50 protein-coding genes and 1 pseudogene (1 of these 51 running past the window's edge) are annotated in these 57,671 nt (G+C 45.8%); 11 read left to right on the forward strand and 40 right to left on the reverse strand.

Features of this window, described 5'->3' with window-relative positions; all coding sequences use genetic code 11:
• The 5 genes and pseudogenes from ATB78_RS23955 to ATB78_RS23975 all read left to right on the forward strand — a co-directional run.
• Positions 1–242: pseudogene (locus tag ATB78_RS23955) on the forward strand (IS5/IS1182 family transposase); the annotation flags it as partial.
• Between the two features lie 738 nt (positions 243–980).
• Positions 981–1,877: a LysR family transcriptional regulator gene (locus ATB78_RS23960; RefSeq protein WP_061010825.1), complete on the forward strand. Its 897-nt coding sequence runs from the start codon at positions 981–983 to the stop codon at positions 1,875–1,877.
• Between the two features lie 95 nt (positions 1,878–1,972).
• Positions 1,973–4,015, forward strand: coding sequence for an FUSC family protein (locus ATB78_RS23965; protein ID WP_061010826.1), 2,043 nt, complete (start codon positions 1,973–1,975; stop codon positions 4,013–4,015).
• Positions 4,016–4,160: 145 nt separating this feature from the next.
• Positions 4,161–4,736: a DedA family protein gene (locus tag ATB78_RS23970; protein ID WP_005440257.1), complete on the forward strand. Its 576-nt coding sequence runs from the start codon at positions 4,161–4,163 to the stop codon at positions 4,734–4,736.
• Positions 4,737–4,915: 179 nt separating this feature from the next.
• A complete protein-coding gene (locus ATB78_RS23975; protein WP_061010827.1) occupies positions 4,916–6,283 on the forward strand; it encodes a Na+/H+ antiporter NhaC family protein in 1,368 nt (455 codons plus the stop codon).
• Positions 6,284–6,331: 48 nt separating this feature from the next.
• Here the strand turns inward: ATB78_RS23975 and ATB78_RS23980 are convergent, their stop codons facing one another.
• The 6 genes from ATB78_RS23980 to ATB78_RS24005 all read right to left on the reverse strand — a co-directional run bounded on the left by ATB78_RS23980 (position 6,332) and on the right by ATB78_RS24005 (position 12,915).
• Positions 6,332–7,168, reverse strand: a complete 837-nt coding sequence (locus ATB78_RS23980; RefSeq protein ID WP_061010828.1) for a 3-keto-5-aminohexanoate cleavage protein — start codon at positions 7,166–7,168, stop codon at positions 6,332–6,334.
• On the reverse strand, positions 7,159–8,490 hold the full coding sequence (locus ATB78_RS23985; RefSeq protein WP_061010829.1) for an aspartate aminotransferase family protein: 1,332 nt from the start codon (positions 8,488–8,490) through the stop codon (positions 7,159–7,161). Before ATB78_RS23985 ends, ATB78_RS23980 begins: the two co-directional genes overlap by 10 nt.
• A 207-nt stretch (positions 8,491–8,697) precedes the next feature.
• Positions 8,698–9,966: an O-acetylhomoserine aminocarboxypropyltransferase/cysteine synthase gene (locus tag ATB78_RS23990; protein ID WP_005440265.1), complete on the reverse strand. Its 1,269-nt coding sequence runs from the start codon at positions 9,964–9,966 to the stop codon at positions 8,698–8,700.
• Between the two features lie 178 nt (positions 9,967–10,144).
• The gene (locus ATB78_RS23995; RefSeq protein WP_061010830.1) at positions 10,145–11,281 is read right to left on the reverse strand and encodes a lipase family protein; all 1,137 of its coding nucleotides are present in this window, start codon (positions 11,279–11,281) and stop codon (positions 10,145–10,147) included.
• 2 nt (positions 11,282–11,283) lie between these two features.
• Positions 11,284–11,850 (reverse strand): DUF6795 domain-containing protein, encoded by a 567-nt coding sequence (locus ATB78_RS24000; protein ID WP_061010831.1) that lies wholly within the window; start codon positions 11,848–11,850, stop codon positions 11,284–11,286.
• 162 nt (positions 11,851–12,012) lie between these two features.
• Entirely contained in the window at positions 12,013–12,915 is a 903-nt protein-coding gene (locus tag ATB78_RS24005; RefSeq protein ID WP_061010832.1) for a LysR substrate-binding domain-containing protein, read from the reverse strand.
• Between the two features lie 106 nt (positions 12,916–13,021).
• On the opposite strand from ATB78_RS24005, the gene ATB78_RS24010 reads away from it, so the two are divergent.
• Both ATB78_RS24010 and ATB78_RS24015 read left to right on the forward strand, forming a co-directional pair.
• Complete coding sequence (locus ATB78_RS24010; protein WP_061010833.1) at positions 13,022–14,278, forward strand: D-amino acid dehydrogenase; 1,257 nt, start codon at positions 13,022–13,024, stop codon at positions 14,276–14,278.
• A gap of 307 nt (positions 14,279–14,585) precedes the next feature.
• Positions 14,586–16,133 (forward strand): alanine/glycine:cation symporter family protein, encoded by a 1,548-nt coding sequence (locus ATB78_RS24015; RefSeq protein ID WP_005440270.1) that lies wholly within the window; start codon positions 14,586–14,588, stop codon positions 16,131–16,133.
• A gap of 128 nt (positions 16,134–16,261) precedes the next feature.
• Here the strand turns inward: ATB78_RS24015 and ATB78_RS24020 are convergent, their stop codons facing one another.
• The 5 genes from ATB78_RS24020 to guaB all read right to left on the reverse strand — a co-directional run bounded on the left by ATB78_RS24020 (position 16,262) and on the right by guaB (position 23,731).
• Positions 16,262–16,855 carry a GPR1/FUN34/YaaH family transporter gene (locus tag ATB78_RS24020; protein ID WP_009705589.1) on the reverse strand — a complete coding sequence of 198 codons (594 nt, stop codon included), beginning with the start codon at positions 16,853–16,855 and terminating at the stop codon, positions 16,262–16,264.
• Positions 16,856–17,034: 179 nt separating this feature from the next.
• Positions 17,035–18,699 carry a glycoside hydrolase family 19 protein gene (locus tag ATB78_RS24025; RefSeq protein ID WP_061010834.1) on the reverse strand — a complete coding sequence of 555 codons (1,665 nt, stop codon included), beginning with the start codon at positions 18,697–18,699 and terminating at the stop codon, positions 17,035–17,037.
• A gap of 200 nt (positions 18,700–18,899) precedes the next feature.
• The gene (locus ATB78_RS24030; protein ID WP_061010835.1) at positions 18,900–20,423 is read right to left on the reverse strand and encodes a Na+/H+ antiporter NhaC family protein; all 1,524 of its coding nucleotides are present in this window, start codon (positions 20,421–20,423) and stop codon (positions 18,900–18,902) included.
• A gap of 164 nt (positions 20,424–20,587) precedes the next feature.
• Positions 20,588–22,141 carry a glutamine-hydrolyzing GMP synthase gene (gene guaA, locus ATB78_RS24035; protein ID WP_005424749.1) on the reverse strand — a complete coding sequence of 518 codons (1,554 nt, stop codon included), beginning with the start codon at positions 22,139–22,141 and terminating at the stop codon, positions 20,588–20,590.
• Positions 22,142–22,267: 126 nt separating this feature from the next.
• Positions 22,268–23,731, reverse strand: a complete 1,464-nt coding sequence (gene guaB, locus ATB78_RS24040) for an IMP dehydrogenase (RefSeq protein ID WP_061010836.1) — start codon at positions 23,729–23,731, stop codon at positions 22,268–22,270.
• A 231-nt stretch (positions 23,732–23,962) separates the two neighbouring features.
• Here guaB and xseA point away from each other — a divergent pair, with 231 nt between their 5' ends.
• Positions 23,963–25,294: an exodeoxyribonuclease VII large subunit gene (gene xseA / locus ATB78_RS24045; RefSeq protein WP_061010837.1), complete on the forward strand. Its 1,332-nt coding sequence runs from the start codon at positions 23,963–23,965 to the stop codon at positions 25,292–25,294.
• Here xseA and ATB78_RS28690 read toward each other — a convergent pair.
• From ATB78_RS28690 to trmJ, 21 genes are all read right to left on the reverse strand, one after another.
• On the reverse strand, positions 25,291–25,515 hold the full coding sequence (locus tag ATB78_RS28690) for a zinc ribbon domain-containing protein (protein ID WP_033006191.1): 225 nt from the start codon (positions 25,513–25,515) through the stop codon (positions 25,291–25,293). The genes xseA and ATB78_RS28690 overlap by 4 nt on opposite strands.
• Positions 25,516–25,586: 71 nt before the next feature.
• Entirely contained in the window at positions 25,587–26,591 is a 1,005-nt protein-coding gene (locus ATB78_RS24050) for a sensor domain-containing diguanylate cyclase (RefSeq protein WP_061010838.1), read from the reverse strand.
• A gap of 294 nt (positions 26,592–26,885) precedes the next feature.
• Positions 26,886–27,755, reverse strand: coding sequence for a hypothetical protein (locus ATB78_RS24055; protein ID WP_061010839.1), 870 nt, complete (start codon positions 27,753–27,755; stop codon positions 26,886–26,888).
• 79 nt (positions 27,756–27,834) lie between these two features.
• Complete coding sequence (gene der, locus ATB78_RS24060) at positions 27,835–29,331, reverse strand: ribosome biogenesis GTPase Der (protein ID WP_005440296.1); 1,497 nt, start codon at positions 29,329–29,331, stop codon at positions 27,835–27,837.
• Between the two features lie 181 nt (positions 29,332–29,512).
• Positions 29,513–30,673 carry an outer membrane protein assembly factor BamB gene (gene bamB / locus ATB78_RS24065; RefSeq protein WP_009705582.1) on the reverse strand — a complete coding sequence of 387 codons (1,161 nt, stop codon included), beginning with the start codon at positions 30,671–30,673 and terminating at the stop codon, positions 29,513–29,515.
• Between the two features lie 12 nt (positions 30,674–30,685).
• A complete protein-coding gene (locus ATB78_RS24070) occupies positions 30,686–31,300 on the reverse strand; it encodes a YfgM family protein (RefSeq protein WP_005440307.1) in 615 nt (204 codons plus the stop codon).
• 125 nt (positions 31,301–31,425) lie between these two features.
• On the reverse strand, positions 31,426–32,694 hold the full coding sequence (gene hisS, locus ATB78_RS24075; protein WP_005424690.1) for a histidine--tRNA ligase: 1,269 nt from the start codon (positions 32,692–32,694) through the stop codon (positions 31,426–31,428).
• A gap of 55 nt (positions 32,695–32,749) precedes the next feature.
• Complete coding sequence (gene ispG, locus ATB78_RS24080) at positions 32,750–33,868, reverse strand: flavodoxin-dependent (E)-4-hydroxy-3-methylbut-2-enyl-diphosphate synthase (protein ID WP_005424674.1); 1,119 nt, start codon at positions 33,866–33,868, stop codon at positions 32,750–32,752.
• A 5-nt stretch (positions 33,869–33,873) separates the two neighbouring features.
• Entirely contained in the window at positions 33,874–34,836 is a 963-nt protein-coding gene (gene rodZ / locus ATB78_RS24085; protein ID WP_061010840.1) for a cytoskeleton protein RodZ, read from the reverse strand.
• A gap of 419 nt (positions 34,837–35,255) precedes the next feature.
• Positions 35,256–36,383 carry a bifunctional tRNA (adenosine(37)-C2)-methyltransferase TrmG/ribosomal RNA large subunit methyltransferase RlmN gene (locus ATB78_RS24090; protein WP_009697672.1) on the reverse strand — a complete coding sequence of 376 codons (1,128 nt, stop codon included), beginning with the start codon at positions 36,381–36,383 and terminating at the stop codon, positions 35,256–35,258.
• A 211-nt stretch (positions 36,384–36,594) separates the two neighbouring features.
• On the reverse strand, positions 36,595–37,020 hold the full coding sequence (ndk, locus tag ATB78_RS24095) for a nucleoside-diphosphate kinase (protein WP_005532589.1): 426 nt from the start codon (positions 37,018–37,020) through the stop codon (positions 36,595–36,597).
• A 100-nt stretch (positions 37,021–37,120) separates the two neighbouring features.
• Positions 37,121–38,419 (reverse strand): aminopeptidase PepB, encoded by a 1,299-nt coding sequence (gene pepB, locus ATB78_RS24100; RefSeq protein ID WP_009705579.1) that lies wholly within the window; start codon positions 38,417–38,419, stop codon positions 37,121–37,123.
• A 172-nt stretch (positions 38,420–38,591) separates the two neighbouring features.
• Positions 38,592–38,786, reverse strand: a complete 195-nt coding sequence (gene iscX / locus ATB78_RS24105) for a Fe-S cluster assembly protein IscX (protein WP_009705578.1) — start codon at positions 38,784–38,786, stop codon at positions 38,592–38,594.
• A 44-nt stretch (positions 38,787–38,830) separates the two neighbouring features.
• Positions 38,831–39,169 (reverse strand): ISC system 2Fe-2S type ferredoxin, encoded by a 339-nt coding sequence (gene fdx / locus ATB78_RS24110; protein ID WP_005424889.1) that lies wholly within the window; start codon positions 39,167–39,169, stop codon positions 38,831–38,833.
• Positions 39,170–39,182: 13 nt separating this feature from the next.
• Positions 39,183–41,036, reverse strand: a complete 1,854-nt coding sequence (gene hscA, locus ATB78_RS24115; RefSeq protein ID WP_061010841.1) for a Fe-S protein assembly chaperone HscA — start codon at positions 41,034–41,036, stop codon at positions 39,183–39,185.
• 21 nt (positions 41,037–41,057) lie between these two features.
• Positions 41,058–41,573 (reverse strand): co-chaperone HscB, encoded by a 516-nt coding sequence (hscB, locus tag ATB78_RS24120; protein ID WP_061010842.1) that lies wholly within the window; start codon positions 41,571–41,573, stop codon positions 41,058–41,060.
• Between the two features lie 55 nt (positions 41,574–41,628).
• Entirely contained in the window at positions 41,629–41,952 is a 324-nt protein-coding gene (gene iscA, locus ATB78_RS24125; protein WP_005440317.1) for an iron-sulfur cluster assembly protein IscA, read from the reverse strand.
• Positions 41,953–42,024: 72 nt separating this feature from the next.
• A complete protein-coding gene (iscU, locus tag ATB78_RS24130; protein WP_005424883.1) occupies positions 42,025–42,408 on the reverse strand; it encodes a Fe-S cluster assembly scaffold IscU in 384 nt (127 codons plus the stop codon).
• 37 nt (positions 42,409–42,445) lie between these two features.
• Entirely contained in the window at positions 42,446–43,660 is a 1,215-nt protein-coding gene (locus tag ATB78_RS24135; protein WP_039984950.1) for an IscS subfamily cysteine desulfurase, read from the reverse strand.
• A 28-nt stretch (positions 43,661–43,688) separates the two neighbouring features.
• Complete coding sequence (gene iscR, locus ATB78_RS24140; protein WP_027726597.1) at positions 43,689–44,195, reverse strand: Fe-S cluster assembly transcriptional regulator IscR; 507 nt, start codon at positions 44,193–44,195, stop codon at positions 43,689–43,691.
• 125 nt (positions 44,196–44,320) lie between these two features.
• Positions 44,321–45,040, reverse strand: a complete 720-nt coding sequence (gene trmJ, locus ATB78_RS24145; protein ID WP_061010843.1) for a tRNA (cytosine(32)/uridine(32)-2'-O)-methyltransferase TrmJ — start codon at positions 45,038–45,040, stop codon at positions 44,321–44,323.
• Between the two features lie 231 nt (positions 45,041–45,271).
• Between trmJ and suhB the strand changes: the two genes are divergently transcribed.
• The gene (gene suhB, locus ATB78_RS24150) at positions 45,272–46,075 is read left to right on the forward strand and encodes an inositol-1-monophosphatase (RefSeq protein ID WP_005440321.1); all 804 of its coding nucleotides are present in this window, start codon (positions 45,272–45,274) and stop codon (positions 46,073–46,075) included.
• Between the two features lie 180 nt (positions 46,076–46,255).
• Here suhB and secF read toward each other — a convergent pair whose 3' ends face one another.
• From secF to queA, 5 genes are all read right to left on the reverse strand, one after another.
• A complete protein-coding gene (secF, locus tag ATB78_RS24155; protein WP_005440322.1) occupies positions 46,256–47,203 on the reverse strand; it encodes a protein translocase subunit SecF in 948 nt (315 codons plus the stop codon).
• Between the two features lie 14 nt (positions 47,204–47,217).
• Entirely contained in the window at positions 47,218–49,074 is a 1,857-nt protein-coding gene (gene secD, locus ATB78_RS24160; RefSeq protein WP_080637354.1) for a protein translocase subunit SecD, read from the reverse strand.
• 21 nt (positions 49,075–49,095) lie between these two features.
• Positions 49,096–49,425 (reverse strand): preprotein translocase subunit YajC, encoded by a 330-nt coding sequence (gene yajC / locus ATB78_RS24165; RefSeq protein ID WP_005424903.1) that lies wholly within the window; start codon positions 49,423–49,425, stop codon positions 49,096–49,098.
• A 177-nt stretch (positions 49,426–49,602) separates the two neighbouring features.
• Positions 49,603–50,739 carry a tRNA guanosine(34) transglycosylase Tgt gene (gene tgt / locus ATB78_RS24170; RefSeq protein WP_009697666.1) on the reverse strand — a complete coding sequence of 379 codons (1,137 nt, stop codon included), beginning with the start codon at positions 50,737–50,739 and terminating at the stop codon, positions 49,603–49,605.
• Positions 50,740–50,946: 207 nt separating this feature from the next.
• On the reverse strand, positions 50,947–51,999 hold the full coding sequence (queA, locus tag ATB78_RS24175; RefSeq protein ID WP_061010844.1) for a tRNA preQ1(34) S-adenosylmethionine ribosyltransferase-isomerase QueA: 1,053 nt from the start codon (positions 51,997–51,999) through the stop codon (positions 50,947–50,949).
• Between the two features lie 364 nt (positions 52,000–52,363).
• Between queA and ATB78_RS24180 the strand changes: the two genes are divergently transcribed.
• A complete protein-coding gene (locus ATB78_RS24180) occupies positions 52,364–52,585 on the forward strand; it encodes a hypothetical protein (RefSeq protein WP_032802582.1) in 222 nt (73 codons plus the stop codon).
• A gap of 234 nt (positions 52,586–52,819) precedes the next feature.
• The gene (locus ATB78_RS24185) at positions 52,820–53,266 is read left to right on the forward strand and encodes a CBS domain-containing protein (RefSeq protein ID WP_155647862.1); all 447 of its coding nucleotides are present in this window, start codon (positions 52,820–52,822) and stop codon (positions 53,264–53,266) included.
• A 106-nt stretch (positions 53,267–53,372) separates the two neighbouring features.
• Here ATB78_RS24185 and aceA read toward each other — a convergent pair whose 3' ends face one another.
• The 3 genes from aceA to ATB78_RS24200 form a co-directional block, all read right to left on the reverse strand.
• The gene (aceA, locus tag ATB78_RS24190) at positions 53,373–54,686 is read right to left on the reverse strand and encodes an isocitrate lyase (RefSeq protein ID WP_061010846.1); all 1,314 of its coding nucleotides are present in this window, start codon (positions 54,684–54,686) and stop codon (positions 53,373–53,375) included.
• 167 nt (positions 54,687–54,853) lie between these two features.
• Positions 54,854–56,464 carry a malate synthase A gene (gene aceB, locus ATB78_RS24195; RefSeq protein ID WP_061010847.1) on the reverse strand — a complete coding sequence of 537 codons (1,611 nt, stop codon included), beginning with the start codon at positions 56,462–56,464 and terminating at the stop codon, positions 54,854–54,856.
• A 606-nt stretch (positions 56,465–57,070) separates the two neighbouring features.
• Positions 57,071–57,671, reverse strand: the 3' portion of a protein-coding gene (locus tag ATB78_RS24200; RefSeq protein WP_005440336.1) for a hydrogen peroxide-inducible genes activator. It continues 305 nt past the right edge of the window; only the last 601 of its 906 coding nucleotides appear in the window; the start codon falls outside the window, past its right edge; it ends in the stop codon at positions 57,071–57,073.

Genomic DNA, 57,671 nt, shown 5'->3' on the forward strand with positions numbered 1-57,671 from the left:
ACCCTCGCAATTTAGCAGTAGGTTGTCAAAAGCTCTACGGCTCCAACAAGAAGTGGAAAAAGCGGTATGGCTATCACAAGCGCTCACTATCAGAGACAGCAATGTACCGAGTAAAACAGCTGCTAGGTGGGAAATTAAGCCTAAGAAATTACAATGCTCAGGTTGGCGAGACTTACGCAATGATCAAAGCGCTGAACAAGCTTACAGGACTTGGTATGCCTGAAACTCAGTATATTGCTTAAGAACTGAACAACTTTAGGCTGCCATGTCTTCCCACCGAATTAAGCAACAAAGCCGTAGATAATACGCATCAAAGAATCATAGGCAAGCAACGAATTAAGTCGTAAATGTCTAAATAATATGCAGAAATCAAGATTTCACTTCTTAACCCACTATTTCGATAGGGAAAAACACTCGTTAATCACTCGGCATAAATCTTCAAAAAACGAGAAGTAAGTCACACAAACCCAACAGATGAAAAATCATATAAATCAATGACTTATTACCACAATTCGTAAAAGGGTAAACAAATTTCTGTTTTGCTTTGTAGCGACTCGTTGAAAGGTTAAAGATTACATACGCATATTGCTGAGTTTATTTTCTAGTCTTCAGCCTGCCTAACCTGCAAGTGGGAGTTGAACTGGCATCCAATCTTCGAGGAATAGAATAGCGTTCAAACATATGGATGGTGGCGTCGGAAAAAATACTCAAGCGAGTGGTTTCGAGTTGTTGATTCTTTAAAATAGTGCTAAATTCACGTACTAAATTTGAAATTACCATTCAGATAAACCACTGATTTTTAAGCGATTGGTTCGACAAAGGCGTATCCCGCCAGCTCCACCAAACGTTTGGAAAGGGCCAACTCGAAAGGGTTGGCCCTTTTTGTATCTGCAATTTGTATCTCCCCTCAACTCATCGCTTTGATTCCTAGCCAAAATCTCTTAGTCTGTGGTTAAGCATTCATCAATGGACATGAGATCATGCTAAAAGGCAGTGAATACCCTTCTATTCGTGCACTTCGAACCTTTGTTGCGGTTGCTAACCATCTGAGTTTTTCTAAAGCGGCAGAGAGTTTGTGCGTAACTCAAGGTGCCGTGAGTAAACAGATTGCGACGCTAGAGCAACTGGTTGGGCTGCCTTTAATTCAGCGTGGTATCAATTGTATTGAGCTCACCGAAGAAGGAAAACGTTACTTACCCAAGGTAACCGAAGCGTTGGAGATCATCCAACATGCGACGGCAAGCTTGATTCAAACCGACACAGAGCAAGAGTTACTGGTAGTCGATGTAACGCCTTCTTTCGCCAGTTTGTGGTTGGTGCCAAACATTGATGCATTCCATCAAATCCATCCTGATATCCGCGTTAAAGTTCGCACCAGTGATGGTCCAGTAAATCAGTTGGATGTAGACAGCGACATCACCATCCGCTGCCTTCCTCTTTCTAGTCACTACGAACATGGTCGATTATTGCGTCAAGAAACACTACTGCTAACGGGCTCATCAAGTTCTTCAACGTGTAACGACAAACAGTCCATTACGGATTTCGCTTTTATTCCTCAAACGACACGCCCGCAGTTGTGGGAGCAGTTCAAACTAGAACAATCTCTGCAAAGCGCGATTCATTATCACCCCGTCGGTCATGAGCATTTCTATCTTTCTTATGAAGCGGTCAAGCTTGGCAAAGGGCTTGCTCTTCTGCCTGATTTTATGGTGCAACAGGCGATGTCGAGAGATGAGGTCTACCACATCCAACAACTGAGTATGCTTAGCCATTATGGCTATTACGTATTTGTGCCGAACTACCGTCTCGCAGCGCGAAAAGTATCGCTGTTCAATGATTGGCTATTTACTCAGCTTGGAGATGCGTCGATTAAGTAACGACTCCGCTTCAATTTTTCAATCTGTGGTTGAAGCCAGCACATCTAAAGATATTCGCGTTACACTGAAGGGGTTGCCAACTGTAATGAGGGTTTATGACGTTATCTCCTGCCTTTCTGCGTAAAATCTGGTACTCCCCTTCTGTCAACCTTGGTCTGCGTGCCACCAGCGCGATTGTTCTGTTCATGGGTTTGGGTGTGCTATTCAACCAAATCAATCTCGCTATGACGGCTTTAATGACCATGCCCGCAGCCTTGATCAGCGGTTTAGACACTGCCGGTCCTAGACGCTGGACACGCTTTGCGATTACCGCTTTTACGTGGAGCATTACGCTCGTCATCAGTTATACTCTGCTGAATATGGGCTTACCACTGTGGCTTACTTACGGCGCGATGGGAGCAGTATTGGCCAGTACAGCAGTGAATGGTCCGTTTTGGGGACGTCTTGGCATGTCGAGCTTACTGATCGCGGTCGTGAGCTTGTCGCTACATAATTCCAGCGCGGTACTTGGTCTCTATCCTATGTTGGTGTTGGGGCCACTCACTTTTGCGCTGTTCAGTTGGCTTTGGTTTGCCTTATGGAAGCATTACGCACTGCGCGTTTGTCTTTCTGCGACTTACGAGACACTAGCGGACTATATTCAATATCGCCAAGCTTTCTTGCTTGGAAGCGAAAACGATGCCCCGAAACGACGCATCAAATATCAGTTGATTGAACTATTCCAACAAGCGCTGCAATCGGAATCTTTTCGCTCGAAACATGAAGACGCCAACTCATTACGTCAGGCTTTGTTTTTGGCGCTCGATACGTTTGAAGTCATCTTGAGCAGCCATACCAGCAACCCTGATCTGCTCAAGCAATTTCAATCCAGTAAACCGAAACGAGATCTGCTCTTGGTTTGGAGCCAACACTGTCAGCAAAGATTAAGGCACAAAGCCAAGCAGCTTTTGCATAACACGCATGAAGAGATGGAACACTTGAGCTCATTAGAGCAGGAAGCCCATGATTTGATTGAGGCGGTGAAGCTAGAAGACCAACCTCGCTTTCGCTACTGGGCATACGCGGTCAAGCATATTTCTCGTCGTATTGAACTGAATGAACCCGCTTATGAACGCTCCTTTGAGGTGCAACCATTCGAACTGTCTTTTCGTTTACCGAGTCGAGGCAACCCGATTTGGCGCCACGTGACTCGCGTTGGTTTGATGTTTGCGCTTGGCGCTGGGATTGCCGAATACTTTGAATTGATTCGCCCGGATTGGGTGTTGATTTCCATGTTAATGGTGATCCAGCCAAGTTTCTTGGCAACCCGAAGTAAAACTTGGCAACGCTGTTTAGGTACAGCGCTTGGGGTATTGTTCGCCACCTCATTGATTCACCTTGGTGTTCCGACGACCATTCTGCTTGCATTGATCGCAGTTCTATTACCTGTCGCAATGCTCAATATTATGCGTCATTACTCGCTGGCGATTGGCTGTATTACCGCACTGTTAATTTTGGTTTATCAGACCATGGCACACCAAGGGCTCGACTTTGCCGCACCACGCCTGATCGACAATGTCGTCGGTGGCGCAATTGTCTTGCTCGGTTATGGCTTATTGTGGCCGCAGTGGCGAGGTAAGGAGATTCATACCCAAGCATTAAAAGCACTAGATAGTTCAAAAAGCTTATTTGTGTATTGCTATGAGCAGTTACAAGTCGACACAGAGCAACGTGATCATATGGCGCTCACTAAGCAACGTGCCGCTATGCTCACTGCTGAAAGCGACCTTGAACTGATTTACAACGAGATGCAGCAAGAGCCAAGGCACACTCGCGCCGATCCACATTATTACGAAGATATGTTGAGCCATTATCGCTTGTTGAGTCACTACCTCTGCTTGCTGATCCCTCTAGTGAGAGCGGGCACCCATTATCAAGGCTCACCGCAAGTCGAACGCCTGATTAATGATGCGATGGATGCGTTGATCAGTACGATTCGTGACAATCGTGTTCATGAACTGCCTGCACTGAGCAATAAAACCGATGCCGATCATCCCTCCTCACCGGCTGGTCAACGCTCTGTCGAAGAGATCATCTGGTTAGCATTGATGACCATTAAACAAATGCACGACTTAGTAAGGCGTAACCTAAAAGACTAAATACGCAGCACTATTATCAACGGCGTGTCAGATTTTACTGACTAAGAACAACGTCGATTGACCAAGCTAACTAACAGGAGTATCACTCCAGCTTCGTTCCACTTTTGTTAGAGGAAAGCGTTTGGAACACATAAATGAACTATTAATGGCGATGAAGCCGCTGCTTGAGCAATATGGCTATCTCGCCCTTATCGTCAGCATCTTTCTTGAAGGCATTGGTATTCCGATGCCGGGGCAATCGCTAATGATTGCGGCGTCTATCATTTCATCTGAGCATGTCATGAACCTTAGCCTAGTGATGATAGTCTCTTGGTTGAGTTGCTTTTTTGGCAACACGTGCGGCTACCTGATTGGCTATTACTTTGAAGGTTGGTTAGACAAGAAAGGCTATATTTCTGGTCCCAAAATGCAGAAGCTACAAAGTACAATTCAGAAGTATGGTCCTGCTTGCTTGGTTGTTAGTCGCTTCGTGGAAGGAATGAAGCAGTTTATGCCGCTTGCTTGCGGTATTGCTAAGATGCCGCGCAAAGAGTTCTTGTTAGGTAACGCGCTTGCAACCACCATTTGGGTTGCCGTGTTCAGTTTGCTCACCAACTTCGCGTTTGAGCATTTGAGCGTCCTTAGCCAGTTCTATACCGATCATCGCTACGTGGTTTGGTCTAGTGCAGCACTGCTGTTCTCACTGATGATCTTCGCGCTTCTCAAACGAAAAAAAGCGTAAATGCTCTAAACCAATATAATTCCACAAAGGCTCACGGTATCAATAAGATATGTTATGTGAGCCTTTTTTATTGGTCTTTTCGATTAAAAACAACCAGCCATTTAGACGTCTAGACGTTGACAAGTCTTTGGTGTCAGATTAGTCTGCTCGCCTTATTTATTGATTATGTTGTCGTTCACATGTCTGGTTCTAAAAATTCTAATAAAGCAATCGCACCATCAGCGGTCGCACTTTTACCTTTAGTGCTATTCCTTGCGCTGTTTATTGGCGTGGGCACTTACTTATCTTTGCAAGGCGTTGATTTCGCGTTCTACCAATTGCCAGCGCCTATCGCGGTATTGCCTGCGGTGATCCTTGCGCTCATCTTAAGCAAAGACAAACTCAATCGTTCTATCGAGCACTTTATGCGTGGTGTAGGTCATCAAGACATCATCGCAATGTGTATGATCTACCTGCTTGCTGGTGCCTTTGCTGCGGTAGCAAAAGCGTCTGGCGGCGTAGATGCGACTGTTAACCTTGGCCTTTCTGCGATTCCAACCAGCATGATCTTGCCAGGTATCTTCCTGATTTCTGCGTTTATCGCGACGGCAATGGGCACCTCAATGGGCACCATCGCAGCAGTTGCGCCTGTTGCTCTGGGCATTGCTCAATCAGCGGGTATGAGCCTTCCATTGACTGCTGGTGTAGTACTTAGCGGCGCAATGTTTGGTGATAACCTTTCGATCATCTCAGACACCACCATTGCTGCAACACGCTCTCAAGGCTGTGAGATGAAGGACAAATTCAAAGAGAACATCCGTATCGCACTGCCAGCAGCACTGGTGGCGCTTGTGATCTTCGCCTTCAACAGCACAGCGACTCAAGTACCAGAAACTGGTCCTATTGAATGGTTGAAAGTGCTGCCATATGTGACGATTCTTATCCTTGCTGTGTCAGGCATGAATGTGTTTGTCGTGCTTACTATTGGTATCGTTTTGGCGGGTGGCGTGAGCTTGTCTTCTATCGATGATTACGGTCTAACCAACTTCGCACAAGACATCTACTCAGGCTTTGGCAACATGCAAGAGATCTTCTTGCTGTCTATGCTGATTGGTGGCTTAAGTGAGCTTATGCGTCGCCAAGGCGGTCTCGCGTTTCTAACTAACCTAGTGAGCGGCATCATCCGTACGTTTGGTTCTAACCACTCGAAAGAAGCAAATGGCCGAGCAAGCGAACTAGGTATTGCAGGCCTGGTTTCGATGGTGAATACCTGTACCGCTAACAACACGGTTGCCATCATCGTATCAGGTAGCGTGGCTCGTCAGCTGGCAGAAGAGAACAACGTTTCACCACGTCGCTCTGCAAGTTTGTTGGATATCTTCTCGTGTGTTATCCAAGGTGTATTGCCATACGGTGCGCAGGTTCTACTATTGGGCTCGGTATTTAACCTTTCTCCAATAGAAGTTGTCGCGAACTCTTACTACTGTTTCGCACTTGCAATTGCAGCAATCGTGGCGGTGTTTATCAAGCATCCAGCACGTCAGCCTGTACCTCAGACTGAAAGCTAAAATTAAATTTGAAGAAGGCTCCGATTGGAGCCTTTTTTGTATCCGTGACTAAATGGACTCTCGAAAACTCTCCGCATCATACAGGGGCACATCGAGCAATTCACAAATCTCTTTTAATCGCCGAACTTGCTCTGCATTATTTTTCGCGAGTTGACCATCCGAACTCAAATGGTTGTTCTCAAAGCCTACCCGAGCATCCAATCCCAGTAACATTGCATGGGTTAAACAGTCTTGCTCTCTCGCGCCAAACGCACACACGGCGCACCTAACGTTCTCTTCGATAAAGCGCTCCAAATGCAGTGTCCGTAAATCCCATGACGAAGATTGTTGAGCCTCATGATAACGGCCAAGTACCACTAACGCGTGTTGGTTGTGCTTGGGTAAAACGCCTCGCTCTCGTAGGGAGAAATAGCGCTCGATGTCTGCTTGATCACACAAAATGATTTGACTGAGAATACCCAGTTCAGCGACCCAATCAAAAAAGACAAAACCTTGCTCTTCACTCTGCTCGTCAGGAATCAGTTCACGCAAAGCAAAGGAAGCGGCTTCTGGTTTTACCGCTTTGATCAGCGCTATTTGCTGTTGTGGTGAATACACACCAACAGCCTCAGTCGTGAGCTGAACAATCATCGAATCCCCAACCGCAGCTTTCACCGCGTGGTAGATTTCTAAGTTGTCATCAACCTCTAGAGAATGCCTACCTTGCGCATCTCTCGCGTGCAAATGGATCATAGTAGCCCCAGCCTTTTGACATGCTTTCGCTTCGGCAACCATTTCTTCAATAGTCATCGGCAATTGATCATGGTCTTGCTTAGTTTTTCTCGCCCCATTGGGCGCAACAATAATCGCGATTCGAGCTCTTTTAGTTTGGGAGTTCACTGCCATTTCTGCGACACCTCTCTAAGTGTACGAGTGAGCTTTTCCACCAGCTCGTCAATGTGGCTTCGTTCGATGATAAAAGGCGGTGCAAGAAGGATATGATGCCCATTTACACCATCAATCGTGCCGCCTATTGGGTAGCACATCAGTCCATTTTCCATCGCTTTTTGCTTGATCTTTTTGTCTGCCAAGGTTGAATTAGGCAGCGGTGTTTTACTTACTCTGCCTGCGACAAGCTCAATGCCAAGAAACAGCCCTTTACCACGAATATCCCCAACATACGGGAAGTCTGAAAGCGCCAACTCGAGTTCTCTTTTTAACATTGCTCCTTGTTGATTGACGGCTTGCAGGAGCTTTTGGTCACCGATGGTCTGAATGGTTGCAACGGCAGCCGCGCACGCAACAGGGTGCGCCATAAAGGTATGCCCGTGCTGAAAGAAGCCACTACCAGACGCGATTGCTTGATAAACTTTGTCATTAGCAACAACGGCACCGATAGGTTGATAACCCGCCCCTAACCCTTTCGCCATACAGACTAAATCTGGGACGGCTTGCTCTTGTTCAAAAGCAAAAAAACTACCGCTGCGTCCAACACCACACATCACCTCATCCATGATCAGCAACACATCATAGCGATCGCAAATCTCTCGTATTCGTTTGAAGTAACCTTGAGTGGCAGGTACTGCGCCCGCTGTTGCGCCAACTATCGGCTCTGCAACAAACGCCATGACGTTATCCGCGCCCAGTTCTAAAATCTTAGCTTCAAGCTCATTGGCGGCTCTCAGTGAATAATCGAGTTCTGACTCATCTTCTCTTTGATAACGATAGGCATAACACGGCGCAATATGATGGCTTGGGTGCAAGATGGGTTTGAAAGGTTCTCTCCGCCATTCATTACCACCAACAGCCAACGCACCAAGCGTATTACCGTGGTAGCTTTGTTGGCGGGCAATAAACTGCTTTTTCTCTGGCTTACTGCATTCCACAAAGTACTGCCTTGCCATCTTTAGTGCCGATTCAACCGCTTCAGAGCCTCCACAGACTAAGTAGACGTGATTGAATTGTGATGGCATTTGCTTGCAAATCAACTCAGCCAACTGCTCACTAGCTTCGCTAGTAAAAAAGCCCGTGTGAGCAAAAGGCACTTTTTCGATTTGGTCGAGCATGGCTTGTTTAACCGTTTGGTGGCTATGCCCAAGGTTTGAAACAGAAGCACCGCCGCAAGCATCGAGGTATTGGTTGCCTTGATTATCGAACAGGTAAACCCCTTCCCCTCTGGCGATAGTGGGCAATTTGGCGTGGCAATGACGGTGAAACACGTAAGACATGAGCGTCCCTTTCTAGTGACTATTTTCTAAGCATAGTCAGTAAGATGAGACTTATACGCAAGGTAAGAAAAGTACACCATCATGAGCATTTGGAATACCGTAACCCAAATACTCAAAAATCATTATAAATAAGTACCTTATAGAAATAAGGCCAGCTTTTGGTAAGGCTGGCCTATGGGTAACCAAAAGCTCTGTTGAAAAGTATAATTACGCGTTCAGAGCTTGTTCTAAATCAGCCAAAATATCATCGATATGTTCAATGCCGACAGACAAACGAATCATCTCTGGAGAGACGCCCGCTTGCTTTTGTTCCGCCTCACTCAACTGTCGGTGTGTAGTTGATGCAGGATGACAAGCAAGCGACTTCGCATCACCAATGTTCACCAATCGCTTGAAGATCTTAAGCGCATCGTAAAAACGTACACCTGCCTCGTAACCATCTTTTAAACCAAACGACAAAATCGCCGACGGCTTACCTTGCATGTACTTCTCTGCCAATGGATAGAACTCAGAATCTGGCAAACCTGCGTAACTTACCCAACTCACTTTATCGTGCTGGCTTAAGTATTCCGCAACTTTGAGTGCGTTTTCAGTGTGTCTCTCCATACGCAGCGACAGCGTTTCCAGCCCCTGCATCAACATAAACGCATTCATCGGTGACAAAGCAGAACCAGTATTACGCAAAGGAACGGTGCGAGCACGGCCAATAAACGCTGCCTCTCCAAATGCCTCGGTGTAAACCACACCGTGGTAAGAAGGTTCAGGCTGATTAAATACTGGGAAACGATCTTTGTGCTGTGCCCAAGGAAATTTACCCGAATCAATGATGATGCCACCCAATGTCGTACCGTGACCACCCACGTACTTAGTCAGTGAATGCACCACGATATCAGCACCAAATTCGATTGGTTTACATAGCACAGGAGTTGCGACTGTATTGTCGACAATCACAGGCACGCCCTGCGCATGAGCCAGCTCAGCAACACGTTCAAGATCGATGATATTGCCAGCCGGATTACCAATGCTTTCACAGTAAACCGCTTTGGTATTCTCATCGATAAGCTCCGCGAGACTTTCAGGTTTGTCATCCTTGGCAAAACGTACCTCAATACCTTGGTTCGGCAACATATGCGCAAATAAAGTGTAAGTGCCGCCGTATAGCTGAGGAGTAGAAACAATGTTATCGCCGGCTTGCGCGAGCGTGAGAATGGCATAGTTAATTGCCGCACTGCCTGCACTGACAACCAAACCAGCAATACCACCTTCTAGTGCTGCCATACGTTTTTCCAACACGTCATTGGTTGGGTTCATAATACGGGTGTAAATGTTACCTGGAACTTCAAGGTTAAAGAGATCAGCACCATGCTGAGCATTATCAAACTCATACGCGACCGTCTGGTAAATCGGTGTCGCAACTGATTTGGTTGTTGGGTCGGTTTCGTAGCCAAAATGGATCGAGAGTGTTTCGTCTTTCATGCATCTTCCCTGAACTATTGAGTGAATGGTTATTCTTTTATATTGCCGATTTTTTCAGCAAAGAAATGCTGCTCTAGTCACAGCGATGGGGTTAGGTTTCGGAAAGACGGTGTAGACGTATGTAAGGTATAACTAACGCAATAGAAAAGCCGCCTCATATAAGGCGGTTTCTAAAAAACTAAAAAGTACTCTTAAGAGCTGCATTCACCGCTTGATTCAACTTATTGATAACCAGCTTAAAAACCCAACGTATAAAAGAAAATGTAAATTTAATAGCTATGTTTGCTCCCTTACCGGCAAACATCAACATATGGCCGAGCAAACCTTTCACTCGCTCTGCATTCTCCTCTGTTAACTCTGAGATCTTTACCATTGAACGAGCAACTGCATCATAAACTGTGGAGATTGTTGCCCCCATACTTTGAAGCCCAAAGGTACCTAAAGCCATGGCGTTATCAGCCAACAAAGTTAATATTGCTGCAGATATTTTGTCAGCCCAATCTGAAGAGTTCGTTACTTGTATCCGGTTGCTGTAGTTCAAAACGACTCGTTTAAAAATCGTGTTTGCTTTTTGAAACCCGAGGCTGTTCCAATTTTTAGAGCGAGTCAAAAAAATATAATTGTCTATATCATGTGCACTCTTGCTTAGACCTTTCGCACGACTTAATAAATATTCTGATCCATCATAAGGAACGTGATAGAAAGGCCATACTGGAGCCTTAGGAACTGGGTCAGCACCATTTACACAACGAAAATGTTCTGTGATTCTCGGGGAGGCGTTGATTGAAAAAGACCTTAATCCAACTCTTGGAGAACCAAAAGTATACAGTTTTACTTTTCCTTTAAAAGAAGGATTTGCTGAGATCCAATTGGCTGTTAAAGTCGCTAAAGCACCACCTAAGCTATGCCCTACACAGTGTATAGTTCCATTTGCAGAAGTAGGGTTATCATGAAGAAACTTTGTGATCCCTTTTCTCATCGAGAAGAATGTAGATTGGAATCCCGCATGTACAACCTCACCAGTATCAGTTCCCTTTCCATGAGCAGTTATATCAGTAATCTTATCCGCTAAACCTGCAGTCCCTCGACAAGCAATAATGAGATCACCTTTATGGCGCTGCCCCTTTCCTTTTCCTAATAACGCGAAGCCTGTTTCAGAACGGAAGAAAAAGCCCCCACTTGTACCTTTAGCTACATCAGAAAAAGTAAAATCATTTTCAAGTTCAATAGGCATATCAAGGTACGAGTGGTTATATCTAATTTCATAAGCTAACGATGATAAAACACTAGCTTGGTTTGGTGTAATGGAAGCCATTATTAATCCTTTTCTTTAATATAATTATCCGTATTTTCGTCATACCTATAAGTAGATATATAATCCGCTTTCCAATCACAGATAGAGTGGACTGAAATAGGAGGCCCCTCTGGAGATAGATCAACCTGATGTATATATTGGACACTTGTTAGTTCACACTTCATATCATTGAGCATTAATAACAGCTTTTTATTACTCCTAGGGGGTACTGATGCTCCCCACAACTTATATTTATTGTTAATAAACTCAACAAAAATAAACTGCCTAACTTTTAAGTTTTGCCCAAAAATATCTTGAGGAGCACTAGACTTAACAAACCTAGAAGAAAAATAGAATTCACCAAACTGATTGGTTTGGACAACATCTTTAATAATTTTACCTTTTTTGTATCCTTCGTAAAAAACCTCCCGATGAACCGTTAACCCCGCCTGTGGCACGCCATCAAGCTTGATAACACCACGCACGTCCGGAGACATTTCCACATCGTATTTTTTGAACGGCCAAAACATTGCACTTGCTCCTACCGAAAATAGAGCTAGGGCCAACATAAGAGAGATTCTTTTAGCCATAGTCTTTCTCATCCATTGATTAATTTTTGGATGATATGGAAAAAGAAGACAGAGTGAGAGGAGTTAATAAACGGAAGGCAATTTGTGGGAAGCAATTCGAAGTATCATGTAATTAAGAAATTTATTTTTATTATTTCTTAAACACTTGTGCCAATTATCTCTCTACATTGATGATTGGACTTGCTGTAAAAGCCAACGTCTAAATCGTGCTGTAGGCTCACTTTTGGTATTAATAATCAGGTAGTATCCTGCGTTAGCATCCACAGGTTCAAATGGCGAGACTAAGCGACCGCTTTCAAGTTCATCTTCCACCAGCGCCATACGCGCCATTGCTATCCCCACCCCAGCTTCGGCAGCAGACATTGCCATATCCGTACGATTAAAGAAGTGCCCTACCTCTGTTTTGAAATCGAACCCCATGCTTGATGCCCAGTACAGCCATTCATAGTCACGCGGAGCCTTATCCCATGGCATAGCATCGTGCAGTAACGTCGCGTCTCGCCATTGTTCTGGTGACGCTTTAAGAGTTTTTAGCCACCTATGATCCTCAAGATATTTGGAGCTCATCACCGGTAGAAGTTGCTCATTGAGAATCCGCTCTGCGCTTTTATCTCGATAGGGATGAGAACCGTAGTCTATCGCGACGTCATAGTCCTTTAGCTCACTATTCACTAGTGCTCCCTCGGCAAAAATCTGCACTTGGAGATCGGGGTTTTCAAGATGAAAGCTTTCGAGGCGTGGAACTAACCATTTAAATGCAAAAGAAGGCGTCAGTTTGAGGCGAATTTCATTGTGGGGCTTTTCAATTTGCAGCTCTTTAATTGTCTTTCCTAGTTCGGAGAAGTGAAATTGTGAGGATTGAGATAACTGCAATCCTTTAGGCGTCAGTCGAATTCCACGCGAGTGGCGTTCAAACAAAGTAAAACCGAGCTGTTCTTCTAACTGAATAATTTGCTGGCTGATCGCCCCTGTCGTTAGGTGCAATGCCTTTGCAGCACTGGTAAAGCTGCTGTGTTCCGCCACTTGGCTGAATAACCACAATCCGCTAACGACACTACTTTTCATTCTTAAGCCTATAGTTTTTCTAAACGCTGAATGTAATTTATATCGATTGTTAACAAAAGGTAAAGAAGAGAAACTGCGCAACATCGAAAATGTGTGGAGCGCATCAATGGAAGTCATCGTAATAGGCAGTGGTGTTATCGGCTTAACCTCGGCTTGGTATTTATCTCAGGCTGGCTATCAGGTCACCGTGATCGATCGCCAACCAAGCAGTGCGATGGAAACCAGCTTCGCTAACGCCGGACAAATCTCTTATGGTTACTCTTCACCATGGGCAGCGCCGGGGATTCCACTCAAAGCCATAAAATGGCTCACTGAAAAACATGCACCACTCAAAATAAAACCGTCTCTTAGCCCAGAGCTTATCCGCTGGGCAACGCAAATGGTGTCGAACTGCACTTTATCACGCTATCAAATCAACAAAGCCCGAATGCTCTCTATCGCCAATCATAGCCGTGCGTGTCTGGAGCAGTTGCGCCGTGATCATGCGATTGAATATCAAGGGCGCCAGTTAGGCACCTTGCAAGTATTTCGCTCTCAACAGCAGCTCCACGCCATAGAGAAAGACCTTAAGCTGTTAGAACAAAGCGGTACACGTTTTCAGTTAATGGATGTCGAACAGTGCATCAAGCAAGAGCCAGGATTAGCATTAGTAAAAGAAAAATTGGTCGGTGGGCTATATCTGCCTGATGACGAAACGGGTGATTGTTTTCAATTCTGCAAGCAGTTAACAGAGCTAGCAAAAGCCCATGGTGTAAGGTTTGAATTCAATACGGAGGTGAGCAATTGGGTTACTGTAGGCAAAAAGATCATGGGTGTCCAAACGGACCGTGGTTTGTTTAAAGCAAATCAGTTTGTCCTTGCCTCTGGCAGCTATTCTACAGCGTTACTCAAACAGCTTGAGATCGACATTCCTGTTTATCCCGTCAAAGGATATTCACTGACGGTGCCAATTGAGTGTGAGCAATTTGCGCCACGTTCTACCGTCATGGATGAAACCTATAAGGTCGCAATGACGCGTTTTGATGACCGCATTCGTGTCGCGGGAACCGCAGAGCTTGCTGGCTTTGATCCTTCATTGCCGCAAAAGCGCAAAAATACGATTGAAATGGTGATTCGAGATCTGTTTCCGCAAAGTGCCGATTTTACTCAAGCCGAGTTCTGGAGTGGATTTCGCCCTATGACACCCGATGGGACGCCCATTATTGGAGCAACACCTTACGACAATTTATTCACGAATACAGGGCATGGCACGCTCGGTTGGACTATGGCTTGTGGCTCAGCTCAGATACTGACAGACGTCATCATGAACGCCGTTCCCAAAGTGACAAATCACTCAGAATTGAACCTGAGTCGTTACGCCTAAACACCTGCAAACCATTTCAAACAGTGCATTACTCCACAAGTTGAATAGCATTCAGAAGATATGACTTTCATCTCTCGCAGCATATTTTCATGACAATGTGCTGCATATTCAATCAATTCATTGTTATTTCCAATAAAAACCACACAGATACATAACAAGAACCAATTTTTAACAATATTTAACCATTCTGTGCCCACCATCACGCTACAAGGGATTTTTAGTTAAAAAGGTTAACAATTGCATTACAAAAAAGGGTAATGTGTTGTACGAAAAACAACCACAACCATAACAAACAGGGAAAATACTCATGCAGTCATTAGTTGATTTTCTGAATGGAATTATCTGGAGTCCGGCACTGATCTATCTGTGTCTTGGCGCTGGTTTGTTCTACTCGATCATGACGCGCTTTGTGCAGATTCGTCACTTCTTTGAAATGTGGCGCTTGCTACTTAATGGTAAGAGTTCAACCAAGGGGATTTCATCATTTCAGGCTTTGGCCGTTTCGCTATCTGGCCGTGTAGGTACAGGTAACATTGCAGGTGTTGCTGCCGCTATCGGCTTCGGTGGCCCTGGTGCAGTATTCTGGATGTGGGTTGTTGCCTTCTTTGGTGCAGCAACGGCATACGCAGAATCAACACTCGCACAGATTTATAAAGAGGAAGACGAAGGCGAATTCCGCGGCGGTCCAGCTTACTATATCGAAAAAGCAATGGGTCAGAAGTGGTACGCATGGATCTTCGCTATCGCCACCATCTTTGCATGTGGTGTTCTACTTCCTGGCGTTCAATCGAACAGTATTGGTAACGCGGTAGAAGCAGCATTTGGTTCAGGTGACATGATTGAAACCGCTATTGGTACCTTCAGTTTCGCTAAAATTTTCACTGGTACGGTTGTCTGTGTCATTCTTGCCTTCATCATTTTTGGTGGCGTAAAGCGCATCGCGAACTTCACTCAAATTGTGGTTCCGTTCATGGCGCTGGCTTACATCATCACCGCTTTCGTTATCATCCTACTTAACATCGGTGAGATTCCACGCATCGTTGGCATGATCATTGGTGATGCATTTACACCAATGGCAGGTATTGGTGCTGCGATTGGTTGGGGTGTAAAACGTGGTGTTTACTCTAACGAAGCAGGTCAAGGTACTGGTCCTCACGCAGCAGCAGCGGCAAGTGTTGATCACCCAGCACAGCAAGGTCTTGTTCAGTCATTCTCAATCTACATCGATACACTGCTAGTGTGTTCAGCAACGGCGTTTATGATTCTTATCACTGGCGCGTACAACGTTCACGGTGCAGTAGAAGGCGCGTTCCTAGTACAGAACCTTCCAGCGGATATCGGTGCGAATGGCCCTGTGTTTACGCAAATGGCGATTGAGAGTGCCCTACCAGGCGTTGGTAAGCCATTCATCGCAATTGCGCTATTCTTCTTCGCCTTCACGACAATTCTGGCGTACTACTACATCGCAGAAACCAACATTGCGTACATCCGCCGCACTGTGAAAGTAAACGGTCTGATGTTTATCTTGAAGGTCATTCTTATCTCAGCGGTATTCTACGGTACGGTTAAGACCGCGAATCTTGCGTGGGCAATGGGTGATGTGGGCGTAGGCCTAATGGCATGGCTGAACATTGTTGGCATTCTGATCATCTTCTTCATGTCGAAGCCTGCACTAAAAGCGCTGGCTGACTACGAAGAGCAACAGAAACGCGGTGTGACTGAGTTTACGTTCAATCCAGTAGCACTTGGTATTAAAGGCGCGACTTACTGGGAAGAGAAGTACAAGCGCAAAACAGGTAAAGCACCAACCGCAGACAGCGATACAACAGAAACGGTAGAGCAACCATCTACCTAATGCTTCACTTAGTATCCTCCCCCAATGGGTTGGCAGGTATATAAGAAAAAGCAGTGGTCCGAACAACGGACATTAAAAAAGGGCTAGCCAGTGGCTAACCCTTTTCTTTTGCATTCAATTCGAAGCGATTAAGCAGCGATTTCTTGCGTTGCAACTTGTGGCTTTTGCTTTTCACCAACAGGAAGTACGGTACGGCCGTATTCGTTGTTTAGTACTTGAGCCATTGCAAAGTAGATTGCGCTCGCGCCACAGAAGATACCTTCGAAGCCTGCGATAGTACCGATCAGCTCGCTACCAGTGAAGTCACGTGCCGCTAGTAGGAAGAACAGAATAGTAAGAGAACCGAATACTACTTGCTTCGCTACTGGGTAGCATAGAGAACCAATGAACATGAAGCCAGTGAAGATACCCCATAGTAGTAGGTACCAACCCATGAAGTGTGCAGGGCTTGCTGGAAGACCCATGTAAGGCATTACGATTAGACCAACTAGTGTTAGCCAGAATAGACCGTAAGAAGTAAATGCAGTCGTACCGAACGTGTCACCACGCTTGAAGCACATCATGCCAACAAGTACTTGGCTTAGACCACCGTAAAAGATGCCCATAGCCAGAATCATAGAATCCATTGGGAAGAAACCTGCGTTGTGGATGTTTAGCAGGATGGTAGTCATACCAAAACCCATTAGACCTAGTGGCGCTGGGTTAGCCAGTTTTGTAGACATGTACATTACCTTTTCAAAAATGTTGATAAAAATTGCGCGCGAATTTTAATGGACTCAAAAACAAAAGAGAAAAGACGTTATTGAAAACTTAGATTGCACAAATAAGCAACCAAACGAATAAAAAAAGACCCTGCTAAAAAGCAGAGTCTTTATAGATAGTTAGACTATTTATTGTTCAATTACTGGCAAGAGATCTCATCCCAGAACCAATTGCTCTGTGTCGGTGATTCCCATACTCCCGGTCCATTTTTCGCGATAAAGCATTTGCCTTGATAAGTCACTTTGTCGCCATTAGCCACTTGAGTCACACCTGGTTCCCATGCAATAAAGTCACCCGATACTGGTGGTTCTGTTACAGGAGGCTCAGTCGTTGGCGGTTCAGTCGCTGGTGGCTCTGTTGGCGTACCTGAGACCAATTTCCAAGGGTCACCTTTAGTAGGCTCATTACCTTGTGACCACCACTTCGCTTCATATACCGCCCCCTTGTAAGAGACTTGGTCGCCCGTGTTATAAACCTTGCCTACATCCCATGCAGCAACACCGCCTACAGGTGGATCAACCGGATCGACTGGGTCTAATTTATCGACAACGCGAACTTCAGGCCAACCTGCATGAGATTGGTAGAAGTTAGTAACACACTTCTCGTAATCACCAGCCACTAGCGCTGAATACGCGGTTTGGAAGCCAACCAACTCACATTCAAATGAGTGACCGCCTGGGCGATCTGAGTAGTACTTCCAGTTACCATCCCAGTTGGTGTAAAGCACGTCAGTGGCACCGTTAAGGTTTAAGCTACCGTAAGGCGTTTGTTGCCAACAGGTATTGGTCTCATCGGCTTCGATAGGAATCTGATAGTGTGCCGCTAGACCTTCCCAGTAACGAATGCGGTTAACTGGCTGACCTTTATCTTTGTTTTGCTCACCACATTCAATACCACCGTTGATGACGTTGATCGTGGTACCAAAGCCGTAGCCAATGCCCGCATCAATTTCACGCTGCGATGGTACCCAAGTACGATCAATCACGTGCAGCATTGCTGGTTTTGGCGCTTGAGGGGTTAAGAAGAACCAAATCGCAGAAGCTAAGTTCAACCATGAGTCAGCGACTAAGCCCGGATTTTTCAGTAATACCGATGCATCACCATCGAACATCACTTCAGAGAAAGCGCCGTAGTTAAAGTGGTAAGAAAGCTGTTTTGCACCACGACCGAAATACCCCTGACCAGGTTCACAAGGCCAACGCTTATTTTGCCAATCGTTCTGACCACAGCCTGTGGTGTAACCTTCTTGACCTTCAGACCATCCCATTTCACGCACATGAACCAATGCTTGTTGCCACTCTTCAAGTGCAAGCGGGTTGTCAGATACGTTATCAACCGCAATGTGACCACCGGTTTCCTGAGCAAAGTGTGCGAATGCTGTCACGATAGATTTCTTACAAATCGCGTCTGAATCACGCCCGTCTGTGTACTCACCACAGAATGCGGGGAACTTACCGATCGCACGCAAGAAACGTGTGTACGTATACTCTGGTGCCGCCATCTGAGTAAGGAAGTTCCACTCGCTCTCAGGGAAGACACGTTCAACTCGCTTAACGTTTTCCGGATTGCTTGCTGCTCCTGGAACAATCGCTTCAACAACCGTATTTGGACGAGTCTCTAGCGCTTGTGACCAAATAGCATACATAGGGTCAGAGGTTTTACTTTGCTCCATAGCTTGGATGTCGCCACGAGCAATCACGTAACCATTTGGGTTTTGTGGATCAGGTTGGATATTCATGCTGGCATGAGCTTGTGCAGCAAGTACACAACCCAATGCGAGAGGCAGATGTTTGAGTGCAAACATGTCTAATCTCCGTATTTAACAATACAATATACAAGGAATAACTAGACACATAGTGGATCATGTAGAAAAAACGCCGAGTGAAGTGAATTAATTCTGCGACGCAAATTTCATAAATAAATACTGTTACACAGCGGGTATCACAAAAACTGTTACCTCGACTCAAAAGAAAACGGGGGATACTCCCCCGCTCTCATTTATTGCTATTGCTCTGCTGTTGCTTGCTCTAACGTCGGTGAAGATTGCTGCTTAGAGAGCACCAAGTAAATGGCAAACTGCGCGACTATTGCCACCAGTACAATCATAGGAGAAGCCATTACTCCGGCTACGAGGAAGCTTGTCAGGGCGATAGCACCATTAAGCACCGCATAAGGCAACTGGGTTCTAAAGTGCTCATACTGCTCACATCCCGCTCCTGTAGAGGACAAGATGGTGGTTTCTGAAATTGGCGAACAGTGATCACCAAATAAACCGCCAGATAGCACCGCACCGATGCACACCAACAATGGAGCATCAATCGCGACTGCGGTTGGAATGACCAATGGCATCATGATGGCAAAAGTCCCCCACGAAGACCCTGTGGCAAAAGAGATAATACCTGCCAATAGAAAAGCCACGGCAGGCAATAACCAATATGGGAAGCCAGCTTGTGCTTGCTCTGCAATGTAGGCCGCTGCGCCAAGCTCTTTACCGACAGAACTCAGTGACCAAGCCAGCACCAAGATCACCGCAACGGACATCATGTTCGACATCCCTTTCAGGTAAACCTGAATGCCATCAGAGAGTTTTCTCACGCCATAAAACGCCATCAAACTAATTAGGGTAATTGCAGCAAAGAAATACGCCGACGACAGTGCAGCACGGAAGGTCGAGCCTGCTACTTTCTGAAATGGAAAACCATGAGGAACCAATATTGAACAAAGCACCACAAGCATGACGAGCAGCGGCGCCCAAACAAAACTTGTTTTTGCATTTTTATGCTCAAACACATTCAATGAATCTTGCACTTTTCCAAAATCAGAACCCTGCTCTGCAAGCTGCTCAGCTTTCGCCATTGGTCCAAAGTCCAGTTTGAAGAAAGAAACAATCGGCACAATCGCGATCGCTAAAAAGGCATAAAACTGGTATGGAATCGCACCAATAAAGGCATCCCAATCACTGATACCCACATCCAGTGCAGCAAACTCTTTTTGAATCAGACTCATGATGTAAACGCCCCAACCGATGAAAGGGATCAGGATCGCCACGGGGGATGAAGTTGAATCGATGATAAAGGCTAGCTTCTGGCGAGAGACTTTCAGTTTATCAAAAAGAGGACGAAAGACAGGGCCAACAATTAACGGTGTACCAAGGTCTGAAAAGAAAATAACAACGCCGCCAAACCAAGCAGAAAGCTGCGCTTGGCATTTACTGGCAACCCACTGTGTGACCTTTTTAGCGAACGCTACGCCACCGCCAGATTTCTCCATTAAGGCTACAAAGCCACCAATGAAAACCAATAGAAGAATGACGCCCGCATTGTAACTGTCAGTCAGTTGCGGCAACAGATAACTTTTCATCAGTGCGCTAAACGAATCGAGCGGACCTTTGTCAACGAATGTGCCTTCTAACATAGCCACACCGCTAACAACGCCGGCAAAAAGACCGACAACAACGTTTCTTGTAGTTAACGCGAGGACTAACGTAATGATGATGGGGATGAGGGAGGTAACTTCTGCCTGTTCCATAGCAATACCAACTTTAATATTTAAACACTAAAAGTGAATATACATTCAATAATCTCGCATATATATATCTGCTAATAAAAAAGTTGAGATCTGCGTTCACACTTTTCAGGCATAAAAAAACCAGCCCGAAGGCTGGTTTTCAATTTGGTATATCTAACAGGAAATTATTCCCATTCGATTGTCGCTGGTGGCTTACCAGAAATGTCGTAAACCACGCGAGAAATACCGTCAACTTCGTTGATGATACGGTTAGAAACCTTACCTAGGAAGTCGTATGGTAGGTGTGCCCAATGCGCAGTCATAAAGTCGATAGTTTCTACCGCACGTAGAGATACAACCCAATCGTACTTACGACCATCGCCCATTACACCTACAGAGCGAACAGGTAGGAATACCGTGAACGCTTGAGATACTTTGTTGTATAGGTCTGCAGCGTGTAGTTCTTCAATGAAGATAGCGTCTGCACGACGTAGCAAGTCACAGTACTCTTTCTTGATTTCACCAAGAACACGAACACCTAGACCAGGACCCGGGAATGGGTGGCGGTAAAGCATGTTGTACGGAAGACCAAGCTCTAGACCGATCTTACGAACTTCATCTTTGAACAGCTCACGTAGTGGCTCAACAAGACCCATTTCCATGTCATCTGGAAGACCGCCCACGTTGTGGTGTGATTTGATCACGTGCGCTTTACCAGTCTTAGATGCAGCAGACTCGATAACGTCTGGGTAAATCGTACCTTGAGCTAGCCATTTCGCGTTTTTCAGCTTCTTAGACTCTTCATCAAATACGTCTACGAATACGTGACCGATTGTCTTACGCTTCTCTTCTGGATCCGACTTGCCTTCAAGTGCTTTTAGGAAACGATCTTCAGCATCAACTTTGATGATGTTCAAACCAAATTGGTCGCCGAACATATCCATTACTTGTTGACCTTCGTTTAGACGAAGAAGACCGTTATCTACGAATACACACGTTAGCTTGTCGCCGATTGCACGGTGAACTAGCATAGCAACTACCGATGAATCAACACCACCAGATAGACCTAGGATAACTTCGTCGTCACCCACTTGCTCTTTAATACGAGCAACCGCGTCTTCGATGATAGATTCAGAAGTCCATAGACGCTCACAGCCACATACGCCAAGAACGAAGTTCTCTAGCATTTGTAGGCCGCCTTTCGTGTGCGTTACTTCTGGGTGGAACTGAACGCCGTAGTATTTCTTCTCTTCGTTCGCCATCGCAGCGTACGGACATGTGTCTGTCTCGCCAACTTTCACGAAGTCAGCAGGAATTTCTACTACTTTGTCACCGTGGCTCATCCACACGTCTTGAGTTAGCTCAAGATCTTTAAATAGTGCAGATTCACCAGAAACTTTAACTTGTGCGTAACCGAATTCACGTTCTGTAGAACCCGCTACTTTACCACCTAGCTGCTCAGCCATAGTTTGCATGCCGTAACATACACCTAGTACTGGCACACCAGAGTCAAATACGTATTGAGGAGCGCGTGGAGAGTTATCTTCCGTTACGCTTTCTGGACCACCAGATAGGATGATACCGTCTGGATTGAATTCACGAATATCCGCTTCTTCAACGTCCCAGCTCCACAGTTCACAGTAAACACCGATTTCACGTACACGGCGCGCTACTAGCTGAGTGTACTGAGAACCGAAGTCCAAGATCAGAATACGTTGGTCATGAATATTTTTAGTCATTTTGAGCAGTCTTATAAGCTAGGTTATTAAAACGGAGGCGAGTGTACTCGCCTCTTATTAATGCTTCAAGGAAAAAAGCAAACGTTTACGTCGAGTGTATAGGTTTTATTTTTACAACAGTAAAAATTAACCGCGACGGTAGTTTGGAGCTTCCTTAGTGATTTGAACGTCGTGTACGTGTGATTCAGCCATGCCCGCACCTGAGATACGAACAAATTCAGCTTTAGTACGCATATCTTCAATCGTTGCAGAACCAGTAAGACCCATGCTTGAACGTAGACCGCCCATTTGTTGGTGTACGATTTCTTTTAGACGACCTTTGTATGCGATACGACCTTCGATACCTTCTGGTACTAGCTTGTCTGCTGCATTATCAGACTGGAAGTAACGGTCAGATGAACCTTGAGACATCGCACCAAGAGAGCCCATGCCACGGTAAGACTTGTAAGAACGACCGTTGTAAAGAATCACTTCACCCGGAGCTTCTTCTGTACCTGCGAACATTGAACCAACCATCACACATGATGCGCCAGCTACGATTGCTTTACAGATGTCACCAGAGAAACGGATACCGCCGTCAGCGATAACTGGGATACCGAATGAGTTAGCCACTTCTGCTGCGTCTGCGATTGCTGTTACTTGAGGAACACCAACGCCCGTTACGATGCGAGTAGTACAGATTGAACCAGGACCGATACCCACTTTCACAGCGCTAACGCCCGCTTCGATAAGTGCTTTAGCACCAGCACCTGTCGCAACGTTACCGCCGATGATGTCTAGATCTGGGTAAGCTGCGCGAGTTTCGCGGATACGGTTTAGTACACCTTCAGAGTGACCGTGTGAAGAGTCGATAAGTAGAACGTCAACGCCCGCTTCAACTAGAGCAGCAACACGCTCTTCGTTACCAGCGCCAGCACCAACAGCTGCGCCAACACGTAGACGACCGCGCTCATCTTTACATGCGTTTGGTTTACGTTCTGCTTTGTGGAAGTCTTTCGCAGTGATCATACCGGTTAGTTGGAACTCATCGTTCACAACCAATACTTTCTCAACGCGTGCTTCGTGCATCTTCTCTTGCACTTCTTCACGTGTTGCACCTTCTTTTACTGCTGCAAGGTTTTCTTTTGCTGTCATTACTGAAGACACTTTCTTAGAAAGGTCAGTAACAAAGCGCACATCACGACCAGTGATAATGCCTACAAGCTCGTTGTTCTCTGTGATGACAGGGAAACCAGCGAAGCCGTGTTTGTCAGTCAGTGCAACCACGTCAGCGATAGTCGCTTCAGGGCTAACAGTTACTGGATCAGAAACAACGCCAGCTTCAAACTTCTTAACTTTACGAACTTCAGCAGCTTGCTGCTCAATAGACATGTTTTTGTGGATAAAGCCAATGCCACCCTCTTGCGCTAGCGCGATAGCTAGACGAGCTTCAGTAACAGTGTCCATAGACGCTGAAATCATTGGGATGTTTAGGGTGATGTTCTTAGTCAACTGAGTGCGAAGATCAGCTGTGTTTGGGAGAACGGTGGAGTGAGCTGGCACGAGTAGTACGTCATCGAATGTCAGCGCTTCTTTGGCAATTCTTAGCATTTGCAATATCTCACAATTAGAGGAGTAAAAAGACAATCCAATCTCATCGTTTCGCATAATGAGGGTAACCAGTTTCAGGTTGTTGGCTACATTTGGATTAGATATTGCGGAGGGATTATACGGTTAACGCAATCGCTTGACCACAAATTTTTTAATTTTTTTCTTGCAATTACCCCCTTGATATGTATTATATTGCCGCTAATTTCCATACTCACGTCTACGGAATTAGCTGTGCTCTCCCAGACCAATCAAAACATCTTCACTGTTTCTCGTCTCAATGCCGAAGTGCGTCTGCTGCTCGAAAACGAAATGGGGATCGTCTGGCTTGTCGGAGAGATATCCAACTTTTCAGCTCCCGTCTCTGGTCACTGGTACCTCACTCTTAAAGATTCTCGCGCTCAAGTTAAATGTGCCATGTTCCGTGGTAACAATCGTCGCGTCACTTTCAAACCTGCTAACGGCAATCAAGTATTAGTTAAAGCACGTCTGTCTCTGTATGAGCCACGTGGTGACTATCAATTGATCATTGAAAGCATGCAGCCTGAAGGTGATGGTCGTCTACAACAAGAGTTCGAAGCACTTAAGATGAAACTGGCAGCAGAAGGTTTGTTTGCTCAAACCAATAAGCAGCCTTTACCTGAGCACCCAAAACGCGTTGGTGTGATCACCTCAAAAACCGGTGCAGCACTGTACGACATCTTAGACGTATTGAAACGTCGTGATCCTTCCCTACCCGTGGTGGTTTACCCAACCATGGTGCAAGGTGAAGAAGCGGCCATTCAAATTGCGCAGGCAATCGGCCGTGCAAACAGTCGTGACGAATGTGATGTATTGATTGTTGGTCGTGGTGGCGGTTCGTTAGAAGACCTTTGGTGCTTTAACAACGAAATCCTTGCTCGCACTATTGCTGCAAGCCAAATTCCGATCATCAGTGCAGTTGGTCATGAGGTTGATGTGACAATTGCTGACTTTGTTGCGGACATGCGAGCGCCGACCCCATCAGCGGCGGCTGAATTGGTAAGCCGCGATAACAGCCACAAAGATCAAGCTTTGGTGACTCGCCAACATAAGCTAGCCAGTGCAATGCGTTACTACCTAGCGCAACAAAAACAGCAATCGGCTCAACTGATGCACCGTTTAGATCGCCAGCACCCAAACTATCAATTGCAGCGCCAGACGCAACAACTTGATGAGTTGGACATGCGCCTACAACGCGCAATGCAACGATTCATCACAACGCGCCAACAAGCGGTTGAGCGTAAGCATCATCGCCTACAACTGAACTCACCAGTAAAACGCTTGGCTGAACAGAAGTCGAAGCTTGATCGAGTCGAGCAAAAATTGCTGGATGCGATGGACCGTAAGTTACTGACCATGCGCCATCAACTAGCAATCGCGGCGGAGAAGCTAGATACGGTAAGCCCACTGGCAACACTAAAACGTGGCTACTCGATCACTCAAACTGAGCAAGGTCAGGTTGTTACCCAGGCGAAAGATGTAAAAACGGGCGACGTTTTAGTCACCCGCTTATCTGATGGTGAGCTTCGCTCAACCGTTAATTAACTGACTTTTTGAAACTCAAATCGAACACGTGATTTCGATTTGAGTTCATTACAACTATTGCAGAAATAGTTCGCCGCACCACAAGCTTGTAGCTTTTCTAGTTCAGCGTCGCAATCTGGACAAAATCCCACTTTCTTATAATCCGACTCACATTGATTACAGTGGTATTGACCTGTCCACTCCAGCTCAATATCGCATGTTGGGCAAATATTCGGTTGCATGGTTACCCCTAAAAACTTCTATTTACTGACTCACAGTCTAATCATACGGCAATCTTGTGCTTTGATCTTAATCACGCGCGTTTAGCACGCTTGTTTTGATACATCGCCACATCCGCTTTTTGAATAAGTTCTTGCAATACCGCACGCTCGCTCATGGTACTCCAAGCGGCACCGATACTGGCTTTTACTTTATATTCCTCTAACTGGCATACTTGGTTAAGCTCTTGAACTAGACGGGTTGTAAAGTTTTGGTATGTATCCAAATCATGAAAGCAGCTGAAACCCACAAACTCATCGCCACCATAACGCCCTATCACTGAACATGAACGGAACGCTTGCTTTAAATGCTCAGCCACCAGCACCAAAACTTGGTCTCCGGTCTCATGCCCAAAGCGATCATTGATGTACTTAAACTCATCGATATCAACGAAAAAGCATCCCACTACAGCGCTGCGTGCACATTTGTGGTTGATCTTGCGATCGACTTCGGTCAAAAGCGCACGACGGTTAAAGCAGTGCGTCAGTGGATCGCGACTGGCGTGAAAATGAAGTTGTTCTTCTAGGCGATACTTCTCTAAGGCTACCGCATATAAAGCGGCTAGCATTTCGAGCACTTCGAGTTCATAAGGATGAGGTTCAGAAGGTGTATTGCTGTAAATGGCAAATGTCCCAAGCACATGACCATCCGAAGCAATAATAGGCACAGACCAGCATGCACGGAGTTGGGCTTGTTGAGTCAGCTCAAGGAAAGCGGCCCAGTTAACGTGATGATCAATATCACTAACGACCACGGTTTGCTTTAAAAATGCAGCAGCGCCACATGAGCCAATATCAGGTCCAATAGGGACGCCTTCAATCGCTTGATTGTAGAAATCAGGTAAGTGTGGGGCAAACTCCAAATGCAGTGTGTTGGTATCGGGGTGCAATCGTAAAATGGAAGCTTGCCTCTTCCCAAATAGGTGTTCACTTAACTTGATAACCTCATGGTTGAGGCTATCGCGTTCCATTCCCAGAGCAAGCTTACCTAAAAGACGATTGACTGCTCGGTGAGCATCTAACAGTCTATCTTTGTCCATTGTGGCGTATTCATATCGTTATTATGTTAATTAGCCTGAAATATAATAAATCTATTAATATGACACAGGTAACTAACTCACATTATGCGCACGCGACACTATAAAAGATCGAATGCTGATCTTCGGATATTTCCCTTTTGATCAGCGATCACCCCTTAAAAGAATATTTATATAACCACATACCGAAAGCATAAGTTACATATTCTGTCCCTCGATTTTAATCAGAACTAAAAACTACAATTTCGAACAAAAAACCACACAAACAGGATTTAATAAAAAGATCAGAATCCAAATTTAGCGTCTTACATCGGTGTGCATTTCGATAGTTTGTGAGTCTATTTCTACTAATGTGACATGGATAGAACCGAAGTCACTCAAATGGCTCGCATGCGTTCCCCCACAAGGGATGACAGCGATTTCACCTTCACCTAAATCACATTGCCAATAACGTGAATCCGTAAGGTGTTCCCCATGGCAATCGACCGTGATCGCAACGTCTCTTTTTAGCCAATCCCCCAACAGAACATTCACCTGTTGTTCGATGCTTTTTAGGTCAGACAGCATATCTGCACTGTTTAACCCTCTTTTGCGGAGTGTTTTACCTAAACGGTAGGTATCCAGACATTTATCTGGGGTAACAAAACTGGTTTCTTGCGCATAGCTATTGAAATCGTAGTTACCATGCGGGTCTTTACGGTCAGCGTCTTTACGCCAATAGCTCTGCGCCAGCACCTTATTGAGCGCAAGATATGCAATGTGCCCTGCGCTATGACCGCGACTTAGAGACAGTTGGTATTCTTTATCTACTTCCAGCAACGCAATATCACCAGCATCAAACGTATCGGTGAATGGCAAGACATGCACGACAACAAACGCCCACCCTTCCGTATCACGTTTTACCGGAATAGCTTGGCCAACATATAACTCGCCGCTTGCTAGTTCTACAGCACCCACTTGGCAATCAATCACATCAAAGCTCTTACCATTCACCGTCAGTGTGCCTTTATCTGCTGGGTGATCAGGCCAAATATGGCTAACGGGATGAAAAGGCGTGACATCAGTAACAACGTGGGTAGCTTCTGATGTAGATTGAACAAATTGTACGTGCGCCTCTAACTGCCAAGTTTGATGACAGAAACGCGTCTTGGTTGCTGTGATTGTCATGTGTTGATTACTTCTTATGAAAGCTTTGAATAAAAAAATACCCAAGTCGAAACTTGGGTATTCATAAAATCTTAGGCGATTACTTGTTGCGGTTCTTCACTGCAGACATCATACGTTTGCGCTTACGCTCTTGAGAAAGAGTCAGTTTGCCGCCACGGTTTTCGTACGGGTTATCGCTGTTCTGGAAGTTAATACGGATTGGTGTACCCATGATTTCCAGAGACTTACGGAAGTAGTTCATCAAGTAACGTTTGTACGAATCAGGTAGATCGCGAACCATGTTACCGTGAACAACCACGATTGGTGGGTTGTAACCACCCGCGTGTGCGTATTTAAGCTTAATACGACGGCCACGAACCATAGGCGGTTGGTGATCGTCTGTTGCCATCTTCATGATACGAGTAAGAACAGATGTACCTACACGTGTCGTTGCCGACTTGTACGCTTCTTGAATCGATTCGAACAAGTGACCAACGCCTGTACCGTGAAGCGCAGAGATAAAGTGAATACGTGCAAAATCAACGAAACCTAAACGGCGGTCGAGTTCTTTCTTCACGTTCTCTTTTACATCGTTATCCAGACCATCCCACTTGTTTACCGCTAGTACAATTGAGCGACCAGCGTTCAATGCGAAGCCAAGTAGGCTTAAATCTTGGTCAGAAATGTTTTCACGCGCGTCGATAACCAATAGAACCACGTTTGCGTCTTCTACGGCTTTCAGCGTTTTAACAACAGAGAATTTCTCTACTGTTTCATTGATACGACCACGACGACGTACACCTGCAGTATCGATCAATACGTACTCGCGACCATCACGTTCCATTGGGATATAGATTGAGTCACGCGTAGTGCCTGGCATGTCATATACCACAACGCGTTCTTCACCAAGGATACGGTTAGTCAGTGTTGATTTACCAACGTTTGGACGACCGATAATAGCCAGTTTGATTGGCTGGTCTTGCAAACGCTTGAACTCGGCTTCTGCGTCTTCTTCAGTGTAATCTTCAACCGCTAGCTCTTCATCTTCGAATTCAGTCAGATCTTCAATCTCACCTTCTTCTGATTCACTTGCCAGTAGATCATCAAAGAATGGCGCTAGAGCACGCTCAAGTAGCGCAGTTACACCACGACCGTGTGCTGCTGCGATTTGGTACATGTCGTCAACACCAAGCTGCCAGAAATCGGCACAAGCGGCGTCAGCATCAATACCATCGATCTTGTTTACCACCAGCATTGCTGGCTTTTCGATTTTACGCAGGTGCGCGGCAATCGCTTCATCCGACGGCGTTAATCCAGCACGACCATCAACAAGGAATAGCACAACGTCAGCTTCATCAATCGCTGCTAACGATTGCTGTGCCATTTTTGTTTCTACGCCTTCTTCTGTGCCATCAATACCACCGGTATCAATAACGATGAATTCGTGTTCTTCACCAAGACGAGCTTGGCCATATTTACGGTCTCGCGTTAGGCCAGGGAAGTCCGCAACCAACGCGTCACGTGTGCGTGTCAATCGGTTAAATAGTGTAGATTTACCTACGTTCGGACGCCCTACTAGAGCAACAACAGGTACCATAACAACCTCTACAATAATCTTTCTTCTGTAGTTATAGGTAACGACTTGCTCGATGCCAAATCAAACCAGCTTTTTACCTATAACCACGTCAGGAATAACGGTTAATAAATAATAATTTCAAACAACAAAACGGCTCCTAACTGTTACCAGCCAGGAGCCGAATGTGAATTATATCACGATATTATTCGTTAATGGTTAGTTTCTTTACATCGCCATTGCGAGTGGTAATCACGTAACCATCAGACAACAACGTCGGGCCAACAGCAAAACCACTGTCATCGACGTATTGTTGTGCAACGAATTCGCCCGTTGAGCGGTCAATCCAGTGTAGGTAACCCAATGTATCACCTACTACTAGGTAGTTATCAACGATGACTGGCGCTGTAAGCTGGCGGTATTCCAACTTGCTGTTTTCCCACAACTCTGTACCACTACGAGCATCGACTGCCACGACGTGATCTTTCTCGGTGATCACGAAGATACGGCTGCCATCTGTCGCGATATCGTTCGCAGATGAGTAGTTACGCTTCCAGATTGGGTTTGCGCTGCGCAAATCGATCGCGATAAGCTGACCGTTGTAACCCACGGTGAAAAGAGTGCCGCCCAGTACAATCGGTGAAGAGTCTACGTCAACAAGACGGTCAATTTCGGTCGCACCTTTTGGTGTACCTACTGGTTGTTGCCAAATCAGTTGACCACGTTCAACAATCGCCGCCGCTAGTCGGCCATTTGCCGTACCCCAGAAAACACCACCACCAATCGCTGTCGGAGTACTATCACCACGCAACGTTAGGTTTGGAACTTCAGTGCTCAATGCCCAACGCTGTTCACCTGATGCTTCATCCAGTGCAATCAACATACCGCGACTGGTGTTCACGATGATCATGCCTGAGTCAGCGACTGGTCTCGCCAGCACTTCACCACCGACTTCAATACGCCAGTTGATTTCACCTGTTTCTTGGTCAAGTGCAATCACTTCGCCATTTTCAGAGCCGATGTACAGGTTACCGTAAGCGGCAGTAATACCACCAGAAAGACGTGCGATCACATCTTCTTCTAGATCGGTTTGCCACTTTTGCTTGCCATCTTCTGGATCCAGCGCTTTCACTAGACCATCACGGCTTGCAACGAACAAGGTATCATTTGCTACAACAGGCGACAGTTTTGAGAAGTAATGACCTACACCATCACCAATCGATGCTGTCCATTTCGCACTTGGCGTAAACTCACTGTCTACCTGAGGTAGTGGAGCCATAACGATAGTATCTTCTTCGCTAGCACAACCAGCTAGAATTCCCACCGTCAATGCCCCTAATAAGGCTTTCTTAAAGACTCTTTTCATCCAATGCGGTCCTTATTTCGCCAGGTCGTCCAATTTCATTTGTAGCGTTGGGCTAGCATCTGCAGCTTGCTGAGCTTCAGTGTACGCCGCGTATGCTGCTTCTTTGTCACCTTGACGAAGAGCGATATCACCACGCTGTTCAGCAATACGACCAGTCCATGCTGCATCTGTCACTTTATCTAGTTCTGCGTTTGCTGCGTCAAAGTTGCCCATTTCAGCTTCAATGCGCGCAATACGGTAGCTAATAAGTGGAGATAGCGCGGCATCTTTGGTGTTGCTTTGAGCCCACTTCAGTTGCTCAAGTGCTGCTGAAAGATCTTTCGCATCCACTTGTACTTTCGCTAGCTGAAGTGCTGCAAGTACTGAGTACTCTTTAACTTCGTTTGAATCGATGAACGCTTGAATGTCCGCTTGTGCATCTGCACCTTTGGTTTGCAGAGCGTTCATTACTGTTGTGTAGCTTTGAGAAGCTGCTTCACTCGCCTGAATCACAGAATCCTGGTAGTAACGCCAGCCAAATAGACCACCTAAACCAACAACCGCACCGATGATGACGGCTTTACCGTTTTCCTTCCACCAGTCTTTAATGGCTTCAACTTGTTGTTCTTCAGTATCGTAAAGTTCCACTTCCTGTCCTCTTAAAACATGTAAATGGCAGCGAGGCTGCCATTGTCCCTATTTCGTCGAAAGGCTCCTATCTTGGGAGCCTTGGTATTACGAATTAGGATTTAATCTTTAGCTTATTAAAAGACTTAAATCAGTGCTGCGATCTTCTCAGCAACTTCTGCTTGGTTGTAAGTCTCTTGCTCACCACCCACCAAGTCTTTTAGTACTACTGTGTTTTCTGCAACTTCATTTTCGCCCAGAACCAATGCTACTACAGCACCAACTTTATCTGCGCGCTTAAACTGTTTCTTGAAGTTACCGCCACCGAAGTGACTCATAACACGAACGCCTGGAATAGCTTCACGAAGCTGTTCTGCTAGCTTCATACCAACCATCATTGTGCCTTCGCCTGCTGTCACAACGTAAACATCTACACTGCGACGAACGTCTGTTAGCTCTAGTGTTTCTAGCATCAGAACAAGACGCTCTAGACCCATAGCAAAGCCAACTGCTGGTGTTGCACTGCCACCCAATTGTTCTACAAGACCGTCGTAACGACCACCGCCACATACTGTGCCTTGAGCACCTAGGCTCTCAGTGATCCACTCAAATACCGTGCGGTTGTAGTAATCCAGACCACGAACTAGACGCTCGTTAACTGTGTATTCGATACCTGCAGCGTCTAAAAGTTCACATAGACCTGCGAAGTGTGCTTTAGATTCTTCACCTAAGTACTCAGAAAGACGAGGTGCATCACCTAAAATAGCCTGAACGTCAGGGTTCTTCGTATCCAGAACTCGCAGTGGGTTCGTGTGCATGCGACGCTTACAATCTTCGTCTAGCACATCGATATGTTGCTCAAGGAATGCAACCAGTGCAGTGCGGTAGTCTGCGCGATCTTCTTGAGAACCGATAGAGTTAAGCTCAAGACGAACATGTTCATTGATACCCAGCTCACGCCATAGACGTGCTGTCATCATGATAAGCTCAGCATCAACATCTGGACCATTTAGACCGAACACCTCAACACCACACTGGTGGAATTGACGGTAACGACCTTTCTGAGGACGCTCGTGGCGGAACATAGGGCCCATGTACCATAGACGTTGTTCGTCACGGTTAATCAGGCTGTTTTGGATACATGCACGTACACAGCCCGCCGTACCTTCAGGGCGAAGTGTTAGGCTATCTCCGTTACGATCATCAAAGGTGTACATTTCTTTTGAAACAACGTCTGTCTCTTCACCAACTGCGCGGCTGAATAAGTTTGTTTCTTCAACGATTGGCATGCGCACTTCATTGTAGCCGTATGCGCTCACAGTACTTTTTACTGCGTTTTCAAGTTTCTGCCACAGCGGAGACTGAGTTGGAAGGCAGTCGTTCATGCCTCGGATTGCTTGGATTTTCTTTGCCACAATTATTACCGTCGCTTAGTAACCCGAGCACACTTAGCGTGCTCAAGCTATGAGATTAATCTTCTTGTTTGATATCGATGCGGTTAGCTTGGTCTAATACAGACGCTTTCGCACGGATTTTCGCTTCTAGCTGGTTCACTAGATCATCGTTGTCGAAACGCTCTTTCTGACGTTTGCCGTCTTCGTAGAATGCGCTCTTCTTATTGCTACCTGCTAGACCTAGGTGTGAAACCTCAGCTTCACCAGGGCCGTTTACGACACAGCCGATGATAGACACATCCATAGGTGTGATGATGTCTTCTAGGCGCTCTTCCAGTGCGTTTACTGTGTTAATCACGTCGAATTCCTGACGTGAACAGCTTGGACAAGCAATAAAGTTGATACCACGTGAGCGAATACGCAGAGACTTAAGAATATCAAAGCCAACTTTGATCTCTTCTACCGGATCTGCCGCCAACGAGATACGTAGCGTATCACCGATGCCTTCGGCCAAAAGCATGCCAAGACCAACCGATGACTTCACAGCACCCGCTCTTGCACCACCTGCTTCGGTGATACCTAGGTGTAGTGGCTGGTCAATCTGTTTTGCCAATAGGCGGTATGAATCCACCGCTAGGAACACATCCGACGCTTTCACACTGACTTTGAACTGGTCAAAGTTAAGACGGTCTAGATGATCCACGTGACGCATCGCCGACTCTACCAATGCCTCTGGCGTTGGCTCACCGTATTTCATCTGCAGATCTTTTTCCAAAGAACCGCCGTTAACACCAATACGGATTGGGATGTTTTTATCACGGGCACAATCAACAACCGAGCGAATACGCTCTTCGTTACCGATGTTGCCTGGGTTAATGCGCAAACAGTCGACACCGTACTCTGCCACTTTCAAAGCAATACGGTAGTCAAAGTGAATGTCCGCTACTAGAGGTACAGACACTTGCTGTTTGATGAGCTTAAAGGCTTCCGCAGCATCCATGGTAGGGACAGAAACACGTACAATGTCTGCACCCACTTTTTCTAATGCTCGGATTTGTGCGACTGTGGCTTCCACATCAGTCGTGCGAGTGTTTGTCATTGACTGTACAGCAATTGGTGCACCATCACCAATTGGCACATCACCCACATAAATACGCGTCGATTTACGACGAATAATTGGAGATTCGTGTTGCATAATATTTATAGCGGTAAAGTGAATCTAGCTACTTTGCCTGAAGTATACCCAGAAAGGTCGACAGGTTCACTTGCAAATGTCATTGTTACGCCTTCAGGTGCGCCTAATATCACTTTAAAAGGTGCTTTTCCGGCAAGTTCTACGTCTTGACCCGGTTTACGAGTACCGCTAACCAAAGTTTTGCCGTTTGCATCTTTTACTTGAATCCAACAGTCTGCTTTGAACTTCATCGTTAGCAGCGTCATACCTTCTGGTACAACTGGAGCCGCAGGCTCTTCTGTTTCTTGTGCATCCTCAATCACCGCTACTGGTTCTTGAGCCGCTTCCTCATTCACTGCTTCTGTCGCGGCAGCAACAGGCTCAGTTACATCACCTGCAGCGCTCATTGCCGTATCCGCTTGAGAAACCACAGCTGGTGCAGCCGATACAGGTGCAATCTCTGCAGGCGTGCTTGCGATAAGTTCATCTGCGCTCATCTGATCGATGTCAGCGTCATCAGCAACTTGTTCTGTTTCTGCGGTCTCTGCACTTAACTGAGCAAGACTGTTCTCTTGTTGGTTTTGCCACCACCACGCACCAGAAATACCAGTGATAACGATCGCAATCGCCCAAGTTAGCAGCATAATGCGGCTGTTATGTTTCTCGTGTTTAGTTTTACGAGAGAAGCTCTGCATTTCTGTTTCTTGTGGCTTAACATGCACTTCAGATGTTTGCTCTAAAGCTGCCAAAACAATCTTTTCATCGAGACCAACGAGTTTTGCATATGAACGCAAATAGCCACGAGTGAACGTGGTGACTTGTTGTTCCTCAAATCGATTGTTTTCAATATCTTCAATAACAGAAACGCGAAGTCTAAGGCGATCAGCAACGTGCTTCTGAGTCATGCCTAGAGATTCGCGTTTATTTTTTAGCAACGTGCCTGCTTCCATCGAAAGCGGCACTTCATTGGTTTTTTCGTGTTCTGTCATAATGGCGGTATTTAATCTGTTTGGTGGCTAACACGGTTATTTATTTTCGTTTTTGTTCTAATCAAGCCTAACTTAAAGATAGCTAGCCTAAACGTGTTAACCAAAATAATCTTTTAGAAATTCTCAGTGTACAAAGTAAGAATGCTCGTTTTGCAATGGTTCAGCAAAGCGTATTGGAAAAAATACTGAGAATTGTCAGTGTCGTAGTTATATTTCACTTACCATGATAAGCGAATGTTTAACGAAGACAAAAACTCTTTGCTCTCAAATTAACAGATAGCTCAAGCTTTTGTCCAAAAATTGACACAACAAAACGAAATTAGCGCCAATAAGTCTGTAACCATCGGATTACAATTCGCACGTGACAAACAAAATAGCCAGAGCATAAGGCTCTGGCTATTTTTTCTATTCGCTGTGAATTACACCGCTTTCACGTCAATGGTTTCTGCACCACGTGCCGCTTTTAACGCTGCTGTACGTTTGGTTCGGTCAATAACATCACCGACTAACTGACCACAAGCTGCATCAATATCATCACCACGTGTTTTACGAACCGTTACGGTGTGGTCATATTGCATCAATGTTTTTTGGAAACGGTCAATACGCGAGTTGCTTGGTTTCTTGTAAGGAGAACCTGGGTACGGGTTAAATGGAATCAGGTTGATCTTACATGGCGTATCTTTCATTAGCTCCGCCAACTCACGTGCGTGGTCCATGTCATCGTTCACATGATCAAGCAGAACGTACTCAACCGTTACTTTACCGCGGTTCGCATTTGAAGACGCAATGTAACGACGTACAGATGCTAGGAAATCTTGGATATCCCAACGGTCGTTGATTGGCATGATTTCGCTACGTAGCTTATCGTTTGGCGCATGTAGAGAGATCGCCAATGCGACGTCAATCTTACCTGTCATCTGATCAAGACCAGAAACCACACCTGAAGTTGATACAGTAACGCGACGCTTAGAAAGACCGAAACCAAGATCATCAAGCATGATTTCAAGCGCAGGAATAAGGTTCTTCATGTTAAGAAGTGGCTCACCCATACCCATCATCACGACGTTAGTGATTGGACGACGACCGGTTTCTTTTTGCAAACCGATTTCACGTGCAGCACGCCATACCTGACCGATGATTTCAGATACTTTTAGGTTACGGTTGAAGCCTTGTTGAGCAGTTGAACAGAACTTACATTCCAATGCACAACCTACCTGAGAAGACACACACAATGTCGCGCGATCATCTTCTGGGATGTAGACCGTTTCTACGTCTTGATCGCCCACTTTCATCGCCCACTTAATCGTGCCGTCTGAAGAGTGTTGCGCTTCTGCTACCGTCGGTGCTTTGATTTCACACTTGTGTTGCAGTTTTTCACGTAGCTTCTTGTTGATGTTCGTCATATTGTCGAAGTCATCAACACCGAAATGGTAGATCCACTTCATAACCTGATCCGCACGGAACGCTTTTTCGCCTAGCTCTTCCGCGAAAAATTGACGCATGCCTTTGCGATCAAAGTCGAGTAGATTGATTTTTTCAGTGGTCATGTTGCCTCTCAATGACTGAAACAAGAATAAGGGCGCGAATTGTACAGCCTTTATGCAGTCACAACAAGGGTTCTAAAACCTTGAGTTTGCTAAGGCATTAAAATCTTAATGATTAAATTTTAGCCAAAAATTTATCACCCTTTCCCACTGGCAAGCAGATAATAAAAAGCCCCGGAAAAGTCCGAGGCTTAAAAATCAAATTAATACAAGATTAGCGAGGGCAAATCTCTGACTCTGGGAAAAAGAACTCGATTTCACGAGCTGCTGATTCTGGGCTGTCTGAACCATGAACAGAGTTATGGCGCATGCTCAGTGCGTAATCCGCACGAATTGTACCGCATGCAGCTTCTTCTGGGTTTGTTTTGCCCATTAGCTCACGGTAACGAGCGATAGCATCTTCACCTTCAAGAACCTGAACCATAATAGGACCAGATGTCATGAACTCTTTCAGTGCAGGGAAAAAAGGTTTGCCTTCATGTTCTGCGTAAAAACCGCTCGCCTGTTCTTCTGTCAGATGAACCATTTTTGCAGCAACGATACGTAGACCTGCTTTCTCAATGCGGTGGTAAATTTCACCAATCAGATTGCGTTCTACAGCGTCAGGCTTAACAATTGAAAACGTTCTTTCTAGAGCCATAAGGTTTCCTTTTTGTACTTGTAATAATAGTTTTATATGAGTGACTTGCGTCTCTCTTAGTTATACCAGTACAGACAGGGTGTCTGCACTGGTAAAAGTCTTATTTTGCGGCTTGTTCGTTCAGGAAACGAGCAAGTGTGCGAACACCCATGCCTGTCGCACCTGCCGCCCACTTATCAGACGCTGACTTACGGTACGTACCTGCGCAATCGAAGTGCAACCAACCTTTCTTGTAGTCTTCAACGAAGTAAGACAAGAATGCCGCAGCTGTACTTGCGCCTGGCGAGTAATCACCAGAGCTGATGTTAGATAGGTCAGCAAAGTTTGATGGCAGCATACCACGGTGGAAATCAGCTAGAGGCAGTGGCCATAGACCTTCTTTCTCTTGATTCGCCGCCGTTAGCGCTTGATGTGAAAGCTCATCATCAAAGCTCATTAGTGCATGGTAGTCGTTACCTAGTGCATTCTTCGCTGCGCCCGTTAAGGTTGCACAGTCAATGATAAGCTCAGGGTTTTGCTCACTTGCGTAAATAAGACCATCAGCAAGAACCAAACGACCTTCTGCGTCGGTGTTCATGATCTCAACGGTCTTACCGTTTTTGTAAGTGATGATGTCGCCAAGTTTAAGTGCACGACCAGAAACCATGTTCTCCGCACAACAAAGGATCAGCTTCACGCGCTTATTAAGACCGCGAAGGATAGCTAGACCAAGGCCGCCAGTAATCGTACCTGAACCGCCCATATCCGCTTTCATTGCCGTCATGAAGTTTGATGGTTTAAGGCTGTAACCGCCTGAATCAAAGGTAATACCTTTACCAACAAGACACGCAAATACTGGCGCGTTTTCATCACCTGTTGGGTTGTAATCAAGTTGCAGCATCGCCGATGTGCGCTCAGAGCCACGACCTACTGCGTAAATACCTTCCCAACCTTCTGAAAGCAGATCTTTATCTTTAACGATACGAGCCGTTACTGTGCCTTGTGGTGCGATTGATTTGATGAATTCAGCCGCCATGGTTGCCAATTGACGTGGCGCCACTTCTTCAGCTGTTTTGTTGATGATATCGCGAGTAAAGTCCGTAGAGGTGATACGAGCGTGCAGCTCTGCTTGGTCTTGCTCAGAAAGCTCAACCCACTCTAGCGTGCCGTGTTTTTTCGGGTTGCGGTAACCTTGGTGGAATGCCCAAACACTCTCCAAATCCCAGTTGTCACCAGCAAGTAAAATTGAACGAATTCCTTGGCCATCGAGTTGACGCGCTGCACGTTGAATCGCACCAAGATCGTGACCTTCACCCAGGTGAATGGTTGTGCCATTCTCAGCGAAAGAAAGCAGTGCTTTGTCGCCCCAATGTGGTGCCGCTGGTTCTTGGCTTAGAAATACAGACATCTGTGTAGACATGGTTTCTCCTTGTCTTATAACGGCGTTGCCTACGCCTCTTCTTTTTTGATAACTAACGGATGTTAGCATTATGTAGGGTAAAAATGTCAACTTGATAAAAAAACGGACCTAAAGGTCCGCTTTTTTTAGTGAGAATTGTTAACTCTGCTGCGTTTTACCGCCGAATCGAGCATTAATCCGCTTCGTCCATCCAGCACAGGATGACCGCCTCAAGAATCTTTTCATTAGAACGGTTTGGCTCATCGTCAAACTCATCTAATTCCATGATCCATTGGTGGAGATCGGTAAAACGCACGGTTTTAGGATCGACATCTGGAAACTTGTCACAAAGCTCAATCGCGATGTCGCGAGAATCTGTCCATTTCATTGCTCATCTTCCTTATGCTTCGCCCCTATATTGGGGAGATAGTATTAATGATCTTCTGACGCGTGGTTTAGTGTGTATTTTGGAATCTCTACAACCAAATCTTCGTCTGCAACTTTAGCCTGACAACCAAGACGAGACTCAGGCTCTAGACCCCATGCTTTATCAAGCATGTCATCTTCTAGCTCTTCACTCTCTTCTAACGAGTCAAAACCTTCACGAATTATCACGTGGCAAGTTGTACATGCACATGATTTTTCACATGCATGTTCAATACCGATACCGTTTTTTAGTGCAACATCTAGAACAGTGTCACCAGTGTTTGCTTCCAACACTGCACCTTCTGGGCACAAATCTTCGTGCGGTAATACAATAATCTTAGGCATAACTACTTATCTCTTATATATCATTAACTGACTGACCTGACAGTGCAGCTCGAATTGATTTATCCATACGGCGCGACGCAAAATCTTGGCTTGCTTTGTCGGTATCTTTAATGCCTTGCTCGATCGCATCGGCATCTTCGCCATTACGCAGTTCAATCAGCGCTTCAATTACTTTGATTAAATCTTGCTTTTCTTGCTCAGACAGCAGTTCATCGCCATCCGCTTGCATTGCTGCGATCAAACCTTCAATTACACGGTCCGCTTCTACACGCTGCTCAGCTAAAGCGCGAGCTTGCATGTCTTCTTTCGCGTAAGTCATCGAATCACGCAGCATATTTGCTACTTCATCATCACTTAGGCCGTAAGATGGCTTCACTTGAATCTCAGATTGAACACCAGTGCTTTTTTCCATTGCCGTAACAGACAATAGACCGTCGGCATCCACTTGGTACGTCACACGAATGTGTGCAGCACCCGCAGCCATAGGAGGAATGCCTTTTAATGAGAAGCGAGCCAGTGAACGACAGTCTTCAACCATCTCACGCTCACCTTGTACAGTGTGCACGCTCATAGCTGTTTGACCATCTTTGAACGTCGTAAATTCTTGTGCGCGAGCCACTGGGATCGTGGTGTTACGAGGAATAATCTTCTCAACCAAGCCGCCCATGGTTTCGATACCAAGAGACAGTGGAATTACGTCAAGGAGCAGCATTTCCGAGTCAGGTTTGTTACCCGCTAGGATATCTGCTTGAATACCCGCGCCGATTGCAACAACTTCATCTGGGTTAATGCTTGTCAGTGGTGTACGGCCGAAGAATTCGCCTACCATTTCACGTACAAGCAATGTGCGTGTTGAACCGCCAACCATAACCGCTTCAAGTACATCTTCCGCATCTACATCCGCATCTTTCAACGCACGGCGGCAAGACATCAGGGTTTTCTTCACTAGCGGACGAATCAAATCTTCGAACTGCTCGCGAGTCACTGAACCTTTCCAGCCAAATACATCCACATCAACGCTTTCTTGCTCAGAGAAAGCAATCTTAGTCGCCGTTGCAATGTTCAATAATGCGCGGTTTTTCTCAGCAGAAAGCGGCGTTTCTAGTCCCGCTTGCTCCATCAGGTAGTCCGCTAGTAGGTGGTCAAAATCATCACCGCCTAGTGCAGAGTCGCCACCGGTTGCTAATACTTCAAATACGCCTTTTGATAAACGTAGGATAGAGATATCGAATGTACCGCCACCTAGATCGTAAACCGCAATCACGCCCTCTTGACCAGAGTCTAGCCCGTAAGCGATCGCTGCTGCTGTCGGCTCGTTAAGCAGACGCAGCACATGAAGACCTGCCAATTTCGCTGCATCTTTTGTACCAGCGCGTTGAGCGTCATCAAAGTAAGCAGGAACAGTAATAACCACGCCAGCTAACTCACCACCTAGCGTATCTTCAGCACGTTTACCTAACGCTTTAAGAATGTCGGCAGACACTTCAATCGGGTTTTTGTCACCTTGAGCGGTTTGCAGAATTGGCAGACCGTTGTCGCTTTCTTTAAATTGGTAAGGCAAAGATGGGTAGCGAGCTTGAATGTCTTTCAATGAACGGCCGATCAGACGTTTTACCGAGATGATGGTGTTTGCTGGTTCTAGCTCTGCTTTTGCTTTGGCATCGTAACCGACTGACGCTGAATCTTGCGTGTAGTTCACTACCGACGGCAAAATGCTACGGCCTTGCTCGTCTTTCAACGTGGTCGCGTCGCCACTGCGTACAGAAGCAACCAAAGAGTTGGTGGTACCTAAGTCGATACCCGCTGCTAGCTTATGCTCATGAGGTGCCGAGCTTTGGCCCGGTTCTGCGATTTGAAGTAGTGCCATGATGGGTCCTTGTCGCGCTAACTAGCCGAGGAGCTTGTCTTCAACCAGTTCAATTTCGTTTTTTAGCTTGGCAATGAATTTGAGTTTACGAACTCGGTCAGCGGCTTCAGCCCAAAGACCTTGGTCAAGTTCTTGCTCTACACTCGCCAAATGCTGTTTGTACATTTTGCTGACCTTAGAGTCGAAGTCAAAGAGCGCTGATTCCGGATCAGAGCTGCCAGCAATGTTTTCCAGTTCTTCACGCAGTTCCATTTGCTCCATTAGGAACATTGGGTCTTGCATGGTTTGTTGCTCACCACGAATTTCTGTGCCGTTTTCTGCCAGAATGTATTCAGCGCGAGAGATAGGATGCTTAAGCACTTGATATGCATCGTTGATTTGCGCTGCTTTTTGAACAGCCATCAAACGGTCGCGCTCTGAGGCAGTAGCAAAGTTATCTGGGTGGAAGCGTTTTTGTAGTTCTCGGAACTGAGAAGAAAGAAGGCTACCATCCAGCTGAAACTGACTTGGTAGCCCAAATAATTCAAAGTGATTCATTAAGATCGGGTCCTAGTAAAGCCTTCTGGACTCGTTTGCCCAGAAGGACAGTCAATTAGACGTTGAAGCTTTCACCACAACCACATTCACTTTTTGCGTTAGGGTTGTTGAATTCAAAACCTTCATTCAACCCTTCCTTAACGTAATCCAACTCAGTACCGTCTAGGTATACCAAGCTTTTCTTATCAATGATGATTTTAACTTCAGACAGTTCAAAAACTTCGTCTTCTTCGTTTAGATCATCCACAAACTCAAGAACGTAAGCCATGCCGGAACAGCCTGTCGTCTTCACTCCAAGACGCAAACCGATACCTTTGCCTCGGTTATCTAGGAATGCTTTTACGCGACTCGCCGCTGATTCTGTCATTGTGATGGCCATACTGCACCTTAGTCTGTCTAAATTACGTTTTGGAATGGGAGCGTTTAAGGGCTCCCATTATATACGGAATAATTATTCCTGGTGTTTTTTCTTGTAGTCAGCAACCGCTGCTTTGATTGCGTCTTCCGCTAGGATTGAGCAGTGAACTTTCACTGGTGGAAGCTCTAGCTCTTCTGCAATCTCAGAGTTTTTGATAGATGCCGCTTCGTCAATAGACTTGCCTTTTACCCACTCAGTTACGAGTGAGCTTGAAGCGATCGCACTACCACAACCGTATGTTTTGAATTTCGCGTCTTCAATGATGCCTTCTGGCGTCACTTTGATTTGAAGCTTCATTACGTCACCACAAGCTGGCGCGCCAACCATGCCGCTGCCTACTGATGGGTCTTCTTTATCGAACGAACCAACGTTACGTGGGTTCTCGTAGTGATCAATTACTTTTTCGCTGTATGCCATGATAAATTACCTCGAATCCTCTATTCAGTCCGTGAGATTAATGGTGAGCCCATTCAACAGTGCTCAGATCAACCCCTTCCTTGTACATATCCCATAGAGGAGACATGTCGCGTAGCTTAGTCACTGCAACGCGGATTTGTTCAATTGCGTAATCAATTTCTGCTTCAGTCGTGAAACGACCAAATGAGAAACGTACTGAGCTGTGTGCTAATTCGTCGTCTAGACCAAGTGCACGAAGAACGTAAGATGGCTCTAGGCTCGCTGATGTACAAGCACTACCAGAAGATACTGCTAGGTCTTTTAGTGACATCAGTAGTGATTCGCCTTCTACGAATGCAAAGCTCACGTTTAGGTTGTGTGGAACACGCTGTTCTAGGTCACCGTTTACCGTTACTGCTTCTAGATCTTTAACGCCATCTAGAAGACGGTTACGAAGTGCTAGTGCGTGATCGTAATCTTTTTGCATGTCTTCTTTTGCTACACGGAACGCTTCACCCATACCCACGATTTGGTGAGTTGGAAGTGTACCAGAGCGGAAGCCACGCTCATGACCACCACCGTGCATTTGCGCTTCAAGACGTATGCGAGGCTTACGACGTACGTAAAGTGCGCCAATACCTTTAGGACCGTATACTTTGTGCGCAGACAGTGAAATAAGGTCAACTTTCATTTCTTGAACGTCGATTGGCAATTTGCCTGCAGACTGTGCAGCATCCACATGGAATACAATCTTACGTTCACGACATAGTTCGCCGATTGCGGTGATGTCTTGGATCACACCAATCTCGTTGTTAACGTGCATGATTGAAACCAAAACAGTGTCTTCACGCATTGCTGCTTGAAGTTTGTTTAGGTCAATCAGACCGTTTGATTCTGGCTCTAGGTAAGTCACTTCAAAGCCTTCGCGCTCTAGTTGACGACATGGGTCAAGAACGGCTTTGTGCTCTGTTTTACAAGTGATTACGTGTTTACCCTTCTTAGAGTAAAAATGAGCAGCACCTTTAATCGCAAGGTTGTCTGACTCGGTCGCACCTGATGTAAATACGATTTCGCGTGGATCTGCATTTAGAAGGTCAGCAATTTGCTCACGAGCAGTATCTACAGCTTCTTCTGCCTGCCAGCCGTAACGGTGCGAACGCGAAGCTGGGTTGCCAAATGTGCCATCCATTGTCATGTACTGAACCATTTTTTCAGCAACACGAGGATCTACTGGACATGTAGCGGAATAATCAAGATAAATCGGCAGTTTCATTCTCTACTCCAATGTAAAATGCAGACCGCTAAGAGCGGACGTTTACACCGATGGGCGCGGCGGTTGTATTTTTGTTTGATAACCCATGAGTTACCGCCAGATCAATGTCCTGACGATCAGAAATTTGTAAGACTTCGTTGTCTGTCATTAGCTCACCGAGCGTAATGTTATTCAAGAAGTCACTAATGCGAGAGCTTAGGTCACGCCATAGGGTGTGAGTTAGGCAACGTGTACCGCCTTGGCAATCTCCTTTACCTTGACATTTAGTTGCATCAACTGACTCATCAACCGCTGCGATTACTGTACCAATCGCGATACTATGCGCCTCTGCTCCTAGGCGGTAACCACCACCTGGGCCACGAACGCTGGCTACAAGACCGGCTTTACGCAGTTTTGAAAAGAGCTGCTCTAAGTAAGAGAGCGAGATACCCTGACGCTCTGAAATATCAGCAAGAGGGACTGGGTTTTGTTGCGAGTGCAGTGCCACGTCCAGCATGGCTGTCACCGCATATCTTCCTTTAGATGTAAGTTTCATTCCACACCGTATCCACATGGTTTGTAATGACAAGGATATTCCCATACCTGACTATTTTGGTCAAGTATTTATTTGACTAATTTAGTCAGGTATTCATCCCTACACCTGAAGTGGTTATTATTTGTTCAGAGTTTCTTTTCAATCGCAGTCAAAACACCGCGTAAAATGTTCAACTCTTGCGCCTCTGGTCTTGCTCGTGAGTACAAGCGGCGTAGCTTATTCATCACCTGACCTGGCTGTTCTTTGTTAATAAATTGGGTCTCCACCATCACCTTTTCAAGGTGTTCAAAGAACATTTCTAGCTCTTTATGACGTGGATATTCTTCAGGCTCACTTGGTGTGTATTGGCTTTGCTCCAAGTTGAGATGTGCAACGCGCACCTCATAACTCAAGGTTTGAACCGCCATCGCCAAGTTTAGCGAGCTGTATTCAGGGTTAGCAGGGATACAAACATGGTAGTGGCACTTCTGCAATTCATCGTTAGTTAGGCCAGTTCTTTCGCGGCCAAATACCAACGCTACTGGATGCTTTTGGCCTTCAATAGCGAACTTTTCACCACATTCACGAGGTTCAAGCATTGGCCACTCAAGTGTGCGCGAGCGAGCACTTGAACCGACCACAAGACCACAATCTTCAATGGCTTCATCAAGCGTACTTACTACGGCTGCATTTTGTGCAATGTCACCAGCACCAGCGGCAAGAGCAAGTGTTTGCTCATCCACTTCACATTGCGGATCAACTAATACAAGTTGGCTTAAACCCATAACTTTCATTGCTCGCGCAGCGGAGCCAATGTTGCCTGAATGAGAAGTTCCGACGAGTACGATTTTTACTTGATCCAACATCTGTATTTGCTACCTAAATTAAAACCGAAGGATGTTACCATAATTTTTTTACACACCCTAGGGTGAAGCAGGTTTCTATTCGCATTCTCATCAATTGTTTTCTTCTCTAGCGAGAGAGATATCACGGCGAACTCTTCTTGCGAACAAAAAATAACCACTTCCCTTTTCCCTTGACTCTGGTATACTCGCCGCCGCTTTAAATTGTTCTTTAACATCCGTTGGGAAATTCGTATGCATCCAATGCTAAACATTGCTATTCGCGCTGCGCGAAAAGCAGGCAATCATATTGCTAAATCATTAGAAAACACAGATAAAATTGAATCTACGCTAAAAGGCACTAATGACTTTGTTACTAACGTAGACAAAGAAGCAGAAGCTATCATTATCGATACTATCAAGCACTCTTACCCAGAGCACTGTATCGTTTCTGAAGAAGCTGGTCTTATCGAAGGTAAAGATAAAGACGTACAATGGATCATCGACCCAATGGATGGCACTAATAACTTTGTAAAAGGTTATCCAACTTTCGCAGTATCTATCGCGGTTCGCTTCAAAGGTAAAACTGAAGTAGCTTGTGTATACGATCCAATGCAAAACGAGCTATTCACTGCACAACGCGGTGCTGGCGCTCAACTAAACAACGCTCGTATCCGTGTTACTCAACTTAAAGACCTACACGGTACTGTTCTAGCGACTGGTTTCCCATTCAAACAGAAGCAACACTCTGAATCTTACATCAAGATCGTAGGTTCTCTATTCACTGAGTGTGCTGACTTCCGTCGTAGCGGTTGTTCTGCTCTTGACCTATGTTACGTGGCTGCTGGCCGTGTAGATGGTTACTTCGAGCTAGGTCTAAAACCTTGGCAAATGGCTGCAGGCGAGCTTATCGCTCGTGAAGCTGGCGCAATCCTAACTGACTTCGCTGGCGGTACTGACTACATGAAGTCTGGTAACATTGTTGCTTCTAGCGCTCGTGGCGTGAAATCTCTTCTTAAGCACGTTCGCGAAAACGGCAACAGCGCGATCCTTAAGTAAGATTCTAAAGTCATGCTAAGCCCGTCACGCTGATGACTTTTGAATAGCCCCGCTCATTGAGCGGGGCTTTTTTATATCTGAAATTCACTAACCAGTTCAAACGCCACTTAAGTAAGTTTCTTCAGGCATAAAAAAACCGCTGACTGCTCAGCGGTTTTTGTTTTCGGTTCTCAATCTGCCTTATGGCATCTCGTCGAACTCTGCACCTTCTTTTTCTACTTGAGGTGGCATCAAGTGCTCTTTCTGGATACCCAGTTTCAGCGCTAGTGCTGATGCTACGTAGATAGAAGAGTAAGTACCTACCGTGATACCAAGTAGAAGTGCGGTTGCGAAGCCGTGAATCATCGCACCACCCTGCATGAACAGTGCAATTACTACGAACAAGGTTGTACCCGACGTAATCAATGTACGGCTCAATGTTTGAGTGATTGACGCATCCATGATGTCTGAAGGTTCACCCTTACGCATCTTACGGAAGTTTTCACGAATCCGGTCGAATACAACGATGGTATCGTTGAGCGAGTAACCGACTACCGTTAGTAGCGCCGCTACGATGGTAAGGTCCACTTCGATTTGCATAAGTGAGAAGACACCCAGCGTGATGATGATATCGTGTGCTAGTGCCATTACCGCACCAGCCGCTAGACGCCATTCGAATCGCATCGATACGTAGATCAGGATACAGATCAGCGACACAAGGATCGCTAGACCGCCCGCTTCTGTTAGCTCATCACCAACGTTTGGACCAACGAATTCAATACGACGCATTTCTACGCTTTCGCCCGTACCTTCTTTGATTGCACCAATGATTTGGTTACCTAGTGTTTCACCAGACATATCGTCACGAGGACGAAGACGAACCATTACATCGCGAGCACTACCAAAGTTTTGTACCGTCGCATCGCCGAAGCCTTTTGAATCTAGCGCTGCACGAATCTCTTCAAGGTTTGCTGGCTGTTCAAAACCCACCTCGATAAGCGTACCGCCAGTAAAGTCTAGGCCCCAGTTCAACCATTTGGTTGATAGCGTGAAGATAGAAGCAGCGATCATAACGATAGAGAATACGAACGCGACTTTCGACCAACGCATAAAGCCGATCGTGTTTTCTGCTTTTAGAATTTGAAACATATTAATTCCCAGCCTTAGATCGACAATTTATCAACGCGTTTGCCACCGTAAATCAGGTTCACGATACAACGTGTACCCACAATAGCGGTGAACATTGAAGTTAAGATACCGATAGATAGTGTTACCGCGAAACCTTTCACCGCACCTGTACCCACTGCAAATAGAATGATTGCAGTGATAAGTGTTGTGATGTTCGCATCGGCAATGGTACTGAATGCGTTAGCGTAACCTTGGTGAATCGCTTGTTGCGGACTGCGTCCATCTCGAAGTTCTTCACGGATACGCTCGAATATCAGCACGTTCGCATCGACCGCCATACCGACGGTTAATACGATACCGGCAATACCTGGCAGCGTCATGGTAGCGCCTGGGATCATCGACATAACACCAATGATAAGAACCAAGTTGGCCATCAATGCGATGTTAGCAATCAGACCAAAGCCACGGTAGTAAAGCAGCGTAAACAGCATTACGGCAACCATACCCCAGATACATGCTTGAATACCCATATCGATGTTTTGCTGACCCATAGATGGACCAATAGTACGTTCTTCAACGATAGAGATAGGTGCGATCAGTGCACCAGCACGTAGTAGAAGTGCTAGGTTGTGCGCTTCTGCAGCAGAGTCGATACCTGTGATACGGAAGTTACGACCAAGAGCCGATTGAATCGTTGCTTGGTTAATGACTTCTTCATGCTTATCAAGGATAACTTTGCCTTCAGGCGTACGACGACCACTGTCTTTGTATTCTGCAAACACGGTAGCCATTAGCTTACCGATGTTCTTCTTAGAGAACGCAGACATCTTGTTACCACCTTCGCTGTCTAGCGAGATGTTTACTTGTGGACGACCGTATTCATCAACACTTGAGCTTGCATCCGTGATGCTTTGACCACCAAGAATAACGCGCTTCTTAAGCACAACTGGGCGACCATCACGGTCCATCTTGATTTCGCTACCTGCTGGCGCGCGACCATTTGCCGCCGCTGATAGGTCAGCTTTATCGTCAACTTCGCGGAACTCTAGTGTTGCCGTAGCACCTAGAATTTCCTTCGCACGAGCTGTGTCTTGAACACCAGGTAGTTCAACTACGATGCGGCTAGCACCTTGACGTTGAACCAGTGGCTCAGCAACACCCAGTTCGTTTACACGGTTACGAAGAATCGTGATGTTTTGTTCAACTGCGTAGTTACGTATCTCTTGTAAACGTTGCTCGGTAAAGGTGGCAATCAACGCGTAACGACCATTAGAATCAGAGTCGACAAAGTTCATGTCTGGGTGATTCTTTTCTAGCGTTGCTTTCGCTTCCGCTAGTTGCTCCTCGTTACGTAGCAATACTTCCACACCTTCTGTACCAGAAGGACGGATTGCACGGTAACGGATCTTAGCTTCACGAAGTTCGCTACGGAAAGCTTCTTCTTGTTGACCAACCAACTTCTCCATCGCCGCGTCCATGTCGACTTCCATTAGGAAGTGAACACCACCACGTAGGTCAAGACCTAGTTTAAGTGGCGACGCACCGATTGCTTCTAGCCAATCTGGCGTAGCAGGAGCAAGGTTTAGTGCAACAATTTTATCTTGGCCAAGCGCTTCGCTGATGATATCGCGAGCACTGATTTGAGTGTCAGTGTCATTGAAACGAACAAGGATTGATCCATTCTCGAGAGCAATGGATTTATGAGAGAGTTGCTCTTTATCAAGAGCTTTGGTGACAGCATCCAGCGTTGACATATCTACAGAGGCGCCACGCGCCCCTGTAACTTGAATAGCCGGATCTTCACCGTAGATATTTGGAAGTGCGTACAACGCAGCGGTGATGATGGCAAAAAATACCATCAAGTACTTCCATAATGGATAACGGTTTAGCACAGCGAGGATCCTTTAGCTGTTTTATAGAGACTTCAGCGTACCTTTTGGTAGCACTGCAGTTACGAAGTCTTTCTTGATTACAACTTCATTGTTTGCGTTTAGCTCAATTGAAATGAAATCGTTGTCTTCAGCGATCTTAGTGATTTTACCCACTAGGCCGCCGCTTGTTAGAACTTCATCACCTTTGCCCATAGAAGACATTAGGTTCTTGTGTTCTTTAACACGCTTAGATTGTGGGCGGTAGATCATGAAGTAGAAGATCACCGCGAACATGCCTAGCATGATTAGCATTTCAAAACCGCCGCCTGCTGGTGCGCCTTCTGCTGCTGCGTGAGCTTGAGAAATAAACATTAAAACATCCTCATTATATTTTATTGATAATCCAACAAGTTGGGCTTTCGTAATTTAGATTCAAGTTTGAGAGTGAGTAATAGAGATCACCTTCTCAAAAATAACGTACGTTAGCCTACTTTATTAGCAAAAGCCTCTGGCAACATGCCAAAGGCTTTAATTCTTTTAATCTGTCAATTACTGCTCTTTTGCCAGCGGTGGTACTTCACGACCACGACGCTCATAGAACTCAGTAACGAACTCATCGAAACGATCTTCATCAATCGCCTTACGAATGCTTTCCATCAGACGCTGGTAGTAGCGCAGGTTGTGGATAGTGTTCAGACGAGCACCTAGAATTTCGTTACAACGCTCTAGGTGGTGAAGGTACGATTTGCTGTAGTGCTGACAAGTGTAACAGTCACAATGCGGATCTAGCGGAGTTGTATCCGTTTTATGTTTCGCATTACGGATCTTGATCACACCACCAGTCACAAACAGGTGACCATTACGTGCGTTACGCGTTGGCATTACACAGTCAAACATGTCGATACCACGACGAACACCTTCAACCAAATCTTCCGGTTTGCCTACACCCATTAGGTAACGAGGCTTATCTTCTGGAAGTTGTGGACATGTGTGTTCAAGAATACGGTGCATGTCTTCTTTCGGCTCGCCTACTGCAAGACCACCAACTGCGTAACCATCAAAGCCGATTTCTGTCAGACCTTTGATAGACACATCACGTAGATCTTCGTAAACACCACCTTGAACGATACCAAATAGGTTGTTCGGGTTTTCTAGTTTGTTGAAGTGATCACGTGAGCGCTGTGCCCAGCGTAGTGACATTTCCATCGATTTTTTCGCTTCGTTGTGTGTCGCCGGGTATGGCGTACACTCGTCGAAGATCATTACGATGTCAGAACCTAGGTCTTTTTGGATTTCCATCGACTTTTCCGCGTCCATGAAAATCTTGTCACCGTTTACAGGGCTACGGAAGTGAACACCTTTCTCAGTGATCTTACGCATTTTGCCTAGACTGAATACTTGGAAACCGCCTGAATCGGTAAGAATAGGACCGTGCCAGTTCATGAAATCGTGCAGGTCACCGTGCATTTTCATCACTTCTTGACCAGGACGTAGCCATAGGTGGAAAGTGTTACCTAGCAAGATTTCTGCGCCAGTACCTTTCACTTCTTCTGGTGTCATACCTTTAACAGTACCGTAAGTACCTACTGGCATGAACGCAGGAGTTTGAACAGTGCCACGTTCGAAGGTCAGTTGACCACGACGCGCATTGCCGTTTTTCTTCTTAAGATCGAATTTTAATTTCACGATGCCTCCGGGTGTCAGAGAAACAGTCTGACTATGTATCCAGGGTGGTAAACCCTATTTTAAGGAGCGGTCGCTTTTCCGTGCGAGAGACAAAGCAGAGATTCCGCTTTATTTCCTAGCTTACTGCTAGCACTCGTAAATCGTTAGCTTTCTCCCCCTCCTTTCCTCCCCCTTTTTTGAGAGGAGGGCTAGAGAGGGGTTAAAACATTATGCGGTCTTCTTTTTAATAAACATTGAATCACCGTACGAGAAGAAACGGTATTTGTTTTCCACAGCATGCTTGTACGCATTCATGGTGTTCTCGTAACCTGCAAACGCACTTACCAACATGATCAGGGTTGATTCAGGTAAGTGGAAGTTGGTGATCAAGCAATCCACCAGCTGGTACTCGTAACCAGGGTAGATAAAGATTTCAGTATCGCCAAAGAATGGAACCAGTTCTGTGCCTTTCTTTAGCGCGTCTTGCGCTGCACTTTCTAGTGAGCGAACAGACGTTGTACCAACAGCGACGATACGGCCACCGCGCTCCTTGGTTGCATTAATCGCATCCACTACGTCTTGTGGTACTTCAACGTATTCTGCGTGCATGTGGTGATCGTTGATGTCATCCACTTTAACTGGCTGGAACGTACCCGCACCTACGTGCAGAGTGACGTACGCAAACTCTGCGCCTTTCGCTTTGATTTTCTCAAGTAGAACATCATCAAAGTGAAGGCCCGCCGTTGGTGCTGCAACCGCACCTGGCTTTTGGTTATAAACCGTTTGGTAACGCTCTTTATCCGCGTCTTCATCTGGGCGGTCGATGTATGGAGGAAGTGGCATGTGACCAATTTCTTCCAGAATCTCGAGTACCGTCTTATCAGAATTAAATTTCAGTTCAAACAGTGCGTCATGACGAGCGACCATTTGCGCTGAGTATTCATCGTTTTCACCAACCAAGATCGTTGTGCCTGGTTTTGGCGATTTAGAACAACGAACGTGCGCCAGAATACTTTTCTCGTCGAGCATACGCTCCACCAACACTTCTAGCTTACCGCCTGATTCTTTACGACCAAACAAACGCGCAGGAATAACGCGAGTATTGTTGAAAACCACTAGGTCACCGGCTTGAACCTGCTCCAGCACATCGGTAAACGTGCCATCAATAAGTTCACCAGTATTGCCGTCCATTTGCAGCAGTCGGCTAGCGGTACGCTCTGGTTGAGGGTAGCGAGCGATGAGTTCATCTGGAAGGTCGAAATGGAAATCTGATACTTGCATGTTACTTGTCTTATCTATTGGTCAAATCACGTCAAAGACGACGATAAAATTGCGACGAGTTTTTCGCAGCAGACTAGTATATGTTTACATGCTGCAATAGCAAGCAAATCCCCTTAGATTGACTGTAAAAGCTTTAACTAAGAGTGTAATAAAACGTGAAAGACACAGAATCGATACATATAAGAAAAGTAGCGGAGTTTAATGTCCAAATTTGTACAACGCATTCAACTCGGTCAGTCAGAAATATAGCCAAAGCTAACTCAACACTTTCTTTCCCTCCGCTAAAAACAAACTCATCAATAGCAAATGCCATAGACTATATTGAAAGTGAGCATTTGCTCTTTGAACATTGATTGAGGTAAGTATGAAGATGTTAACTATGGCGTTAAGTGCTGCCGTACTCGTGTTTTCTTCCGGTACACTCGCAAACTCTAACCACCAGAAAATCACTGCGATGCAACAAGCGTGTGACTTAAAACAGGTCCCTCGCTTGTGTGCCGTAAACCTGCCAGATAAAAGCTATATCGGCCGATGTGTGGACGCGAAAGCTTATGGTCTTATCTGTGTGCATTTTAAGCAACGTTAAGAGTAACCAAAGCTAAGGTTTTAACGCCTTAGCTTTGGTTATTTATGATAGCGCTTACATCCTAGATTCGTCCCAAATGAGTAGCTGGATTTATGGAAAACACCAGTTCATTTTCACCTCTGATTGATCTCCATCTAATCGTTTTATTTTATTAGTGAAAAACGAGTTAGCTCCCAGATATACAGCAAAATATTCTCTATATTTAAGAGAAGGACAATGCCGCTGGAGGTCTCTATGATCAAGGTTGAAGACATGATGACTCGCACCCCTCATACCTTGCTGCGTGAGCACACATTACGTGACGCAAAAAGCATGATGGAAGCGCTTGATATTCGACATATTCCGGTTGTTGATGCCAATAAACACCTAAAAGGCTTGGTGACTCAACGCGATATTCTTGCTGCACAAGAATCCTGCTTGCACCCAGATGAGGCTGAACAATCTTTTACCCTCGACACGCCGCTTTACCAAATGATGCACACCAACATCATGACCGCTGAACCAAGAGCAGGTTTAAAGGAAAGCGCAATCTATATGCAAAAGCACAAAGTCGGCTGTTTGCCAGTGGTCAATAAAGGTCACTTGGTGGGCATCATCACCGATACAGACTTTGTAACCATTGCGATTAACTTGTTAGAGCTGCAAGAAGAAACAGAACCAGAAGAAATCGAAGCAGAGTAATAAGCAACGAAACGTTAGTTGCCCAGATTACAGGCAAAAAAAAGAGCGGCTCAATCGCCGCTCAACGATGTCATTACTAACGTAGTAATTGTGGACTCTATGCTGATTAGAATTGGTCCTCTTCAGTAGAACCTGTCAGTGCTGTCACTGATGAGTTGCCACCTTGGATTGTGTTGGTCATTCTATCGAAGTAACCCGTACCAACCTCTTGTTGGTGCGCTACGAACGTGTAGCCTTTTTCTGCCGCTTCAAACTCAGGGCGCTGAACCTTCTCAACATAATGACGCATGCCTTCGCCTTGTGCGTAAGCGTGTGCCAGTTCAAACATGTTGAACCACATGTTGTGAATACCTGCTAGCGTGATGAACTGGTACTTGTAGCCCATGTTAGCCAGCTCTTGTTGGAACTTAGCAATGGTTTCTGCGTCTAGGTTCTTCTCCCAGTTGAATGAAGGCGAACAGTTGTATGCCAACAGTTGGTCTGGGTACTCTGCATGAATCGCTTCTGCAAACTTGCGTGCTTCTTCTAGACAAGGCGTTGCTGTTTCACACCAGATTAGATCCGCATATGGCGCGTAAGCTAGACCACGAGAGATAGCTTGGTCGATACCTGCACGTACACGGTAGAAACCTTCTTGAGTACGCTCACCTTCGATGAAGTCTTTATCATATGGGTCACAGTCAGATGTTAGTAGGTCTGCTGCGTTTGCATCGGTACGTGCGATTACCAGCGTTGTCGTACCAGCAACGTCTGCTGCTAGGCGAGCTGCTACCAGTTTTTGCACTGCTTCTTGAGTTGGAACCAGTACTTTACCGCCCATGTGACCACACTTCTTCACGGATGCTAGTTGGTCTTCAAAGTGAACACCTGCCGCACCTGCGTCGATCATCGATTTCATTAGCTCGTAAGCGTTCAGTACGCCACCAAAGCCTGCTTCCGCATCCGCTACGATTGGTAGGAAATAATCAATACCGCCTTCGTCTTCTGGTGACTTACCTGCAGACCACTGAATTTGGTCTGCACGACGAAATGAGTTATTGATGCGTTTTACTACCGATGGCACAGAATCTACTGGGTACAGAGATTGATCTGGGTACATCGTCGAAGCGGTGTTGTTGTCCGCCGCTACCTGCCAACCTGACAGGTAAATCGCTTCAATACCCGCTTTTGCTTGCTGTACAGCTTGACCACCTGTCAGTGCACCAAGGCAGTTAACATAGCCTTTCTTTGAGCTACCGTTGACCAGTGACCAAAGTTTGTCAGCACCACGTTGTGCAATCGTGTTCGCAGGTACCATAGAACCACGCAGTGTTACTACTTCTTCCGCAGTGTAGGTGCGTTTTACGTTTTTCCAGCGTGGGTTGGTTGCCCAATCTTTTTCCAGAGCTTCAATTTGTTGGCGGCGAGTTAAGTTAGTCATTGGTCTATCCCTCTTATAATGTGCACTTGTGCATGTGCGTTGAGTTTTCCGTTCTCAGGCAGTACATCCTTATCTGCCTCGAATCTTTCACGTAGTCGTTAAACAAACACGTATTAGTTAAATAAACATGTATTAGTTAGATAAATTGAGTGTTTAAAATCTTTGGGTTAATCCAAGTAGTCATAACCTGGAATGGTTAAAAAGTTGGTCAGCTCATCGCTTGTGGTGAGCCTTGCCATCAAGTCTGCTGCTTCTTCAAATCGACCTGCTTGGTAACGCTGCTCGCCAATTTCTTGCTTCACGACTTCAATCTCTTCTTTCAGGTAGAGTTCGAACAGCTCTTTAGTGACCTTCAATCCGTTGTCGAGCGACTTGCCGTGTTGAATCCATTGCCAGATAGAAGCACGGGAGATTTCTGCCGTTGCTGCGTCTTCCATCAGTCCGTAAATCGGCACACAACCGTTGCCAGAAATCCAAGCTTCGATGTATTGCAGCGCAACGCGGATGTTGTGGCGCATACCTTCTTCTGAGCGCTCACCCTCACACGGTTCAAGTAGCTCTGCGGCGGTGATTGGTGCGTCTTCTGAGCGGCTCACGTCCCATTGGTTGGTGCGCTGCCCCAGTGTGGCACTGAACACTTCCATTGCGGTGTCTGCCAACCCCGGGTGAGCAACCCAAGTACCGTCATGACCGTTGTTAGCTTCTAGCGATTTATCGTTGTGGATCTTATCCAGTACTTTTTGGTTTTCTTGTGGGTCTTTAGCCGGAATAAAGGCTGCCATGCCGCCCATCGCAAATGCGCCACGTTTATGACAAGTTCGCACCAACAATCTTGAGTAAGCGTTGAGGAATGGCTTATCCATGGTCACCACTTGGCGATCCGGAAGTACGCGATCTGGGTGGTTTTTCAGTGTTTTGATGTAGCTAAAGATGTAATCCCAGCGACCACAGTTCAAACCAACGATGTGCTCTTTCAGTGAGAACAGAATCTCATCCATTTCGAATACGGCTGGTAAGGTCTCAATCAGCACAGTCGCTTTGATGGTGCCTGTATCCAAACCAAAATACTCTTCGGTGAAATGGAACACTTCGCTCCACCACTTCGCTTCATGATGCGATTGCAGTTTTGGAATGTAGAAGTAAGGACCGCTTCCCTTTTTCAGTAGCGCTTTGTAGTTGTTGTAGAAGTACAGAGCGAAATCGAATAGCGCACCTGGAATGATCTGACCGTGCCACGTTACGTGTTTTTCTTTTAGATGGAGTCCGCGAACACGGCAGATCAACACCGCTGGGTCTTCTGCCAGCTGATAGTGTTTGCCATTGCCAGGGTTGGTGTAGCTGATAGTGCCATTAACAGCGTCGCGCAGGTTGATTTGACCATCCAGCACTTTACTCCACGCAGGGGACATCGAATCTTCGAAGTCTGCCATGAACACTTTTACATTCGCATTCAGTGCGTTAATCACCATCTTGCGATCAGTCGGTCCTGTAATCTCCACTCGGCGATCTTGCAGATCTTGCGGGATTCCAAGGATCTTCCAACTTCCTTCACGAATGTCTTGTGTCTCTGGTAGAAAGTCTGGCAATTCACCAGCGTCGATGCGTGCTTCCAGCAACTGTTCAACACGTCCGGCAAATTTTTCACACAATAGAGATAAAAAGGTTTGGGCTTCAACAGGGAAAATTGCTTGATGTTCAGGAGCAACGACTCCATTCACCTCAAGCATGCCTTGGGTTTGCTTTAGTTGTTGTGTTTTTTGTTCTGTCTGAGCAAGCATAATCATTCATCCTTAACGTGCTTTATCCATCTTGGGCAGTCAGCCTAAAGCTACATTTGTAAGTTATGAACAACAAATTACATCCTTCGATTTGGTGTTCACTTCGCTTCGTTGTGTCTATACCTTGCGCAACCTGAATTGCTTTTTCAATCTAGACATAAGTCTTACAAGCCTTTAATTAAGCTAACTCAACAAAGGTTTAAGCGAAACCCCTCAAGTAAACAAAACGTTAAATTCAAAGTTTTATTCGGTATCAAACAAGTGTTTGATTTTTGGGTTCAATTTGTAAGTTATTACGTAATTAAATTACATTAAATTTACAGGTTATTTTTGAATTCAAACAAGCGTATGAATAGTGAGGCAGGAGAAAAATCCTTGTATTCACAAGGGCTAGCAAGAGGAAATTAAACGCGACTTAAACGCGTTACACAGGCAGTTGTGTAAAATTAACATTGTGAAATTTCACTATTTTATGAAAGCTTCATGAAAGTTCATCTGTAAAATTTTACAAGTCAAAGTTCACGCGCAGAATAAAATGCTAAAAAGCGCACTATTTCTAGTGCGCTTTTTGATATTAGATCGGGAGTAGCAGGCTAATACTAATAGCTAAAGCAGTTCAGAGACGACTTCTGCCAATTGATTGAAAGTGTTTGATCGTGATGAGCTCGGACGCCAAACCAAACCAATATCGCGATACGCTTGCTGACCAGGAGGGTCGATCACCACCAAGTTCTGGTTGTGTAGCAAACCATGATCAATCGCCATTTGCGGGATAAACGTGGTGCCCAGACCATTCGCCACCATCTGCACTAAGGTATGAAGACTGGTTGCGGTGAATGGGTTGATCTTCTCTTTGTCCGTTAGCTTACATGCTGAAACCGCGTGCTCAGTAAGGCAGTGTTCTTTCTCTAATAAGAAGACGGATTCATCTGGCAAGTCTGCATAACGGATCGGCACAGGTACGGAATCCGCTTGATTGGCGCTGATCACCATGCGGAATGGGTCTTGCCCCACCACTCGGCTTTCCATTCCCTCTATTTCTACTGGCAGAGCCAGAATCAACACGTCCAACTCACCGTGGCGAAGTGCTTGCAGTAAGTTAGTCGTCGTGTCTTCTCTTAATAGAAGGTTTAATTGAGGGAAGCGGTAGTTCACCTCTTGGACAAGGTCGCACAATAAGAAAGGAGCAATGGTCGGAATACAGCCT

It is taken from the genome of Vibrio sp. CUB2 (assembly GCF_001557945.1).
Taxonomy (GTDB): domain Bacteria; phylum Pseudomonadota; class Gammaproteobacteria; order Enterobacterales; family Vibrionaceae; genus Vibrio; species Vibrio owensii.

Coding starts and splice junctions, on each gene's coding strand:
- ATB78_RS23960 (WP_061010825.1), top strand. CDS start 981: ATGCTAAAAGGCAGTGAATACCCTTCTATTCGTGCACTTCGAACCTTT.
- ATB78_RS23965 (WP_061010826.1), top strand. CDS start 1,973: ATGACGTTATCTCCTGCCTTTCTGCGTAAAATCTGGTACTCCCCTTCT.
- ATB78_RS23970 (WP_005440257.1), top strand. CDS start 4,161: ATGGCGATGAAGCCGCTGCTTGAGCAATATGGCTATCTCGCCCTTATC.
- ATB78_RS23975 (WP_061010827.1), top strand. CDS start 4,916: ATGTCTGGTTCTAAAAATTCTAATAAAGCAATCGCACCATCAGCGGTC.
- ATB78_RS23980 (WP_061010828.1), bottom strand. CDS start 7,168: ATGGCAGTGAACTCCCAAACTAAAAGAGCTCGAATCGCGATTATTGTT.
- ATB78_RS23985 (WP_061010829.1), bottom strand. CDS start 8,490: ATGTCTTACGTGTTTCACCGTCATTGCCACGCCAAATTGCCCACTATC.
- ATB78_RS23990 (WP_005440265.1), bottom strand. CDS start 9,966: ATGAAAGACGAAACACTCTCGATCCATTTTGGCTACGAAACCGACCCA.
- ATB78_RS23995 (WP_061010830.1), bottom strand. CDS start 11,281: ATGGCTTCCATTACACCAAACCAAGCTAGTGTTTTATCATCGTTAGCT.
- ATB78_RS24000 (WP_061010831.1), bottom strand. CDS start 11,850: ATGGCTAAAAGAATCTCTCTTATGTTGGCCCTAGCTCTATTTTCGGTA.
- ATB78_RS24005 (WP_061010832.1), bottom strand. CDS start 12,915: ATGAAAAGTAGTGTCGTTAGCGGATTGTGGTTATTCAGCCAAGTGGCG.
- ATB78_RS24010 (WP_061010833.1), top strand. CDS start 13,022: ATGGAAGTCATCGTAATAGGCAGTGGTGTTATCGGCTTAACCTCGGCT.
- ATB78_RS24015 (WP_005440270.1), top strand. CDS start 14,586: ATGCAGTCATTAGTTGATTTTCTGAATGGAATTATCTGGAGTCCGGCA.
- ATB78_RS24020 (WP_009705589.1), bottom strand. CDS start 16,855: ATGTCTACAAAACTGGCTAACCCAGCGCCACTAGGTCTAATGGGTTTT.
- ATB78_RS24025 (WP_061010834.1), bottom strand. CDS start 18,699: ATGTTTGCACTCAAACATCTGCCTCTCGCATTGGGTTGTGTACTTGCT.
- ATB78_RS24030 (WP_061010835.1), bottom strand. CDS start 20,423: ATGGAACAGGCAGAAGTTACCTCCCTCATCCCCATCATCATTACGTTA.
- guaA (WP_005424749.1), bottom strand. CDS start 22,141: ATGACTAAAAATATTCATGACCAACGTATTCTGATCTTGGACTTCGGT.
- guaB (WP_061010836.1), bottom strand. CDS start 23,731: ATGCTAAGAATTGCCAAAGAAGCGCTGACATTCGATGACGTACTACTC.
- ATB78_RS28690 (WP_033006191.1), bottom strand. CDS start 25,515: ATGCAACCGAATATTTGCCCAACATGCGATATTGAGCTGGAGTGGACA.
- ATB78_RS24050 (WP_061010838.1), bottom strand. CDS start 26,591: ATGGACAAAGATAGACTGTTAGATGCTCACCGAGCAGTCAATCGTCTT.
- ATB78_RS24055 (WP_061010839.1), bottom strand. CDS start 27,755: ATGACAATCACAGCAACCAAGACGCGTTTCTGTCATCAAACTTGGCAG.
- der (WP_005440296.1), bottom strand. CDS start 29,331: ATGGTACCTGTTGTTGCTCTAGTAGGGCGTCCGAACGTAGGTAAATCT.
- bamB (WP_009705582.1), bottom strand. CDS start 30,673: ATGAAAAGAGTCTTTAAGAAAGCCTTATTAGGGGCATTGACGGTGGGA.
- ispG (WP_005424674.1), bottom strand. CDS start 33,868: ATGCAACACGAATCTCCAATTATTCGTCGTAAATCGACGCGTATTTAT.
- rodZ (WP_061010840.1), bottom strand. CDS start 34,836: ATGACAGAACACGAAAAAACCAATGAAGTGCCGCTTTCGATGGAAGCA.
- ATB78_RS24090 (WP_009697672.1), bottom strand. CDS start 36,383: ATGACCACTGAAAAAATCAATCTACTCGACTTTGATCGCAAAGGCATG.
- ndk (WP_005532589.1), bottom strand. CDS start 37,020: ATGGCTCTAGAAAGAACGTTTTCAATTGTTAAGCCTGACGCTGTAGAA.
- pepB (WP_009705579.1), bottom strand. CDS start 38,419: ATGTCTACACAGATGTCTGTATTTCTAAGCCAAGAACCAGCGGCACCA.
- iscX (WP_009705578.1), bottom strand. CDS start 38,786: ATGAAATGGACAGATTCTCGCGACATCGCGATTGAGCTTTGTGACAAG.
- fdx (WP_005424889.1), bottom strand. CDS start 39,169: ATGCCTAAGATTATTGTATTACCGCACGAAGATTTGTGCCCAGAAGGT.
- hscA (WP_061010841.1), bottom strand. CDS start 41,036: ATGGCACTACTTCAAATCGCAGAACCGGGCCAAAGCTCGGCACCTCAT.
- hscB (WP_061010842.1), bottom strand. CDS start 41,573: ATGAATCACTTTGAATTATTTGGGCTACCAAGTCAGTTTCAGCTGGAT.
- iscA (WP_005440317.1), bottom strand. CDS start 41,952: ATGGCCATCACAATGACAGAATCAGCGGCGAGTCGCGTAAAAGCATTC.
- iscU (WP_005424883.1), bottom strand. CDS start 42,408: ATGGCATACAGCGAAAAAGTAATTGATCACTACGAGAACCCACGTAAC.
- ATB78_RS24135 (WP_039984950.1), bottom strand. CDS start 43,660: ATGAAACTGCCGATTTATCTTGATTATTCCGCTACATGTCCAGTAGAT.
- iscR (WP_027726597.1), bottom strand. CDS start 44,195: ATGAAACTTACATCTAAAGGAAGATATGCGGTGACAGCCATGCTGGAC.
- trmJ (WP_061010843.1), bottom strand. CDS start 45,040: ATGTTGGATCAAGTAAAAATCGTACTCGTCGGAACTTCTCATTCAGGC.
- suhB (WP_005440321.1), top strand. CDS start 45,272: ATGCATCCAATGCTAAACATTGCTATTCGCGCTGCGCGAAAAGCAGGC.
- secF (WP_005440322.1), bottom strand. CDS start 47,203: ATGTTTCAAATTCTAAAAGCAGAAAACACGATCGGCTTTATGCGTTGG.
- yajC (WP_005424903.1), bottom strand. CDS start 49,425: ATGTTTATTTCTCAAGCTCACGCAGCAGCAGAAGGCGCACCAGCAGGC.
- queA (WP_061010844.1), bottom strand. CDS start 51,999: ATGCAAGTATCAGATTTCCATTTCGACCTTCCAGATGAACTCATCGCT.
- ATB78_RS24180 (WP_032802582.1), top strand. CDS start 52,364: ATGAAGATGTTAACTATGGCGTTAAGTGCTGCCGTACTCGTGTTTTCT.
- ATB78_RS24185 (WP_155647862.1), top strand. CDS start 52,820: ATGATCAAGGTTGAAGACATGATGACTCGCACCCCTCATACCTTGCTG.
- aceA (WP_061010846.1), bottom strand. CDS start 54,686: ATGACTAACTTAACTCGCCGCCAACAAATTGAAGCTCTGGAAAAAGAT.
- aceB (WP_061010847.1), bottom strand. CDS start 56,464: ATGCTTGCTCAGACAGAACAAAAAACACAACAACTAAAGCAAACCCAA.